Raw genomic sequence first — 57,671 nt, 5'->3', positions numbered from 1 at the left:
ACTTCCAGCACGTAAGGTACACCCTGATACAAAATCATGTCGACTCTTGCATAGACCTTGCACTGCAGCAGCCGGTAGCTGGCAAGCGCCGCTTCACGTACTCGCTGCTGGATAGCTGGAGGTAGCTGGATCACCTTCTCCTCAGCGCCGCCGGGCTCATATTTCGCTTTGTAGTCGAACCACTCCGAATGCGCGGAGCGAATGCCGATAATCGGTAATACCTCGCCGTCCACAATCGAGCAGGTAAGCTCCGTTCCTTTAATATAGGGCTCAATCAAGATCGCCTGATCGAAACTGCAAGCTTTCTGAACAGCCGGCAGCAATTCCTTCTCCTTATGCACAAGTTGGATACCGATGCTGGATCCCCCCATATTCGGCTTCACAATAACCGGGTAACCCAGCCGCTTCACCGCCTGCGTTTCATAATCGTCCATCCCCTGCCAGCAAAGGCCTTCAGGCGTATGCACGCCTACAGTCTTCAGCAGCCTTTTGGATAGCTGCTTATTCATGCATAGGCTGCTTGCCAGGACACCGCTGCCTGTATATGGAATGCCCAGTGTCTCCAGCACTCCCTGCACCGTGCCGTCCTCGCCATACTGGCCGTGAAGCGCCAATAGCGCGAGATCTATGCCTGTCTGTTGAGCCTGTGCGATTAAATCCGCTCGCTGATCGATCACAATTGGAACCACCTCATAGCGGCTGCGATCCAAATGCCGGATCATCTCTTGACCTGTCTGCAGAGAAACCTCTCGTTCAGAGGAAATACCACCCATAATAACGCCGATCTTCATGATGACCCCTCATTCTCTTAAAAATCGTTATGCCTGAAGAAAGCTGCGCGCCTCTTGGCCGATTATCTGAATACCACGCTCGATATTTTCATCCGTCACTCGTGAAAAACCAAGCCGCAATGTATTCGTCCCTTCGCCTTCTTGAATAAAAAACTTGTCTCCCGGCGTAAAAATAACACCCTGTTCTGTGCAAGCTTCTAGCAGTTGGCGTGTATCTACGCTTGACGGGAAGGTAAGAAACAAATGCAAACCCCCGTCGCCAGACAGCTGCGCCTCAGGGAGATGTGCTTCACAGCACGCCTTCGTCAGCTCATATTTGCGCTTATATTCCATTCGCGCTTTTTTTAAATATTTATCGAAATTTCCGTTGAGCAAGTATTGATATAAAATCGATTGATCGATTGTTGATGTATGAATGGTGCGTGCACGCTTAATGCTTTCCAGATTGTTGATCAGCGCGCGGTCTCCAAGCACCCAACCCACTCGCAAGCCAGGGAACAGTACCTTGGAGAGGCTGCCGATATAGATGACTCCGTTCCCTTGCCCTGCTGTCGCTATTAACGGGGCAACATGCGCTCCCGAGTAGCGCAGCTCCTCATTGAATCCATCCTCGATCACCGGAATCTGATAGCGGGTCATTAATTTGATAACGGCGCTGCGCTTCGCCGGCGACATGACGATGCCAGTAGGATTGTGATAGGAAGGAGTCAAATAGGCCAGATCAAAGCTGTTTGTCTGGTTCTGCAATACCTTCTCAAGCTGTTTCACATCAATACCGTCACGCTCCATCGGAATGCCGGTAATTTCAAATCCTTGCAGTTTTAAATTTTTGATCGCTGTATGATGGGTCGGATTTTCACAAATGGCCGCTCCGCGGCGCGCCGAAGGGCGCAGTGCCGACAACACAATGTCGAAGCCTTCTGTAAACCCGCTTGTAATCAACATATCCTTGCCGCTTATATCGATGCCCTTATTCTCCATATAACGTATCAGGTAATCGATCAGCGGCTTATAACCCTTGGCATAGCCGTAGTTGAGCAGCACCTGCCCTTCGATTGCCATCCGATCCATAAAGGCTCGCCTTACATCCCCCAGATCAAACAGCTGCTCATCCGGAGCGATGCTTGTGAAAGAGATGACTCCTTTTTTGGCGCGAATGCCCTGCTTCATCCTATCCAGCTCCACAGCCGATACAGCATACTCGTTCATTCTTGCCTTCCAGTCGATCTGCCAGGCGGCAGAGCCGTCAGCTCCTCCGGTGTCTGCAGTCAAATGCCCTCCCGTAGCGGCCACATAGCTGCCTTTGCCGGGAATCGCATACCTAAATCCGTCATCCTCGAGACCCTCATAGGCTGCAATGACTGTATTGCGGCTCACCTTCAGCAGACCGCTCATTTCTCGTGTGGAGGGCAGCTTCTGATCCGCCTGGAGCGCCCCTTTTATAATTAACCGTTTGATGTATTCTTTCACTTGCAGCGCGACCGGACGGTCACCGACGAGCTTAAAATCCTGGAACATCGTTCATCGCCCCCGTCTATAATGATGGCATAGGAGACGGGAGAAAAAAAGAACCACCGCACTGGATTTTTAATCCTTCGGTGGTTCCTCCGCATTTTATCCCCTATCGTTTGCAAAAGAAACTATGGTTATGATAATGTATCAGTCAATGGAATGTGAATAATTATTCACACTTAATCTTTTAGAGCAATCCATAATCCCGGAGAAACACTAGAGGTGAATGAATGCTAAAAGTAAACCGAGATGACGAACGTCCCATCTGGCAGCAGCTTCTGGACCAAGCGATTCATAATATCACAACCGGAAAATGGCCGCCGGGCGAATTGCTGCTCCCATCCCGCGAACTCGCTCCATTGATTGGCGTTTCCCGTTCAACCATACAGATTGTTTACGAGGAGTTATTCAGCCGCGGGTACACCGTAACCTCTCGTCGCGGCGGGACAAGAGTCAGCGAATGGACATATGCGACTCGTCCTTCAGAGGATGCTGCGACACAAGGACCCGTCCCCCCCGAATTGCCTATATTAAATTCTGCAATCGGTCATTTGCACAGCTGGTTCGGAGACAAAGAAAATCGAAAAGTAGAGATCGATTTCAGTCCCCATGAGCCTTACCTAGATGAACATTTTCAAAAGAAATGGAGGCAATCATTTTTACATGCCTCCACTGAAACAGACCTGGACAGTTGGGCTTACGGCGACTCCTACGGATACCTGCCGCTGCGAGAACAGATTCAACGTTATTTGTCACTTGAACGGGGCGTTCATGTGAATATCGATCAAATCATCTTAACCTCAGGCGCACAACATAGCATCGATTTGATCGCACAAGCCCTTTTACATGAAGGAGATACGGTTTCGGTTGAAGATCCCGGCTTCCCTGCTGCCTGGATGGCGATGAAGTATCGGCGTATGCAAGTTGTACCCGTTCCTGTCGACGAGTACGGGCTGTGCGTTAACCGCATTCACCCTCAATCCAAACTTGTCTTTGTTACGCCATCGCACCAGTGTGCGGTTGGAGTTATTATGTCGGAGCCTCGCAGGCAACAATTGTTACACAGGGCTGCCGGGCAGCGGTTTTGGATTGTTGAGGATGATTACGACAGCGAATTTCGATATCGCGGCGACCCGCTTCCAACCTTGTTCAGCCAGCGACCTCAGAACACGTTGTATATGATGAGTTTTTCCAAAATGGTTGCGCCCGGTATTCGGATCTCGGCCATCATTGGTCCCAAAGAGGCCATTCGTCAGCTTGCCCGGGTCCATGAATTAACCTATCGTCATCTTCCGATTATGGAGCAATTAACGCTTACTCATTTTATCGAACACGGTCATTTCATGCGTCATATGAGACGAGTTCGAAACATATATCGGCGCAGGCACGAAGCCATGACGAAGGCCATCATCACGGCAGGTCTGAGTGAACACTTTACACTAAGTGGCGTAGAAACGGGATTGCATATGCTTCTTGAAGCTAATAAATCATTTGACGAAGAAGCCGTGACGAACTTGGCACTCGAAAAAGGAATCCGTGTTTATCCGCTTAGCACGTATTGTTTGGAAAGCGATCGTAAAGGATGGGTACTTGGTTTCGCTAAAGTAGATGAAGCGGCCATTGAAGAAGGAATTTCTCGTCTGGCGGAAATGCTTGTATCATACAAGCATCCCCGACCCTAATCGTCCCGGTATGCGTTTTCGTTCCAGTAATAGCCATCCGGCAAGTAACGTTGGCCAAATACGCTTGTCCCTAAGCGGATAATAGTAGCTCCTTCTTCTATGGCCACCCGGAAATCACTAGACATGCCCATCGAGAGGATATCCATTTCTACACGCGGAATCTTTTTCTCCTTAATTTGTGACTGAATAAATTTTAATAATCGGAAGCAGTGCCGGGTCTCGTCGTTTGCAGCATTCAGTTTTCCAATCGTCATTAAGCCTTTCACGTTTAACGTGTCGAACTGTGACAATTGCTCCACCAACTCCAGTGCCTCTTCAGGACGAGCACCAAATTTACTTTCTTCGTAGGACGTGTTGATTTGCACAAGAATATCCATCGTCTTGTTCTCTTTGACGAGCTGATTGTGCAGGGCCTGCCCCAATTTCAAACGGTCCACAGAATGAATGAACGTAACATATTTGACAACATCCTTCACTTTATTCGTTTGCAGATGTCCGATAAAATGCCATTCCACTTGATTATATTGCTGCATAAGCGGAAATTTGTCCCGAAGTTCTTGCGCTTTGTTTTCCCCAAAAAGAGCTTCACCCGCTTGTAGGGCCATTTGCAATTTATTAAGCGGTACGGTTTTGGTTGCCAACAACAATTTCACGTCCTCTAACTTGCGCCCCGAGGCTTGGCAAGCCAATTCCATCTGCTGCCTCACGATTTTGAGATTCTCTTCAACCAGATGGCCCATTTCTCTTCCCCTCTTTCCGCCCACGTTTGCGAATGATCACATTTTTAAATTCGATGATTTTGTAGAGACTCTACAGGTACTTGTGCATAAATAAAAACATCTCACACGGTTTTTCCAGGTTTGAACATTTTTTCTTCTTCTACTGCATTTTCTTTCGCGGTGATACGGTATGGGTCAATTCTGTACACCTGAACAGGACCGCCAAATACCGCTGACCGGTATTTATCTATGTGCTGCCGAGGTAACGGCCGATTATAGTAACCAGGCACATACTTATGCATCATTTCTTGCAGCATGTGTGTCGCTTCATCCAGATCGACGATAGGCTGTGCCCTGCCAAAAATCATTACACTCATATATGCAGTGTCCGTTTTGGCCGGCACCGGATCAGTAATAGTTCCATATTCTTCACAAACCGTAAAACAAACCTCCGGATTAGCACCCATCACCTGATTTCTTCTCCCGCCGGTGGCTCCGTGAAAATAAAGCTTCCCATTTGTCCAAACGAAATTGAGCGGAACGACATACGGCAGATGACCATCGACCATACCAAGCTGTCCGATACGAGCTTGCTGCAGAAATGTATCAATCTTTCTCTTGTCCAACACTTCTCTGATCTTGTAACGTACTCCATCCATTGTTATCACTCCTATTGTTTTGCAGTATTGTGAAGTAAGTTTATCAGCCATTGGAATGGATATAAATGTCCATAAATATAGAATTATTGCAATCCATAATTAGCGCAATGCTCTCCTCAAGTTGACGAACAATGTCTAATGAAGAAGAACGTGGGAAGTATACTTCATCTTCTCATATGACGGAAACAAAAAAATACCCATCCGTCATGGATGAGTATTTTGAGGAGGTGCACGTGGACCTCGGAATCAGTAAGTCCGCGAACCTTGTCATATGTACTGATCGGTCTTACGCAACTCCGACGGTTACTTCATATGGGACGGGCTTGTTTTCCGGATGTGAAAAAGGATATCAAATTGTTCCAGCAAAGACGCGTCGAAGTATACCGGCGCGTTCGGGATGAGTTGTCCCCCTAGGCTCAGCAGAGGTCGCTTCTCACCAACCCATTGCTTGGCCGGTCCTTCAAGACGGCGGGCATCTAGCAGAAACATTTCCGGAGAAACTTTTCCAAGCATATAATTGGAGCTGTTCACATCCTGGGGAATTTTTTCCGTTCCGAGCTTCCCGGTTCCGTCAGGTCTGTATTCGCTGTATAGGGTGAAATCGCCCTCCGAAGTGGTGCTTCCCATGACGATATACTGGTCGCCAAGACGCTTTTTTAAAAAATTACCGGAACCGTCCGGATATAATTGTTTGTCGATAATTCCTTTGGCTACGTGGATGTTGTGGCCCCATACCATCGTTTTCCCATCTAACGCCACCCCGGCCCATACCGCATGGTCGGCCAGATATTGCTCGTGCAGCTTAATCATGCTTGGGTAATCTTCAGGAATCAACATGGTCGTGAAATTCCGTATAGCCATCGCTGTTCCTTTCACCCAGATAAGCTCGGTTGCATCTGCCTCTTTGTCTGCCTGTTTGGTCTTCTCTTCGAGCAATCGGACGACTTTCTCCGCGTTAACCTTAAACCGCTCTCTTACCTCGGGAGACAGCTTCATATAATCCTGCAAGCTTCCGGTTGATAACCGAAGCTCTTTGTAGCTAAGCTCCACTTCAGCCAGCATATCGGGATAATGCTTCTTAACATAATCTGTCACTTGTCGATAGACGCCTTGATCCAGCGATTTTAAATCAAGTCCGATAAATTGAATTTTCCTCTTGTTCGAAGGATCGGCATTATACTCTTTCATCCACTCTAACATGGCTACAATTTCATCCGTCGGATACAACAGATTCAAAAATTCTCTTGGATTCCCTTTTCCCGTTTGGATATATTCATTCAGCTTTAAACCGCTCCCCCAATCTTCTTCCATCCCAAAATTCGTAAAACCCAGCTCGGTGACCAAATACTTCACAAGCCGAAACTTCATCGTAAATATTTCGGAGCTTCCGTGAGTACTCTCTCCCAATCCGACATAACGGGCATCTCCGATCATGTTCTTCAGCGGCTGCAAATCATCGAATGGCTGCATCGGGTCAATCGTCTTCAAAGGCTTCGCCTGCGATTTAATGGATGAGATCATATCGTTTTGGACAGGCTCAGTGGATTGGGTAACTACTACCGTTTTAGTCTCCCCTTCTTTTGCGCATCCTCCAACCAGCAGAGCGGCACTGACCACCGTTACCATTCCGCCGTACATCATTTTCTTTTTCATCGTCTCCACCTCATTCAATTAGTTAAGCAAGATAATCCGCAAGTTAATACAATGCGTCAATCGCTTTGATCCGATTCTCACTCATGTACTATCATTTTTCCTAGTGACGAACCGTCATAAAACGGTTTGACAAAACATCACGTTGAGAGAAATGACTTTCTATCACTAGCGATAATGACAATCCCCCGGTGATAATGAGCTCATCAAAACGTACCTAATGATTACGGAAAAGGATGTGAGCTTGATGGAAAATCAGTCAATATTCTGTTAACTCTTTAGCTGAAAAGTAAGCTAATGAATGAAGAACAAACTAATGAATGAGGAAGGAAAGGGTTACTATGATATCTAATGCGGCAACGCTCTCTACCAAGGAACAAGTTCATCGTGCCAGAAAAGGTCTTCTACTCTTTTTAGGCATCCTGCTCGTTTTTTCTATTATCATGAATATAGTCGTAATCTTGACGAAGAGCATCCCGCTCATCATCGTGTACATGTTTACGCCCGCGCTCTCTTCCATTCTAGCCCGAATTCTCTTGCGGGAAGGGTTTAAAGACGTATCGTTCAATCTCGGCAGCGCGAGAATATGGAGAGGCATCGGGTTGGCCGTACTGATACCTATGATCATCTGTTTCATTACCTACTCCATCGCCTGGTTCAGCGGACTGGCAATATTTCAACTTCCTGTGGACGGTACGTTAGAACCGATCTTCCATATTCTCGGACTGCAGCATCTGCCAACCCCGCTGAATTTCATTCTGATGGTCGTCGTGACCGGAATTCTGGGAAGCTTGATCAACCTGATCCCGGTTATGGGGGAAGAAGTCGGCTGGAGGGGGTACATGCTGACAAGGTTGGTCGATGCCAAAGTTCAGCGTCCCATCCTCGTCAGCGGTTTGATCTGGGCAACCTGGCATGTTCCAATCGTGGTAGCCGGTTTATATGTAGCAGGGCCGTCCGTTATTCTCACTGTAGCCGGCCTCTACTTATGTATCGTTCCATTCGGCTATATTATCGCCTATTTGCGGCTTGCCACAGGCAGCGTCTGGCCTGCGGTTATCATCCATTCCGCGTGGAATGCCGTTGTTCAAGGACCATTCGCGCGTGCAACTGCCGGAAATCACACTGAAATTTGGGTCGGAGAAACCGGTATAATCACTGCTCTTATTATCATTATTGCCGCGATCCTTGTATCCCGAAGACAAAGCATTAAGTTAGCCGGAAAGTTTGCTGATTAATTGCTGACAAAAAACAGCCTTCGCCCGGCCGTACACCGAATGAAGGCTGTGGACCTAAACTTAAGGAAATCAAATAACATAAAGGGTTCCACATATTATGCAAGACTAATATGTGGAACCCTTTATGTTTAACTATCGTATCCCGGATCGGATCCCTCGATAGTAGCAGCGTGTTACCATGTATTCATTGATCTTGACTACACGGCGCTGATCCAGCTCCTGGATTTCTTTAACGGATCGACACAAATTTCAAAATAGGTGGACTCCGCCTCTATCTGAAATTGTCTACATACTCATGCAGAAAGGCGTCTAGCGTGCGTGGCTCTCTGCCGAGCAAGCGCTTCACAGTGTCATTTGGACTTTCTTGCACCACCGTAGACATGGTTTGAATTTCCACAACGTGGTTCGCGAGCCAAGGAGGCATATGCCCGTTCTCCATAAGATTGCGGAATAGTACTTGGGGTTCCATGTCGATGTAGCTTATCGGCCGATTAAGCAGGGCGGATAGTTGACTCGCGATCTGGGGATAACTGAAAATCTCCGAACCGGTAAGCGTATGTATTTGGCCGGATACCTCGCGGTTGGTCAGAACTTCTGCGGCAACATCTGCGATATCGCGACAGTCAATGAAATTACACGCTGAATCGCCCATGGAGCCGAAGAAAACATTTTGGGTTGTGATCGTTGGCGCAAGGCGCACTAAGTTTTGCATGAATGCATAAGGGCGCAACACGGTGTGGGTGAGACCCGATTCCTTCAGCGTTTTCTCGATTTCTTGATGCCAGCCCGCCACTGCCACTGGAGAACTCTGCTCAAAGGCAGGGCTGGATATTTTTACGATGTGTTCGATTCCAGATTCGGCGGCAATCTGAATGATTGAAGTTTCCAATTCGATTTGTCTTGGACTGTTGGCCATGGCAAGGAAGAGCTGGCTAGCACCTGTAAACGCGCGGCGCAGCGATTCGGGGTCGGAAGCATCCGCCGATGCGATCTCGATAGTCGATCGGCCTTTTTCTCCGATCTGATCACGCAACTTCTCTGGCTCTCTGCTCAGCGCCCTGACGGGTACGCCAAGATCAACCAAACGTTCCAAAAGCGCACTGCCTATCGTACCTGTCGCTCCCATAATAACTATCATTTTTTTCTTCTCCTTTTGGATGAAAAATTAGTTGTGACCGCAAGACGCCACCGCCATGTCACTATCGTGCTTGCTATGAATCCAGACAACGGGAAATCGATCCAGACACGATCGACCCAGGCCAAGTGATTGCTCGGAATCATAATTTCTAGTAAACCAGATGTCATCCATGCGGCGTATAGGCCAAACGTGGACCCGGCCAATGCGAACACCCCTACCACAACCAAGTGAGGTGCACCGATGACCCATCGTATATGGCTCACTCGGCTGCGCAACAATAGGCCAATCATCAAGGCCATCAAGGCCGATGCACCGCCGATTGTGGTCAATGCCCCTATTTGAAGATTCCTATCGGCAGTAACCAATCCCCCGATACCTGCCATGATGGCAGGAGCAGCATAGGCCATTACAACTTCACGCCATAGTACAATAGTCTTTTTCTTGGAACCAGCAGCCTTGATGCCGTGAACATCATCTGTCGGATTCGGGTATTTCATCTGGTACATTTAGTTGCTCCCTTCTTCTTTGAAATCATTCAACGATTGCTTTCAGCGAGATATAATTAGTTTCCTAACTATATGAGAATAAAAATAGGCTAGCTTCACTAGCCTATTCTACTCGTTACTGATAGTTCCCTTTGGTTTCGAGCCTAGTTCGCCCGTAAGTGCTGAGATGCCTTGTGTAACACGGCCTAGCAAGTCGAGAAATACGCTGCGCTCATCGATATTGAGTAAGCCCACCATTGCTTCCAGCCGAGCGAAATGCTCAGGAGCCATTTCACGGAGCTTCTTCGCCCCTTCTTCCGTCAAAATGACCGATCTCTGACGGCCATCGTCTGAGCTTGATCGCCGAGATACTAGGCCATCTCGTTCAAGCGTGTCGATAAGACCAGTCACTGTAGCACGTGTAACGCCTAGATGCTCCGCTAATTGTGAAGGCAACTCTTCTCCTTCGTTATCTTCAAGATCTGCCAATAAACGATATCGCCCTGTTGATAAACCGAATCTAGAGAAATGAATCTCCGAGGCATGTCCAAGCTTGGCTCCCGCCGCCATTAGCCTGGACGCGACGAGTATAGCCTGTGCGTCTATGTCTAGGTTATAGCGATCAATCTGACGCTTGGATTGTGCAAGCGAGGGAATAGCTTCAATGTCATTTATTACTTTATTCTTGTTGTTCATATATGTAGTATGGCGCCTAATTACTTTTGTGTCAACACATTTTTATAACCCATCAACACCCCGCCTTTCTTCATATCTGGAACTGAATTCCTCCTCGGTCACTAAGGCTCGATCTCTCTTTTATTACGCTAATGAAATTAATGTTCTTGTTGGCTCGTAAGAGGCGATGAATCAATATCGTGCACATCCGTACATCCCAAAGAGCAGCTGCCGCAGCAAACTGCTCTTTGTTTTCTTAAAACTTTAGTTTCCCGTTAACGTAATGATTGAATCTGTTTCTTGATGATTACATCAAGTATCTTCCCGTGATCGACTGCTCCGCATGGATGATCTGCGGAGGTGTGCCCTCGAACACCACCTGCCCGCCCTTGCTGCCTCCGTCCGGTCCCATATCGATAATCCAATCCGCTTGGCTGATCACATCGAGGTTATGCTCGATGACGATCACCGTATTGCCGGCATCCACGAGGCGGTTCATAATCTCCAGAAGGTGGCCGATATCTGACATATGCAGCCCGGTCGTCGGCTCGTCCATCACGTAGATGCTGCCTTTCTTATGCAGCTCGCTTGCCAGCTTGATTCGCTGGCATTCCCCGCCCGAGAGCGTGCTGAGCGGTTGGCCGAGTGTAATATAGTTCAGCCCCACATCGCTCATCGCCTGGAGCTTGCGCACAACCTCTTTTAGCTGGAAAAAATCCAATGCCTGCTCCACCGTCATCTCCAGCACTTCCGCAATTGACTTTCCGTTCAGCTTGTACGCGAGTACCTCTTCCTTGAACCGTCTCCCCCCGCATACTTCGCATGGCAGCTTCACGCTGTCGAGGAATGCAAGGTCGGTATATACAACACCCAGCCCTTGGCAGTTCTCGCAAGCCCCCTTGGAGTTGAAGCTGAACAAGCCTTGATTGACTTTGTTCGCGGCAGCAAACGCCTTGCGTACATCGTCCATAATGCCCGTGTAGGTCGCGGGATTCGAACGTGTCGACACGCCTACCGCCGACTGGTCGATGACGATCGCATCCGGATGCTGGCCGAGGAATACTTCGTTAATCAGCGTGCTCTTGCCCGAGCCGGCCACCCCCGTAACTACTGTCAGCACTCCGGTTGGGATGTCTGCACTCACATTCCGCAGGTTGTGAAGTGTGGCATCCTTGATGGACAACCTGCCGGATGGCTGCCTGCAATCCTGCTTTATCTGGAGCTGCCGCTTCATATGGGTGCCGGTCAATGTCTCTGCCTCCAGCAGGCCTTGGAAGCTTCCTTCATAGACGATGGTACCGCCGCGGCTGCCGGCATATGGACCGACATCGACGATATGATCCGCCACCTTGATCACATCGGGATCATGCTCGACGACGATCACGGTATTGCCCTTGTCGCGCAGCTTCTGAAGCAACTCATTTAACCGGTGTACGTCACGGGGATGCAGGCCAATGCTGGGCTCATCAAAGATGTACGTGACATCCGCCAGACTGCCGCTTAGGTGTTTCACCATTTTGACCCGCTGCGACTCGCCGCCGGACAATGTATCCGTCTCGCGGTCCAGCGTCAAATAGTCAAGCCCGATGTCCACCAGATGCTGCAGCCGCTCTGTCAGCGACTTAACGATCGGCGCGGCGACAGAATCGTCAATCTCCCGAATGACGCGAATGAGCTGGCCGACCTCCATGGAAGACATCTCCGCGATGTTGAGTCCATTGACTTTGCAGCTGAGCGCGGCCTGACTGAGTCTCGCGCCGTGGCAGCTGGAACAGGGACCCTCGGAGATGTACGGCGCAACTGTTTTTTGTGTGCGCTCGGACTTCGTCTTCACATCCTGTTTGATGTATTTGTTGGTGAACTTCTCAATGACGCCTTCCACCGTAATGTTAATTGTCTTCCCTCCGAAGAGCGTCGCCACTTTCCTCGCCTTACCGTACAGCAGTTGTTCCAGCTCCTCCTCCGAATAATCGCTCAGCTTCTTGTCGGGATCGAAGGGCCCCGACTGTACGATTATCGTCCAATCCATGCTGTCCACCGAATAGCCCGGCAGCAGAACTGCCCCTTCATGGAGCGATTTTGACATGTCCAGCGCCTTGCTCATGTTGATGCACAGGCTGCGACCGATCCCGTTACATTCGGGACACATGCCTTGCGGATCGTTAAAAGAGAACATGTTGGCTTGTCCGACATAGGGCTGACCCGCTCGTGAGAATAGAAGACGGAGAATGGGAGAGATATCCGTAATCGTGCCCATCGTGGAATGGGAGCCGCCGCCCAACCGCTTCTGATCGACGATAACAGCCATACTCAGGTTTTCGATCGCGTCCGCATCCGGCTGCGGATAGCGGGGCAGGAAAGTACGCACGAACATGCTGAAGTTCTCATTCAGCAAGCGCGTGGATTCTGCGGCAATCGTATCGAAGACGATCGATGACTTGCCGGATCCGGATACCCCGGTGAATATCGTGATCTTCCGCTTGGGAATACGTAAGGATACGTTCTTTAGATTGTTTTCCCTGGCAGCCGAGATGACGATATATTCCTGATTAGATTCGCTCATGATTGACATCCTTCCGATAGTTAATTTCCACTTGAATTCACATTGTACCATCCGCCGTACATAGAAAATATCAACCTGAGAGGTGATGCGAAAGCTCTTCTCGGTTTGAGGTCTAGAGATAGCTGCTCCTCATGCTTCTGATGAGTACTGGAATCCGGACTATGTAAAGTATCCTTTTTGCGTTATCCACTTCCTCCCATAAGAACGGGGCTTAGCAAATGGGTCGATCACATACTAGCTTTATCCATACGCACTTAGTGTAAACATATCACGAAACGACAAGAACTTGGCAGATTGTCCGGAAAAGATAGTAAACCGGCTGCAAACGATATGCAGCCGGTTTAGGTTGATTCGGGTCAAGCATGGTTCAACTATCGTCCCCATTAGTCTTAGCCTACAGGAAAGAGATAGTTAGCACCGAATGTGGTTATTGTTCCAACAACTTTTCAAGATTGCCGCACCATTTGGTCCAGCCATACTTGGCTCCATTAAGCGCTTGATCATTTGAAATGCCGGTTTGTTCAAGGTGAAGGTTAACCTTCCCGTCTCCTAAATCCTGCAGCGTCCAGGTGACCGTGTGTTTCTCCCCGCTGGCCCAAGTATAAGACAACCGGTTGGGTACGTCCACGACAAGCACTTCGCCTTCAATAATTCCGTTCCACCATTCGGTCGGCTGCGCGCGAAACTGAAAACGGTGTCCTACGACGGGCTTAAAATCATTCTCCATCGCTTGGCCCGTGTGGATGTCGGCCACCCATTTGGCAAGCTTGCTCGAATCGGTTAAGGCGGCCCAAAGCTTCTCAATCGATGTCTTGTACTGAAAATCCAGGGACAAGGTTAAACTCATTCTTCTTCCTCCTCTAATAGTCGGTTCAAGCGCAATAAATTCGTACTCCAGAACTTGCTGTAGAAAGCCACCCAATCTTGAATTTCTCTGAGTGGAGAGGCGTTTAGCCTAAATCGCGTTTCTCTGCCGACTTTACGGTCAAGTACCAGTCCGGCTTCTTTAAGGATGGTCAAATGTTTGGATACCGCTGTACGGCCCATTTGAAACTGTGCCGTTAATTCATGAAGAGGTATCTCCTCTGCTTCTGCTAACAGATGAATTAGCCGGCGCCTAGTTGGATCTGCAATCGCGTCAAACACATCCCGCAACTGATGGTCCTCGCTCACAACACCCTCTCCTAGTTGTTCATCGATTCTCTTATTGGCCACCATTTGGTGACACTTTTATTATACGACACCATTTGGTGTCTCGTCAAGCGGAGTAGCGGTCGATCACACTTTTAAAGTTTGTATGAACTTGCATGCATAAAGAGGTCGAACATCGCCGAGATGGAGGTCTTTCTGACAAACCCGCAAGAACATTTCGAACCGTTCATCGTTTTGTATAAGGAGTATGTGGGCCACCATCGGCCGGCCGCAACCCTCGTCGGCGTATCAGGTCTGGCATTCCCTCACCAACTGATTGAAATCCGCGCCGTCGCACACACCGGCTAACCTAGCCATATGAGACCTTGAGAGTCCTATCGGCGATTAGCCAAACACCTCTATACCGATAGCAGTGAGATACTGCAACTGGCATAGAGGTGTTTTTTTAGCTTACTGAAAAAAATCAGTTGCCGCAGCTAACTGCCGCCCTTGTTTGTTGAACTGTAGCTTTCCGTTAACGTAGTCCCCATTCTCCCACTTGGATACAAGACCTTTGTAATCAACGCTTTTTAGATAATCTCGTACATCACCTCTGCACCACCTGAACCTTCTCTGGCTTTCGTCTCTCTTCATAAGACCGTCCGTTACATGAATCGTATTGCCATCGTAATCAGGACAGACCGAACTCCTTGGCAATATCCATCGTCAGTTTGGCGAGCACCCTTTTATCGGCATCCTCGGCTTTCGTGTAGTTAGCCGCCAACATGCGAAGCACATCTTCACGGCTGCGAAACAGCTGCGGAAAGTCTGCCAGCAGCGAACGGATATGCGCGTCGTCGTAGATCTGAGCTTTCACTACCAGTTCAGCGGCGTAGTCTTTGTGGTATTGGTACAATTCTTTTATCTTAAACGTGCGTGTAGTTCGTATCGCCCTCTTCAGAAACGTGAACGGCGCCTTTGTGCCCGTATCGGCCTTCAGCACAATGTCGAATACATCGCTGTTCCCCACCCAGAGCTTCATATAATCGGGGGAGGTTCCTTTAAAACGGACCGAAAATCGAACATGCTCTCCGGTTCCCTCCAGATAAGGATGCAGGTGTGTCCGGATTGATAATGTTTCGCTCCCCTTCAGGCTGCTGTTACAAACCGAACAGCACGGAACAAGATTATACATGGAGATCGCCAAATAAAGATGCGTCGCTTTATCCAGAAAATGATCAAAATGGGGCCGGACTCGCCCATTGTCGGAATTGTAGGTATGCGTATATTGCCGGTTACAGTACACGCATACTTGAACGCCAAGGAGCTTTGCGAGCCGGTATGCGCCCCATTGGGACGGATCGTAACGTTTTGAGAACGCCTCATAATTGAACAGCTTCTGAACTTTTTCGGGAAAAGATACCGAGTTCTTTTTTTTAGATTTTTTCGGTTGTCTTATTTGCGCGACGACAGCCGGATATTGCCCTTCGATTTCCTCTGAAAATCGTTCCAGATCCTGCGGCGATCCGATCAATATCGTTCTAAGCTTGGTCCGGACATGCCGGAGAAAAGCTCGCTGCTCTCGGGACAACCGGTCTGCCAAATACGTATCGATCTTCTTCTCGATCCTGGTTTCGTAATAGGCCAAATGCTCCGCAGCAATATCATGCAGATTAACCCTCCGGTCTTGATTAATTTGAATCATTGCGACGCACCGCGCAGTTCGTCAATTTGCCGCTGCAGATCGCTGATTTGGTCCTCGATGTTCAAAAAATGAACAGCGATTCTGTCGTTCAGCATAGAAATAAGTTTGGCTTTGATAACCGGTTCCCCGATCAAATGGATCGTTTTCTCAATGCGCTCCTTATTCGCCTTAATTTCCGATGTCTTGCCGTGCACCAGCAGATCTATAACCTCGTTAATTTTGCTCTTGGCGAACTCACCGATCAACCCGTTTTCCATAAAAAAAGAGTGGGCCAGCAGCGTATGAATGTTCGAAGCAAACGTTTGTTTATGATCGTCCAGCCCGTCCACTACTTGACTAAGTACGCCCGATTTTCGCAAAAAAATAATATTCGATGCCGGCAAATCGGAAACGATAAACGGCGAGTTCGAGGTTATCATGATCTGTACGCTGCGGCGCCGTTCCTCGGACCGAAATAATGCGGCGAAAAATTTCAATAGATGCAGAAGCAGCGACTTTTGCCACTCGGGGTGGAAATATAATTCGCCTTCGTCAATCATGATCAAAATATGGTCATGTTTAATTACGTCATGCTTCATTAACGTTTTAAACCGGGCGTACATGCTTAGCAGCGCTTGTTCGCCGGAACTTAAATCTCGCCAGTCATAGACGGCATATTCGTGGGTAGCCAAGGAACGGGCATACAAACTAAAGAAAGACTCGAAGGTGTCCGATTCACTGACAGGCAAGCGCAGGCCTTGATTTTCAAGAGTAAACTTGCCTTCCCGGGTTTCCAGAGCCAAATAACGGTACAGCGCCACGGTTCCGCCAATGATCCGTTTTACAGCGTTCATGCCTTTGCCTCTTTCCAATTTTAGCCTTACGGTTTCCAGCCAGTAGATCACACGATCGCTCCAAGTCTTTCCGTGAGCAATGTTATAAATTTTAATATGTTTCGCTACATGATGATCAGAGTCCATATTGCAAATTTCAACGAAAATATGATTGACAAGCGTTAACAGCAGCCGTTCTTGAAGCGTACCGGCTGACACTTCATGCTCCATCCGTTCAAAGAGTTTAGACAGCTCTGGGGACGAATTGGGCAGCTCATCCAAATCCTCGTAAGTAAAATTAATACTAAGCATCTCCGGCTCCGCGAATGGCAGGTTGACGTCTAGATGATAACGCATATTGAGCAGATGAAGCTGCCGTTCGATCTCACGGCACCGGTATACAGCGACTTCATGGGTTTGTAAATATTGCGAGTCTTCCTTTACGGCGGACAACAGATGGTTGGTGGAAAGATTCACTACGTCCTTCGGTGTCTGTTCACCGCGCAGATCGAAGATGTTTGAGAAATAAACGGACGTCATTGCCTGCAAATCGGGTATTAAACCAATCCTTGTACGCGAACCGTTCCCGATTTCTGCCGGGATTTTAGGAGATTGACTGATGTAGGGCCGCCGTTTGAACTCGGGTACTTGGCCTGAGCGGCTGACGGTAAGCTCCATCCCGAACGGAAAATAAACGGCATAATTTCCTTCCGTATCCTTAACAGCTACGATTGTGTCCTGTAACACGCGGCCTGTGCTGATCTGCCGTTTGATCAAATCCAGCAAGGAGGATTTGCCGGCTCCGTTTTGTCCGACAATAGCGGTTACGTTGCCTATATATGCAAGATCTTCGTCATCTGATTCCGGGCTAAAAAAGCCTGGAATGTAGTGATTATTCGGCTTAACCGTCAGCACCGACGTATCAGTGTTATATTGAAATCTAAAAGCTCCTCCGAAATTAAATCCCTGACGTTCAAACAGTCCGTTGTAATGATCCACCCACAAGTAAAGTAGTTCCATAAACCCATTCCCTTCGGCGCGAAAATACCCAGAATATAGTACTTATCGCCTATACCTTAATACCTCCGTTCTCTACATGTCAAGCATAGTGAGCCGTGATTTCCCAACGAGCGGGCCTTATGATTTTGTCTTCTTTCGTCTCCCATAAACGACGGAAACAAATATTTTTTGAACAGAAGAGGTATGATTAGGTATTCAAAAAGAGAGACGGGGAAATTTCCCAGCCATTCTTGGGTACTATATAGATAGAAATCCCCCTGAATAAATAGTTTGGCCGCTGGAAAATGGCTACGATGATAACAGTGACGCGGCCCAGCTTAATCATACAGATAAAAGTCTGCCAAAAGCCGTCGTTAATCAGCTTCCGGCAGACTTTTGTTTTACTTCACTAATTCGATTTCGATTGACTTGCCGTCGACTGCATCGAATTCAACTGTGGTTGTCGCGGCGCCGGTGCTGAGGATGCGCGCTTCGCTGTTTGCCTTTTTCAAATGCCATAGGCCGTTCAATGTCACCGTGACCTTCTTCAAGATGCTCTGTTTTAGCACGTCGGCATTCGGTATCGACTGGTTCGGATATTTAGGCAAACGCAGATCGGGATCGGCGACGCTCAGTAAGACTTCATTCGCGTCCACCTGCTGGACGATCGCCGTAATCGGATCACTGCTGCTGTACAGCAAACCCTTGTTAATCGGCGTGCTGCTGTTAAAGATCGCGTATCCCGTCAACAGCTTGCCCGGCTCGGTATTTTGAACGATATGCGCGCTGCTGTCCTTCTGCAGAACGGTATATTGGGTATTGTTCGCGAAATCGGCTGTCCCCTGAGCGCCCGCTCCGACTTTAATCGCGTACTCATAGCCGGAAGACGCCGGAGCCGTGCCATGATTAATATATGCAGTCGTATAATTGCCGGACGTATCCGCGGTTCCCGAGCTGTTCTTGGAATGTTGTACTCCCCGTTCGATAACCGTGCCTGCCGGATTCGGCAGCACGTACCCGTTGCCGTATGGATCTACGATCCATGCTTTGCTTGTTCCGGTAACGGTATTCGTATAAGTCGGGCTCACGATAGGAGTAGTGGAATTATACCAGAAAGGCGTCGAACTGCTTGGCATATACGACTGAAACAGCACGGTTTCCGTCGGATGTGCATCATTCGTATTAACGATATCCGAGCCTAGGCTTACCAATTTATCTCCGAAGAAAAAGACGGATTTGTTCGCTTTAAAGCTCGTATCATAAACGGTATCGTGAAGCTTCATGGCGAAAAGACCATACTGGTTTTTAAGCGACGCGCCACCCGCAAACGTGCTGTCTGTAAAAGACCGCGTCGGCCCGCCCTCGGGAAGCGCAAGTTCGTTCAGGGACAAATGCTTCACGGTCGTCCCCGGCCAGCGGCTGAAGTCCCAACCCGCGCCTACGTTAATCCCGCTTTCTATAATACCGGAAGTCGGACCGTTATTGATAATCTGCAAATTGCCGTAACTCTGATACCGGCCATATATATTTTCCGAAAGATTCTCCGTCGTTTGCGGGTCGAATTTATTGGACGCTTCGAAATCCCAGGCGTATTGGCTCCAGCCTTTGAGTCCGACCAAGCGGTCGTTGATTCGGTTAACGGCAAGCGCACCGTACGGCTTTACCCAGAAACCTTGCGGATTTGCTTTCGGGCTGAACCCTGCTTTCGAGAGCGAATCCGCCAGCTGCAAGCCGCCAAGTGTATCCAAATAAGAAACGCCATATGTATCTGCCGAAGGGAACAGTTCATTTTGCAGCAAAATCGACTGCGGGTCCCACAATCTCATGAAGGTGGCGGCTAATTCACTATCGGTCGGCGTCTTCGCAAGCGCCAAATAAGCGTATGCCGGCAAAATGCCTGTGAGCGGCCTTGTTTGACCGGGGAAACGACCCGTCGCACCGATCGGCATATCGTATTTATTGGAAAACTGCTCAATGGTGAGCAGGCCTTTTTTGATGTTGCCGAACGCGGCATCGGACAGCGCAAATGGCGTGCCATTCAGGAAATAAGCGATCAAAGACGCGGCATGAAGAGCGTCTGGCCCGTAAGCGTTCAGGTACACGCCTCTGTGATGGAATAGCGAGCCGTCAGGCTTGATCGTTCCCGCAAAGCCGGGAGCGGTTTGCAGAGCTTGCTCATACATGCCGATCAGACCTTTCATGTACTGGACTTTTTTTGGCGTATGATCCATACCCAGCACATAGAGCAGATCGTACAGAAATTTCGTCCGGAATTCGTCCGGCGTCGTTTCTACATAAACGGAATTATCGAATGTTTTGCCAAAATTGGAATACCAGAAGCTCGTTCTGGACTCGCGTTCAAATATTCCTGCTTCCTTCAGTTCGTTGCGCATTAAGTAAACCGCGTGGAAATATCCGTTGTTTTTATTCATTTCATGATCCTGCGTACCGAGCGCGCTGCCTTCCGCCCAGCCTTGATCGTTCATATAATCGAGCACGTCGATTACTTTCTGCTTGCTGGCCGCATTTCCATTTATCTTGTAGTCAAAGACGAGTGGAAGGAGCACTCTTTTGCTTATATCCTCACCGAATTTGCGTAAATGCGGGTCGCGGCTTGCATACAGAGCGTCGCCGGTTATCGAACCGTCCGGATGTCTTGCGATATGCAGCGTATTGTATGCCGCAAGCCCTGCCGTAATAAAAGCCTGAAGCGAGTCGTATCTCGTTTTGAGCGGGCCCGTCAAGTTTGCATATTGGAGCGCATCGCCATAAATCCACTTTTCATATTTGTCGGCAATCGCGTCAAACGCTTGGATTTGCTGCTGGGTGATCGTCGGTTCCACCGGAATCGTAGGCTGCTGCTGACTGTACAGATAGACATTATCCCAAGTACTGGCGCCTACATCGATACCGGGTTTAGGCATCTGGTAATCCGCGGACCGCGCTTTAATCATGGATGAAGAAAACTCCAGATTGTCGAAATAAAGACTGCCCGACGGAACTGAAGCGGGAGGAACAATCTGCATCAATTCGAGCGCATTGCTTTGACTTTTCGTGTAGGCAGGGTTATTCCCCTCCTCCCTAAACTTAACCCAGACGGCCCGCCACCCCTTGAAGTTCAGATTCACGCCGAAAGAGTAATGGTAAATGCCGCTGTTGATTTCGGTGATCTTGCCAAAATTAAACGTAACTTTGTCATTTACCGGCGATTCGTTGTAAATCCACACCTTCATGCCGCCGTTCTTGACGTTGGCAGCAGCCAGATTAGCCGGCTGGGTATCGCGAAGCTTAGACCCGTTCGACCAGGTCCATCGCAGACTGCTTTGCCCATGCTTGTAATGCTTGCCGGAAACCGCTGCGGAACCGCCGTTCTCCACGGTCCATGTTGAGGGAACGGCCGCCGCTTCAAAGGATTCGGTCTGGGAATAATCGTCTGCGGCTAATGTCTTATCGGGAAAAGAAAACCAGGCGCTCGCCGATATCGCTATTGCCGTCAGGAAACTGATCCCTTTTTTCCATACACGTGCCCATCTTTGATTCATCATTTTTCCTCCCTTGGATATGTTCCTGGCACAGGAACGAATAAATATGAAAGAAGCACGCTTTGCCTAAGGACAGGGTTCCTATGTCCTTTCAGAAAACGAGCCTCCAGTCATCCAGTCGGCATTTGTTTCAGTTGCGGTGAAGCTATTTTAATTGCTTATAATCCTCTTCGGTAAAGTCTTTATCCGGATTCCAGTTCGGGAACGTAAAGTCGTTTCGGCTGACGTTGACACCGCCGGATTTTATCTTGCTGATCGCATCGTCCAAGCCTTTATCGGCTTTGTCGTTATACGCCTTGAGCGCCCCGGCCCAATCCTTCTGGGCACCCGTCAGACCCGCCTGCAAAATCTCTCCGAAAGCCGGCTTGATCTTCGGCTGCGATAAAGCGCCCAACTCGACGATCACTTTAGCCGTTTGCGGGTTTCTGACCGCATAGTTCGGACGCTCGTGCAGCAAATCTTTGTGAAGCCGGACAAACTGCTCAAATTCAGGATACGGATACAACTTTTTGTCGTTATTGATGCTTTCGATCGGGGTTAAAGCAACACCCTTGTTCAAATAGTTCTCGTAAAACAACGGCGATGCGAACCCGTTCTCGATAAACTCGCCGGCTTCCTTCGGATGCTTCGTATTGGCGGAAATCAAGTACCCGGTTCCGGTAGCCCGGTTATAATAGTATCCCGGGCTGCTGCCGTCTTGCGTAGGCACTGCGGCCAGCCCGAAATTCGCGTCCGGCGTGTCGCGTTTGATGATCCACATCCGCGCGCGGCCTTCTACAAAAAACGCGGCCTTCGCCTGCCCGAACAGGACAGTGGCCTCTGCCAGCTTCATTGTATAGGACGATGGCAGGATACTGCCGTCGTTCTTCAATTCGTTCAGGAAGTTGAAGGAATCAATCGTCGCTTTGGAATCGAACGCATAAGTTCCTTTTTTATAGTTAAAACGATAGGAGCCGTCACCCACCTCTTCCTTGTTCAGACCGGCCGCCAGCCCGTCGACAATTTTGGCGATCCCCGAAGCCGTGGCGCTTTCGCCTCCACTGAAGACGAGGCCGTAAACGTCGCCTTTGCCTTTTTCCGTGACGGTTTTGGCCATGCTGCGCAGCTCGTCCCACGTCTTCGGCGGCTTTTCGGGATCAAGGCCCGCGTTTTTAAGCACATCCTTGTTGTAGTAGAGAATGGAAGTCAGGACAGGGCCGGTGATCGGCCAGGAATAGGTTTTGCCGTCGATAAGATTGACGCCTTCCTGGAAAGAGCCTTCGGCGAACTGCTTCTTCCAGTTGTCCGAAACAATTCCGTCAAACGGCAGCGCCCACCCGTTCGCGACGACCGTCCGGACATCCGTGTTTTGCGGCGTAACGAAAACATCCGGCAGCTCATTCGAGGTTGCGGCGGCTTGGATTGCCGTATGATATTCGGCCCAGGGCATATATTTGGCCTCGACACGCACTTTGCCTTTATGCTTTTCGTTGTAGGCTTTGACCATACGCTGCCCGGGGCTGTCGTCGCCTTTCAGAAAATCGTCGCCCCCCCATAAGGTCAAAACAACCTCTTTGCCATCTTCCGGCGTCGTTTTGGTGTTCGCTTCTGTCGCTTTGTCGGAAATGCCCGAGCATCCGCCCAGAAGCAATGCGGCGCATAACGCAAGCGCCCCTCCCGCTTTCCATTGTTTGTTCGACATTGGTTCTCCATCCTTAGTCCGATCGGACATTATTTTTTTAAGATACATGCTATCCTTTTACGGCTCCGGCAACTCCTTCGATAAAATAACGCTGGAGCGCTATAAACACGGCAAGAATGGGTACCAGCGCGATGCTCGCCGCTGCCGCCATCCCCGTCCAGTCCATCGTCTGTTCGCCGACAAACTGATACATTCCCACGCCGAGCGTGCGAAGCTCGGGTTTGGACAAGGTGAACACAAGCGGCATCAAAAACGCGTTCCAGGTCCACATGAACTGCATAATGGCGGAAGTCGCGATAATCGGTTTGGCCAGCGGCAGCATAATTTGCGCGAAAGTGCGGAAAAATCCGCTGCCGTCCATTTCGGCCGATTCTTCCAGCTCCTTCGGCAGGCCTCTGAAGTAGGCGACGAAAAGCAGAATAAACAGCACGTGCCCCCCTCCGACTTCCGCCAGAATGACACCCCAGATTGAGTTGTTCAGCCCTATTTCGTTGACTAACATGTAGGTCGGGATGATCGTATAGCCTTTGGGCATGAACATCGTGGCTGTGATCGCCGAGATGAACAGCAGCCTTCCGCGAAAACGGTAGCGGCCGATCGCATAGCCTGTGAGCGAGCAAACGGCAATGACAATGAGCACGACAGAGACGGTAACCACAACCGTATTCCAGAAATAGACCGAGAAATGAGCCGTCTCCCAGGCCCGCTGGTAATTAGCGAATTGGAACTTCTCAGGCAACAGCGAGATGCCCGATGTGATGTATTCCGTGTTCGTTTTGAATGAGGACATCAGCATCCAGACGAACGGATAGATCCAAACGATCCCGACGCCGATGAGCCCCAGATGGGCTGCCACAAGCAACGGTGAACGGCCGCCCCGTTTTCTTTTCATGATGACCCTTCCCCTTTCTATCATCTACCCGCCTGCGGATTTTCGCCCGCCGCTCAGCCTGACAAACAGTCCCAGAAGCAGCGAGATAAACATCACGGCTATGCCGTATACAACACCTGCGGCAGAAGCGAAGCCGATCCTCGCCTCTCCTTTTCCGGCGAACGCATACCGGTAGATATAGACATCCACCATATCCGTCTTAAAAGCGGGACCTCCTTCGGTCATCGATTTCACCAGATCGAAAACATGCAGCGCATTGACTGCCGACACCAGCAAAATCACGCTTCCTACCGGAATAAGGAGAGGCATCGTGATATAGCGAAACAATTGCAAGTGAGAAGCCCCGTCGATGCGGGCCGCCTCAAACAGCTCTTTCGGCAGGGATTGGATGCCGGCGAGCCAATAGATCAGCTTCATGCCGAAGCTTTTCCATATGCCCACAAGAATGACAATGAGCAAAGCGGTATCTGCGGAGCCGAGCCAATCGATCGGCTTAAGAATGATTCCAATCCGGAGCAGCATTTCATTGACCAAACCTTTGTAGGCTCCAAAAATGAAGCGCATCACAAGTCCGACCACTGCGGTCGTCGTCACCACCGGCAAAAAATAAATCGTCCGGTATATGACCTTGCCGCGCATCCAATCCGCATTCAGCAGCAGGGCCGTCAACAGCGCGAGAGGCACCTGAATGCCGACAAGGCAAACCATGAAAACCAGGCTGTTGCGAAACGCGTTCCAGAACAGCGGATCGGTCAGTGTTTCCCGGAAGTTGTCCCACCCGATAAACGCATGCAGCGGTCCGTAACCCGACCAGTCGAAAAAAGCATACACATAGCTCATCGCAATGGGATACACCGTGAAAAATAAAAACAGAGTCAGCTGCGGCGCAATAAACAGCCAACACCACAACGCTTTCCGGTTGCGGTAATGAAGCCTGGAACGCTTGTATTCAGCGCTTCCGCGGGAATGGTTTTGCACAGCAGTTTCCATCATGTGCCCCTTTCTTTTAAAACCCGGCGCGGAACTCCTGATTGCATAACAAAAAGACCTCTCCCATGAATGTGTTCAATGGTAGACGTCTCCGGTCGTCCGGTATTCGTCATGCGAATCGTCACGCAAAGTTATCTCGGCTGCTTCCCTCAGGCAAGCGCATAGATCGGGGATAACCACGCGCACTGGCCGTTAATCTGTCGGATTTCGACGTGATACACGTCGCACTCGGACTCAACGACATCGTCGCCCCAGGTTTCTCGCAGCGTATACAATCGTTCTTCTACAGCACGGTGAATCATGAAGGCTTCCGAATTATACGCCCTTAGATGGGTAGTACGGTTACCTTCAAGCAGTTCTCCAATTGTAGCCTTGATGAGGCCGCCATTTAGTTCCACGTTCACAACCGTGTCGCGGTCGCCCTCCACTTCGAGAATGAGTCCTGCCGTATGAGGATGAAGCGTGGTCGGATTGCGGAATGTCGTACATGTCCATTCGACCAACGTATCGTTTTTCCGAGTGATTTCGTTACCAAGCTCGTTCATGGCAGGGTCGTCCTTCAATTCCGGCGTCGGGGCCAGTATGCTTCGACCGCGGAAGCACGTCTCCACCGACAGAAGTTTCCCTGCATGAATCTCTGCCTTCCCCTGCCAGGCATATCCGTTCTTTGAATTGCCCCAGCCGCATTCAACTTTCACTTTATATTTGAAGCTTCCGGCGTCAGAGATCGGCTGCGGTGCGGTCAAATCTTCGCCGTTGAATACTTTGAACGGCTTCACGTTTTTGAAAACGACGACTTTGTCGATTTGATCGCTTGCCGTTACCTCCAACGCGAAATTCCGCTTGGCGCCCTGCACTTCGCTGCCTATCGGTGCTCCGTTCAGCGTAAAGCTGCAGCGAATTTTATCGCCCGTCACGGCATAGGTGCGGCGCGCCAGGATCGCGTCCCAGATCGCTTCGCGCGTCTTCGACTCGGCCAGAACGGCCAAACGGCCGTCGCCGTATGAGCCCGGATACCCGGCATGATGATCCGTCGAGCCGACGAAACCGAAACGAAGCTTACGCTTCAGCGCCGCATACACGCTCGATCTTGAATCCCTGGGACCCATATCATGGTAATATGGGTAGGGACTGTGATCCGATAAGCCGCTGCCGTGCTTGGAGTACACTTCCACAATCGGGCTGACTTTCGGATCAAAGCTGTCCCAATTGCCGCCGCGATAACCGGGCGTGTAACCGACATGATGCGGCACGGCGATGACCCTGTACTCGCTTAACTGCTCCAGGATCGCTGCCGTCGAGCTTCCCCCGACTAACGGAAGATCGTCATCCGGCGATACAAAGTGGTGGTCGCCGTAGCGGCTCGAATGCGCTTCGTAGCCTTGAAACGTAACAAACTCGTGCGGGACATGGAACGATTTAACCGTTTCGCGCACTTGTTCCCAGTTGCCGCGCAGTTTGGCGAATCCCTCCGTATGGAAATCCACGAGATATTCAAGTCCCTGCGTGCGGTCCGGCATATCGTGCCAAGAACCATGCCCGATAATGGCGCAAAAATCCAACTGGCTCTTGGCGGCTTTCAGCGCGTTTTCCAATCCGCCAAAGCCGTAACTGATCCCGCAGTGGTTATGTAAATCTCCCCAATATAAATTCATTCTCTACTCCTCTCCTGTCTTTCCGCCAAGATTGATGACCGGTACCGGCATCGTTCACCAGAACGTTTCTTTCTGCCCGCGCAGTTTCGCCAGCGCTTCAACGAAAAAATAGTCGCCGTAGATCAACCCGGCGTCGATATTTTTGTTCGCAGGGAAGTTGCCGGTCCCATGCAGTAAGATCGCTTCGTCTTTGTCCCCCCAGACAGCGTAATGCTCGCACAAAGACTTCAGAATCCGCCTCGCATTGACTCCATAGCGTTTGCCGGCCGCCTCCTCTTTCTCCAGCTCGGACAAAAGCAGAAGTCCGCTCGCCGCAATCGCCGCTGCCGACGAATCCTTATGAGCCCGCTCTTTGTCAGGGAGGTTGAAATCCCAAGGCGCCACATTATCCTCAGGCAGATGAGCCAGAAAAAAATCGGCGATCCGCCTGCTTCCCTGCAAATAGGCTTCGTCTCGCGTATAGCGGTAGAGGAGCGCCAGTCCATACAGCGCCCACGCCGACCCTCTCGACCATGCCGAATCCGGGGCGTACCCTTGACCGCCCAGTGCTTCGATCCGTTCACCCGTTTCCGGGTTGAACGCAACGATATGACAGCATGAGCCGTCCTCGCGCACAAAATGCCGAAGCACCGTATTCGCATGCTCTACCGCGATATGCCGGTACCTTGGATCGCCGGTTACAACAGACGCCCAAAGCAGCAGGCTCAGGTTCATCGTGCAGTCGATAATCGCCCAACCGGCGTTACTCGGCGGGCCGATGCCGGATCCTTCATTCCAGGCGCGGATGAATTTCCCTTTCACATTGAATCTTCCCGCCAGCCAAGATGCTACTTTCAGCGCTCGGATTTTCGAAAGCGGATTACCCGTCAGTTTGTAATTCGCGACTGAAGACGGCATCCAAATAAAACCGACATCATGATGCAGGTTGACGAAGTCATCTATACCCGCATCCAGCTTTTGCTCGCATCGTTCCGCCGTGACCCGCAGCGTCTCATTGAGCGTATCCCGGTAAACCAACCACAGCAGTCCCGGCCAAAATCCCGCCGTCCACGCATGGGGTCGGGTACGGTCATATGAGCCTTCATGAGATACATGAACGAAGTTGTCGCCAATAGAAGCATTCAGTCGGATGACTTTGGCAGCCGCAAACTGCCATGCTTCCTCCACCCAATTCATTTCTGCATCTGTCAAAGGCATTTCATCCCACCTCTTTATCATTTTCAGTGCTTTTGAAAAGGTCCGTAATGGGACAAAAACCGTTCATAAGCATCCTCCGGCACTGTCAGCATATCTGCCGTATCCCCCATATGGGCTCTAAGCGCGCTCAGCATCGAATCGATTCGGCTGTGTTGTTCCGGAAGAAACGCAAGATTGCGCATCTCAAGCGGGTCGGATTGCTGGTCGTAAAGTTCGATAAACAGTTCGTCTTTAAACATGTCGACAATCAATTTGTAAACCCCCTCCAGGACACACCGCTGAAAATTACCCCGAGCGCCGTTGCCGTCAAACTGGATAAATATCCGCTCTCGGTCGAGCCGTTCATCTTTTCCGTCAATCAGCGGCATTAACGAAATGCCGGATACGTTTTCCGGGGCTGCGATTTGAAGATAATCGCATAGCGTCGGCAGGACATCGACACCGCTGACGAGCGCGTTGCTGCTGCGGATCGCCGGAGAAAAGCCGCGCGGAAATTTGAGGAAAAGAGGGGTGCGGACCGCCTCTTCATACATGCACATCTTCTGCCAAAGCCTATGGGAGCCGAGCATCTCGCCATGATCGCTGGCAAAAACGATCAGCGTCTCGTCGTAGATCCCCTCCTGCTTCAACTGTCCGATTACCTCACCGACACAATGATCCAGCAGCGCCGTCAGACCCAAATAGACGTTCCAAATACGTTTCCATTCCCGGCGAGAATACGTGCTACCGAGCAGACCCGGCAAATTGTACAGCTGCAGAGGAGATTGATTATCGCCCCACTCACCGACATTGTCCGGCAGTTCCGCATCTTGAATCATGGAATACCACGGTTCGGGGATGTGAAAAGGCGGGTGCGGCGCGACAAACATCGCCGTAAGCGCGAACGGCTTGTTCCGGTCGCGGCTCTGAATCGCGTGAAGACAATCTTTCAGAATAAAGCCGTCATAAAAATAGTCCAAACCCTCCTCGTAGCGTCCGATTGCCGGTATCGAATAATTCCGCATGCGTGTGACGGCGCCATAAACTTGCTCGGGGACAGGACCTTGATAAGCTTTGCCGCCGGGCTTCGGCTTCTCCCGCTCTTTCAAGAACGCTTCGTACCGCTCTTCCAGCGGAAGCCAGTGCGTCTTACTGTCATGAACATGCTCCGGCTTCACCTCGGCAAATAAATGCTGTTTACCGGTATGCCAGCTGTCCCACTCGCTTTCCAGCAAATCATACCAGTGCGTATGATCTGCACGAACGTTGCCGTGCCGCCTCTCTTGTTCCGTCCAAGCATTAATGAGCGAACCGGTCACGTTCGGATATTTCCCCGTTAAGAATGAGCCTCTGGCGGGAACGCATAACGGGGAGGCGCAGTAGGCTCTCGTGAAATCTACGCTTTCTGCACGGAGCCGGTTCAGATTGGGCGTGTGGCCGCCAAAGGCATCCCATCTCAATTGATCGGCCAAAATGAGCACGACGTGAGGCTTATCCGGTTTACCGCTCAATCTTCGACACCTCTCTTCAACAATCACAACACTCTAAAATACTTAAATTCACATTGAATTACTATGATATAGCGAATTAGACTCATCATAAGGCCTCGCCCATTCTTTTGTCAACATTTAAACTATCTTTGAAATCTGTTAGTATGTAAGTAAACTTATTTACTTGCATGTTCGAAGATGAAAGGAATGGCTTATGGAAACTATTCGCAAAGTTGTGGATCAAAAAGGCAGCAAATCGGCGATTATTCAAACCCTTCGCCTCTATGGTTCGATGTCCCGGATCGAATTGGCGCAGCGGACGGAGTTAAGCCGGGCCACGATCTCGATGTCGATCCAGGAACTTATCGAGCTGGGCATTGCCCACGAAACCGAAATCCGGCAATCGACAGGGGGCAGACGTCCGACCGATGTAGAGCTGATGCCGCATACGCATCTGGTGCTGGGCGCTGACCTGAATCAGCATGGCTGGATGCTGGGCGCTTTCGATCTGCTGGGCAACACGGTGGACAGCAGGCCCATCACTTTCAGCCGGCTGACATCGGAAACTGCTTTTCGCGCCTTGGTTGATGAATTACCCGCCTTTATTTCAAATCTTGACAAAAGACCGATGCCCCTCCTCGGCATTTCCTTGCCCGGCATCGTTGATTCCAATCAGGGCGTTCTGCGAAGCTCGGCCGTGCTCGGATGGCAGCAGGTCGAATGGGGCCCCCTTTTCGAACGGGAGCTCGGATGGCCGACAACGCTCATTAACCGCAGCAGAGCGCGAGGATTATCGGAGTGCCGCTACGGCTCGGGGAAAGAGCACCGGCATATGATCTACATCGGGATCGACGCCGGAATCGGCGCGGGCATCTATGTCGACCGCGAATTGATTCACGGCGCCATTGGCGGAGCCGGTGAGATCGGCCATACGACCGTGACCGACAACGGGCCCCTCTGCCCTTGCGGCAACACCGGCTGCTTGCAAACCTTGTCGGCTGCACAGGCAATCGAATTGGAAGCGCGCAGGCTGCTTCGTTCGGGCGCCGCTTCTTCCCTGCAGCCGCAAACCGACTCGGACCTGCAGCTGCTGCGGGCCGAACATGTTTGCGCCGCCGCTGAGCACGGCGATGAGCTGGCAGCGCAAATCATCGAGAAAGCCGGGTCTTATTTGGGTACGGCTATGGCCAATCTGGTTAATCTGCTTAACCCCGAAGCCATCATCCTGGGCGGTCCCATCCCTAAAGACAGCACTTTGTACGTGAAAACGGCGGAGAAGGTCATGCGACAGCGGGCAATGAGCACGCTCTCATGGGATACCGAAGTGAAAGTCGGACAGTTCAAGGAGATCGGCGGTGCGCTGGGCGCGGCAAACTTTATGCTGGATAAACATTTGTCGTTCTCTTATCTGGCGCCTTAAAACAAAAAAACAGGAAGACGCCTAAAGGCTGCGTCTCTCCTGTTTTCCGGTTAGCGACCGGCGTATAATCGTTCCAAGGCATCGGCCGACTTGTGATCGCCATGTCCACGCAAAGCGCTTATCCATCCATCCAATGTGACGTATTTCCAAGGTCCGGATTCAATCACTTTTTGCAGCGGATCGTCGAAATACCCGTGCTTGCTTACCTGCCGATGCTTCCACTCTTCGAGCCGGCGGTCCATTTCTTGAACAATTTCGGGGTATTGCCCGGCTACATTGTTCGTTTGATGGGGGTCATTTTCCATATTGTACAGGCTGACCGGTTCGAAGGTATACAATCCTGAATGGTAGGTTCGGATAAAATACCAAATCGGGTCGCGGACAGCCCGTTGGCACGTATAGAGGGCATGGTCCATGATCAGGTAATCGCGCCCCTGCCAAGGTTCATCCCGCAGCACCCGTAAAAATGATTCCCCGTCCCAACCGGAAGGAACCGTAAGTCCCGTCAATTCTGTCAACGTCGCAATGACGTCAACATTGTAAATAAAGCCGTCCACGACCGTTCCTGGCTTGGTGATGCCGGGCACTTTCATAATCAAGGGAAGATGGTGCACGGATTCCGTCGCACTGGCATGCTCGGCATAAATGCCGTGCTCGCCCATCGACTCTCCGTGATCGGCGCTAATGATAAAACAAACATCATCTTCAATACCCAATTCCCGCAGCGTTTCAACAATCTCTCCCACATGATGATCCATGTAGCTGATGCCGCCGTCATAACCGTTCAGCAAGTGGACGAAGTCTCCCCTATTCGCAATCTTCTCTGGCATTGTGTCGGGAAACGAAGCGTCCGTATGCAAGTAAACGGCAGAATGAGGGAACCTGTCTGCTTGATGCTCGGCGATCCGCTCCTCCGACGGGAACGCTTTTGCCGTGCTTTCATCCCACTGAGCGGCATATGACTCGGGATACGTGTACAGCGTATGCGGGTCCCAGTATTGTACATGAAGAAAGTAGTTCTCTTCCTTCCCATGGCGCTTCAACCAAGGAATGACCGCCGCATTAACTTCGTCGGCATCTTCATTGCCTTCCTTCAGCGTATGGGTATGTACTTCATTCCAGCCTGCAAAGTACCACCAGGCATGATGGCGGTCCCCGAACGAGGAGAAGGTAACGGTTTTATAGCCGGCCTCCCGCAGTCTGCGAGTAAAAAAGGCATACGGCTCGCTGTGATTCTCACCTTCCGGGTAGTAAAAATCATATCCGGGCCCCCAATGTGTGAGCGCTCCATGATTGATACCGAAGCGCCCGCTTATAAAACTTGCCCTCGACGGCACGCAAGGGGACGATGCGCAGTAGCAATGATTGAACCGCGCTCCTTGTGCGGCTATCGCATCTATGTTCGGCGTCGTCTTGCGATTGTAACCGTAACATCCCATATGATCGGGCCGAAGCGAATCAATGTCCAGATAAATAATACGCACAGCTTCACCTCAAGTCATTAAAGTTTATTATTTCGATGGGAAAACAAGGATTTAAGTTATTGTCAATCATATAGCAAAAACAATTCTATTACAATATTTTGATTTAATAGAAAGGGCTAGGTTAGATTCACTTATTAAACTTGCCTCATTGGGATATCAAAAATATAGACCAGTAGTTAAAGAGGAAACCACTCCTGATCATGGAGCGGTTTCTTTGCGGTTTCTTTCATGTAACTTCTCTACAATGAGAAAATTTTCATCTCTCATCTATTATTTCCTAAGCATCATTGCGTAACAACTTCTTTTGATTTCCATTTACAAAATTGTCGAAGGAGCACAAGGTCCCCAAGTATTTGAACCGCAGAAATATCGAGAATGGGCTGAATTTGATATTGGCATTTTTATCAAAAAATACGGTATCCCTTTCCCTCTATGCAATCTGCGTAATAACAAGGTGTGCGGAAACTGGCCTTGTTCCTCCAGCTAGTGGAGTGATTGTGAGTGCCGCGGCATTGCCGGCAGGATTTCGAACTGTGATTACTGAATTAATGACCGTCGTTTGCACAAGAGCTACTCCTACTATTTGAGAAGTACCTGTTGCACGCCCGACCACCGTATAAGCCAGATCAGCGCCATTGAGTGTCAAAATGAGTTGACCCGGTTCGTTTACACCTACCTGAAACAAAACCTGATAAGTGCCGATATTAGCCAAGTTAAATGAGCTCGCATTTACACGGGTAATTTCAGTCCCGCTGACTGGACCGTCTTGCGGAAAACTTACATCCGTGTTGGGAGCAACAGTTGCTGCATTATCAGGAGGCATCAAGGCAAAAAAATCTGCAAAGCCTATTATTCCACTTGCCGGCCCTGCGGGTCCCGCTGGACCCGTCGCTCCTGTTGGTCCTGTCGGTCCTGCTGATCCTGCTGGTCCTGCCGGTCCTGCCGGTCCTGCCGGTCCTGCTGGTCCTGCCAGGCCAGCTGCGCCAATTGCTCCAGCAATTCCTGCAAGTCCCTGAGGGCCAATTGCTCCTACAAGTCCTTGTGGGCCTATTGCGCCAATTGCTCCTGCAAGTCCCGCAAGTCCCTGGGGTCCAAGTGCTCCTGCAAGTCCTTGAGGACCTAATGCGCCAATTGCTCCTACAAGTCCTGCAAGTCCTTGAGGGCCTAATGCTCCTGCAAGTCCTTGAGGGCCTAGTGTTCCAATCGCTCCTACAAGTCCTGCAAGTCCCTGGGGTCCAAGTGCTCCTGCAACTCCTTGGGGTCCGGCTTGTGCAATTGCTCCCGCGAGTCCTTGAAGTAATTGCTGTCCTGTAAGTCGTCGATTTTTAATAATCACTTTAGTCCGAGGACACTTGACTCGCACAATTTTTTTAATAATTCGAATATGACATTTCTTTCTTTTTCTTTTCGGAGGACAAACAATTATGGTTTTCTTCTTGCATCGCTTTTTTCTATCAAGACAACTCAACAACGACACCTCCCTATAAAGATGGTACAGTGTACGTAAGTCGTTTGTTTTAGTCATGGACTAATAGCTTGCTATTGGCTAGACTAAAAACTATCTTTAGAATATTGGGTTTATGGTAGGGTAGTGTTAGACCATAAATTCCTACACTCTTTCAGTTGTGATTACCTAATTTAAAATCAAGACAACTCATCCTACACGCCCAAATCACATTTGGGTCTTTTTTTGCACTTCAATTCCCAACATCCGGTAAGTGCTGAAGACAAGCAAGGATCTTACCTCTCGCACGCTAGAAGTTATGTTAAACGTCACAGCGAATGCGGCCGATTTTAACACACCTTGGGGATCGGTAATGAATACATGTTATTTTCTGGAGTATGGGATAACATCTGCTCTTGGCTGCATCAGCTCTTACAGGGAGGCCTTTAATCCACCACCACAATTCTTCCGGTGATCACACCGTTTTCGTCCTTGTGAAATAACAGCGCCTTGTAGCTGCTGCCATCCCCACTGATGGTGAAATTATCCGAATATCCGATTTGCCCTTCCTTGAAGTATTCTTTGGGAGACGTTGCTACACTCCAATCGTCATGCGTATACTTCATATTTCCCGAATTATCGTAGGTCACTTTTTTTATGGATTCGGAGATAATCCCATCGATCGTCTGACCGTCACGTATTTTGGCCCTTAAAACTTTCATCCTGGTTACCCCTTCTTCTTCCTCTGCACCGTTATCCGGCGAAGACGATGGCTTCCTTAGCTCTTTCAAATAAGCTTCTGCCTTGGCATGATCCGCTTTTGCAACGTCGAGAGGGAGATTGAACAGCGCCGTGGCGCCGGAATAGTCCTCCCTGGGTTGAATTTCCCCCGTCTTTTCATCATACGCAAACGCCTCTTTGCTAAAAAAAGCCGTGCCGCTGCTGACTGCCAAATACACCCCTCTGTCTGCAAACATTTCCACTTGGCTGCATTCAATGAGTCTGTACATGACGCCATCTATAACGTCCTCACTGTATGCGCCATTCATCGTGACGATATTAACTTCCCATGGCTTCTGGCCTTTTATCAACGGCGAAATGAAGAACGGATCCTTAGCATATTCAGGATCATCGGTATTCCGCATCGGCTTGCCATCCTGTCTGGTTATAGATATAACCGCATAGGTCCTTTCAGGATAAATGTTCTCGGATGAATGTTTAAATTCACTAAGACCTGCTCCCGAAACAAGACCATGCAGCGTAAAAAGGTAATCTCCGGAAGCTATTGACTGATTGGTCTGAATAGCACTTTTGCTTTCAAACGCATGAGCTAAGGGCTGATTGCTCAAATGCTCGGCGACCTGCTTGGCGCTGTATAGTCGAGTCGCCGCATAAGCTGAAACAGACAGTACTAGTATCAATACAGCAGCTAATAGTCCTGCGGATAATCTTTTCCTATGCCTATGCTTCATCTGACTACGCTCCTTTAATTGATGGATTATGCTCTCATTCAACTTTTCTTCGGGCTCTGCTGCGGAAGCCAAAGATTGTCTGAGCAATCGCTCCCAATCCGCATCCTTCATGGGGAATCAACCTCCAATACTTTTCTCATTGTTTTGCGCGCGTTATGCAGCCTGCTCTTCACTGTTCCCGTCGGAATTCTCAGCGCCGAAGCAATCTCCTCTACCGTCATATCCGCCGTATAATACATATAAAGGGGAAGCTTCAGCTTATCGTCCAGCCGGTGAGCAGCGTCCTGAATCATGGTGCGAAGCTCCAGCGACAGCACTTCGTCTTCCGGCGTTGCTTCGCTTGAAAGCGATCCGGGCTTGTTCGCCGTTTCTTCGTCAAGTTCAGCTATGGGTGCGATTCTTTGTCTCCAAGCAAACTTGCGACGATGATTTTTGTGCAGCCGAATTGCAATCGATAGGAGAAAAGCTTTAGGATTGTGGGACGCGTCTATCTTGAGTCGCAGCTCCACGGCCTTAAGAAATGTTTCCTGATACAGATCGTCCGTATCGTCTTTATTCCCCGTCAGCTTGTAGCAAAAACCATAAATGGACTTGCCATGCAGATTCACAAGCTCGATCAACTCATCAATGTCCAAGTAACTTCTCCTTTCTGAATGGCCATTCACCTATATATTGTCACAACCGAGGAAATGGTTCATCTTCGTATGCATCCATTAACAAGTTGTCACCAGTCCGTTCAATAAAGCATAAGCAATTTAAAAAAAATCCTCCACACCCTTTATGGGGTACGGAGGATTTTTTGTAAGATGTTAATTATAGCCCTTTATACCCGTTTATTTATAGCTACCGGAAGGCCACTCGCCGCCGAGTCATTGGCTGCAAGTGTAACCTCCAGGGTTTTTATGGCTTCGTCATAAGGAGCCAGAATTAGTTCTGCATTTCCGGTTTTCACCGCATCAATAAAAGCATGATCCTGCTGCCGGTAGAAATCGCCTTTGCCAAGGTAAGTCGTTGTCTTCCCTTCTTCTGCAATAGTAAGAGACGCTCCCTCCAAAGTGAGTCTAAACCCTCTGCCCATAATCTCAAGGGAGGAACGGTCATCCGGCTGCGGAATAAACCCCGTGTCGATATGGCCTACGGCTCCCGATTCAAACACCATGTTAACCGAAGTCACATCGGGAATCTCAATCCCCGATGAATCTTTGAAGAGCAGCCTGGCTGAATCGGCGCTTATTTTGCGCACGCCACCTGCCAGATAGATCATCAAATCGACATTATGCGTCGTCTGTTCCACTAGCTGGCCCCCTGATTTCGCCGGATCTCCCCACCAGGGCATAGGCGGGACTCCTCCGAAGCGATAAGCGCGTACCATTGCAATGTCTTTACCCGTCAAATATGTTTTTGCCTGCCGGACGGATTCCAGGTAACGGAGGCAGTATCCGGATCCGGCGAGTATGCCTGCTTCCCGGATGACCTCCGCTTTGCGCCGGACTTCGTCCAGATTAAGTCCCAGCGGTTTTTCCACTAGTAGATGAATCCCTCTTCCCGCAGCTTCCTCTTCCATGCTTCCATGCGCAAAGGGCGGAACACAGATAAACAGCGCATCCAAGTTCTCGTTCTCTAACATCAAACGGTAATCCGTATAGGCAGCAGCCCCATACGTCTTCGCGGCCTGCTCGGCGTTCTTCGCCGCAATATCGCAAATGGCGACAAGCTCTGCCTCTTGGTGGTCATGTATATGCTTAAAATGCTCGGATGCGATAATGCCGGCCCCAACGACTCCTACTCGTACCATGTTCATTCCTCCTCTGATTTAATGCGGCTTGCTGCCGATAATCACATCGATATGACGGGCAGTGTCATAAATAAGCTGGTCCGGAAACTGGGAATAAGCATCCAGCTCTGCTGTCAGGCTGTCATCGAAACCGGTCTCTTCCAGCGCCGCACGTACTGCTGTCCAGTTGACATCTCCAGACAGCAGCGGGACGAAGCCCTGATAATTGCCCACACCCGTTTTGAAGTCTTTGACATGGACTTTCTTAATCCGGGAACCGAGCGTCTTGATCCACTGCTCCGGTAAGCCGAACGCGAGAGTATTTCCCACATCAAAGTATGCACAGACGAACGGACTTGCAAATTCATCTATATACCGGACCATCTCAAGCGGGCTCCACAAGAATTTGTTCCAGACATTTTCCACGGCCAAATGTACCCCCGTGTCTTCCGCTTCTTTTACAAGAGGAGCTAATTCGGCCCGGGAGCGCTGCCATACTTCCTCATAAGACGCATCAGGGCAAACCCGGCCAGGCACGATAAGAATCGTGTCCACGCCAAGCTCGGCAGCGAGATGAATTTGCTTGGAGATGGAGTGCACTCCCTTGGCCCGTATGAGCGGATCCGGAGAACTGAGCGGAAATTTGCCAAGCATCTCGGTAGACAACGAGGATATACTGAGCCCGTAAGATCGGACCAGCTCTCCCGTTTTCCTGGCTTCGGCCGGCGTTGTGTCCATCGTGAGTCCCACTCCCCCGGCCGCATATAAATTAAGTTCAACGGTATGAAAACCCGCCTCAGCGCTTACCTTCAGCACTTTTTCGAGAGGCGTTCCCGGCGGGAAACACCACTGATTAATTCCTTTCTTCATACGACACCTCCTGTACATGTATTTTGCATCGGACGCCGTGTTGCAGGAACGGAGCCGGCGCCCCGTCCCCTCTGTTCCCTTACTTCAGACTTGCCGACCATTTCTCCGCACGGGCCTGAAGATCATTCAAGAATGTCTGGACATCCGGTGCGCTGCCGGAGGCTGCTTTGGATATATACCCGTTCACAGCCGGAACGATGTCGCTCATAAAGAACGGGTTCGCTTCATCCATCAGCTCCGAGTGGCCTACCTCGGCAATTTTCAAAGCTGTTTTAACGAACTTGTCGTTAGCGTCAACGAAATCGGCGTCTTTGAGTGTCGGGGTGTAGGCATAATTTTTATACAGGTACTTTTGCGTTTCGTAACCGGATAAGAACTTAAGCACTTCCCAGGAAGCTTTCACGTCCTTTGCGTCTTTTGCCATGACGAACGGGTCGACAGCTACCCAGCCTTCGCCCTTGGGCCCCAGATTCATAACGGGCTCAAAACGGTCGAGCAGAGCCTGATCTTTTTTGGAACGGAATTCGCTCATGGTCGATCCGCCTGTTCCATCGAGGTGAATGGCAATATTATTTTTGGCCAGGCCGAAGTTCTCCGCTCCCTGCGCATTGACGAAACCGGCCGGCGGCAGTTTGGCAGCTTCTTTCAACCATTCCATTACCTTGGCCATTTCCGGTGTGTTAAGTTTCCATTTCACCTGCTTAATGTCCTTCAAATTCCCCTCGGCTCCCGGTGCCCCGAAAGCATGAGTCAGTGCTACGAACGTGGAACCGTTCAGCGTATTTCCGCTCCAGTAAAGGCCGTAGTTCTGCTCGCCTGTTTTGGGATTATTCCCTTGCATCTTCTTGGCCTTCTCCAATACTTCCTGTGGAGTCGGTTTCTCGGAAAGCGGCTGTACTCCCCACTCTTCGAACATCTTTTTGTCATACACCGTCAAGCGCCTTCCGAGTACGGACGGTATTCCGAACTGTTTGCTGCCGTCAGGCGATTTGGTACTGTAAGAATTGTTCCATATTCCCTGCAGATACATATCCGGTTTAAAGACCGGATCCGACTTAATCAGATCATCCAAATCACGAAGCAAGCCTTCCTGGTACCATTGGGATGCAAACGCTCCTCCGGTGTACAGGATATCGACATCTTTGGAAAGGAGCATGGCCGACTGCTTCGCTTTTACGTTTTCCCAAGGAATTTGGTACACTTCCAGTTTGAGATTGGGGTACATTTTGTTAAACGTCTGCTCCAGATACTGGTTCAGTCCGATTGTCTCATTGCCGGTCAGCGGATCGATTCCGTTCTCCAGCTTCCATCCGGCCAAGGCTACCCGCACGGTTCCCGACAGATCCGAAACCTTCTTGATCTCAGCCCCATCGGTCACATCGGCGCTTCCACTGTCCGAGCAGCCGGCCAGGGTGCAGGCAAGCATACCGGACAAGACAGTTAACATCACTTTCTTCATAGATTCATCCTCCGATCAGGTGGGTGGGAATAACGAAACGGACGAAAAGGACTACGCGTTAAGGCGGCACGAACGGCTTTATTGTTTGATGCCGGACAAGGCGATGCTTTCAATGATGTAGCGCTGAAGAAACAGATAAACAACAATGACCGGCAGCAGGCTCACAGTTGTAGCTGCCATTATGATGGAAGGCTGCTGGTTGATTCCGTTATTGTACGTAAACATCGCGAGTCCGATCTGGATCGTGTATTTCGATGCGGTTTTTAAAGCCAGCAAGGGCCACAACATTTCGTTCCAAACGCCCAGAAAAAGCAGAATGACCATGGTCGCAATAATCGGCGTACACAAAGGCAGGTATACACGGCTGAATACGGTGAATTCTTTGGCACCGTCCAGCACGGCTGCCTCCCTCAAGGCTGACGGCAGCTGGTCGAAGAAGGCTTTGGCGAGAAAAGTCCCGAACGCGTAGTTAAGGGCGGGCAGATAAAACGCCCAGTACGTATCGATCAGCCCCATTTTGCTGAACAGTAAATATTGGGGGATCATCGTCATTTCAAAAGGAATCATCATCGTACTGAGTGCAAGCAGCAAAACGATGCCCGCCCCTTTGAACCTGATTTTGGAGAGCGCATAGCCGGACATTAAGGCGGATAGAGCGCTTACGATAATAACGCCTCCGCTGACGACTGCGGAGTTTCCGATATAGCGCATCATCTTGATATTCGTAAAGGCAGCCTTGTAGGTTTTAATCGTGGGTTCCTCCGGCCACAGTTTCGGCGGAAACGTAATGTTGAGACGCGCTCCCCAATCAAAACTCGTAACGAGCATCCAGAGGAACGGCACAATCATAATGAAGGATCCGAGAAACAAAATCAGCAAAAGTATCCATTGGTTGAACGGAACTTTTTTCCGTAAAAGCGGTGCCCGTGGATAAGCTGCAGGCGGCATCGTATCTCTCCTCCTTTTGCAGTGGCGATCTGCCCGGTTTGTTGGTCCGGGGGGAACTGGTCCTGCACTTCCCTTAGTCCATGCTGTCTTTTCGCCGGTTAACCATCATAAGTACAGTCGTTAGCAGCAGGATGATTACGAATAACAGGTAAGACGCTGCCGTAGCAAGGCCCATTTGAGCTGCCAGAAAAGCGTTCCGGTATATATAAAGAACGACTGTCATAAGACTGCCTCCGGGATTCCCGGCGGTCCCTCCAAGCAGCCATACATCGGTAAACCTCTTCATCCCCCCGATGGTTCCCATAATGAGCATAAAGCCAAAAATCGGACGCAGGTACGGGATAGTAATGTACAACCACTTGCTGTATGCGCTTGCCCCGTCGACTTCCGCTGCCTCATACAAATCCCTGGGCACACTTTGCAGCCCTGCCAGAAAAATAATCGTATTGTAGCCGAGCGCGCCCCATAGGCTCATCAGTACGATACTGAAACGTGAAACGGCCGGATTCGTGAACCAGCCAACAGGATCTAGCCCGATCCAGCCCAGAACAAAATTCAAGAGCCCTTCTTTCGACGGAAAAAAAAGAAAGGAAAACAAGAGGCTTGTCGCAACCGCAGAAACAACGTTGGGCAGAAAATAAACGGCTTTGAAGAAGTTTTTGCCGAACGTCCATCTCAGATTGTTGATCAGACTTGCCAGAATGAAAGAAAGCCCGATTCCAAGCAAGACCGACAAAATGCCCATGAGGAAGGTGTTTTCAAGGGCCTGCCAGAAAATCGGATCCTGAAGGACATACGTATAATTGCTCCAGCCTACCCAGTTACCGGACAAAGTAAGACCCGTAGTTTGCTGAAAGCTCATATACAAAGCCGCAAACATCGGATAGATCGCGAAAACAAGCACACCTAGGATGAGTGGCGCACTAAACAAGTACCCCATCCAGTCGTTTCGGGTGAATCTTTTCCTGTTGATTTGCTTGGAGTTCCGAGTTAATTGTGTATACGCTTTCAAAGTTGATTTCGATGGCAATGTTTCCTCCTCCTCTCTAAGTAAATAATCCCGACAGCTTGCCCATTTTTTAACGAAATGAGCCCTCTTCTTTTCTAGCCATCTTCACGCCTGATTAAGGATAAGCCCCTCCTTTATATTCGTTAATTTTTCAGAAAATTTCGTTTTCATTTCCGTACATCTTATTAGGTGGCGGAAATGAATATGAGCATTTTCTTTTTGGTATTATTTGAAAGAATAATCCTCCAATTCCTATCCGAGAGAAGCGATTTGCCTTGTTCCTTAGTATGTTCCTTCGTTGCGTCGTGAAGAATTAAGAGGATATATCTTGGCCTATAAACAGAAAAGGAGCCCTTCCTTATAGCAGGAAAGCTCCGAAAAAGTATTGGCTCACTTTTCTTTTTAATGCCCATACAGGGAATGAGATAATGTTCTTGTCACCCGACATGGAACGACTCTGCAGCTGCTCATCCTTTTTCCCGCTCCACTCACAATTTTACTCCGTACATATTTCAGGATTGTGGCGAAGATCTTACCCTTCCCCATATAGGGTTAAATCTGCTGCTCTTTTTAACTTTTCATCCTCATTTTTTTGACCGCGTTTTCGGCAGCCTCCATAATCACTTCTCCCAAAGTAGGATGGGGGTGAATCGTCATAGCCAAGTCCTCCACGGTTGCCCCCATTTCGATAGCAAGCGCAAGTTCCGATACGAGTGTCGATGCCTCCACTCCAACGATTTGTGCGCCCTTCACGATTCCGGAGGCCGGGTCCGCGACGATCTTGACAAATCCTTCGGGTTCCCTCAATGCCAATGCTCTTCCGTTAATCCCGAAAGAAGCTTTGCCGATCACAACCGGGATGGCGTTTGCCTTTGCTTCCGTTTCGCTTAAGCCGACGCTGGACAACTCCGGATCCGAAAAGACGACGAGCGGCATGGCTTTATAGTCAACCTCGGACGTAAGGCCTGCAATGGCTTCTGCCGCCACCTTGGCTTCATAGGACGCCTTGTGAGCGAGGGCCGGACCGGCCGTAATATCGCCAATTGCAAAAATATGGGGGATAGCCGTTCTGCACTGTTCGTCCGTCGCGATCAATCCCCTGTTCGTCACCGGCAGACCTATGCGTTCCAGTCCCAACTTGCCGTCCGTATTCGGTTTTCTGCCGATAGTGACTAACACATAGTCCGCTGTAACATGATGCTGCTCCTGATTTTTTGAATAATGCAGTGTAATTGAATCCGCATTCTGTACGACGTGCTCAGCTATCGCCCCGGTAATCATGTTAATACCATCGGCTTTCAACCGCCGGATAACCGGGACCACAAGGTCCGCCTCGAATCCGGGCAGCACTTGTTCTCCTCCCTCCAGAATCGTTACCTTTGTTCCAAATTTGGCATACATCTGCCCCAGTTCGACACCGATATATCCACCGCCTATAACGACCAGGCTGGCCGGAACCTCAGGGAGCGACAGAGCTTCTGTCGAAGACAAAACACGTCCTCCAACCGGGAATGCTTGCAGCTCAATCGGACGCGATCCTGTTGCCAGTATGGCGTACTTAAAAGAAACGGTTTGCTCCTGTCCGGATTGTTCGATAACAGCAGTATGTTCATCGACCAATCTAGCCTCTCCTTCCAGAATGCTCACACCTGCAGTATTTAATAAATAACGGACTCCGCCTGCCTGCTTAGTCACAATCCCTTGCTTGAAATCCTGAGCATTCTTAAATAACGCAGCCGCATCTGCCTGATTGAACGATCGAAGCAAATCATAGCGATGCGATTCCGCAATTAATGCTTTGGATGGAATGCAACCCACGTTCGTGCAGACTCCGCCAAGCTGGCCGCGTTCGACAATCGCCGTCTTCATACCAAGCTGTGAAGACCGCAGCGCCGCCACATAACCTCCCGGACCTGATCCAATAACCAACGTTTCTACGGATTCAAGCTTACTCATATCCCGATACCTCCAAGTTGAAGCCCTTTTATATGATGATGATCATAATATATTATAATCATCATATTTTGAAGCCGTCAACAGCCGTGCTTAGTCTTTCTTGAACTGGCAGTTACGGGGGTCCCCCTAAATTGACAGGTTTTATTATGACGCTTATAATATTTTGAAAGCAGAATGATGAAACAGCGGGGTGATTACAATGCCGTATCCCAAAGGCCATAAGACAAAAGTGCGGAATAAGATCGTAGAAAGTGCTGCCCAAGCTTTTCGCACCAAGGGGATTCATGACGTAAGCGTTCCGTTCATTATGAAGGGGGCCGGATTGACTCATGGAGGATTTTATGCACACTTTGACAACAAAGAACAACTGGTTGCCGAAGCCTGTCGGTATGCCATCACCGATACCATCGCGCTTTTGCAGAAAGCCGCCGATCAGGAAAAGCAGACCCCAAAAATCAATACGGTCATTGATTATTATTTAAGTACGTATCACCGCGACAAAACGGAGATGGGCTGCATTATTCCTGCCCTTTCTGCCGAAATCTCCCGTTCTTCAGAAGACGTCCGGGAAATATTCACCCATGAAGTGGAGCGGATGATTGCTTTTATCTCCAATCTCGCCGAAATTGACGCGTCCAAAGGCAGCGCACTGTTCAGTACCATGGTGGGCTCTCTTGTTCTTGCACGGACTGTGAATGACCCTGAACTGAGCGGCAGCCTTCTCTCGGCGGGCAAGCAGTCTGCCAAAGAACTGGTTAAGACCTTCCATACTTGATAGGATCCGTGATCACGGCTGGATTCGTCTAACAGTCGGTGAAGAGCCGAAATATGTTTTGAAACGGGAAGCCTAACCTATAGAGACAGCCCCCTAGTTAGCGAAGCCGCTTCCTACTGCTGTCTCTTGTCTCCATTCGATAAATAATCTCCAAACAGCTCCGTTATGATCTCTTCGTTCGGCTTTAACGAACCTCGCCATCCTGCCCAAGGCATCTCCATGTCCGAGCGTCCTTTCGTATTATTCAATCGATCCTCACAGGCAGCGATATCTCCAAAATCGGTCCAAGTATACGGGGTCAATGTTAAAAACGGATTCGGAATTACACCTACAATGGCCAGGGTATCAATGCGCTTTCCGAATAGATGGAAACCGACCGCTCGCGGTCATAGTCGTAATTGTCGGAACGATACAGCTTTTTGAGTATACGCATGATTTGTGGAGTCATACAATCCAATCCTTTCATAGTTTTTTCTTTTAGAGAGTATTCAGTTTCCACTCCAATTGCTCGTTTCAGTTACAATAGCACGGGCCGGTATTTTTTCCAAGATGAAAAGCCCGCAAGCTAAATGCAGGCTCTTACATTTGGGGAAGGACAAGTTAAGTCTCCGGCAAATCCTTATGCGATAGAATCGCTCGCTTTTTCCCGCTTGATCCGCTCCAGCAAATCGTGCAGCTCGTCCTCCTCGCACCAGAAAAGCGGCTCCATCACATGCCGGATCCTGGTGCTTCTGACTAAGTCGAATTGAAGAAACGCAGGCGCAGTTTGAGTGTGCTCGTGAGCAGCTTCCTTTTTTGCGGACTGACCTGTCTTATTCGGGGCCGACAGAGCCGTTTCCGGTGCACATGTTCCTGCTGACAAAAGAAGAATGACTTCCCTGGATATTCTGGTTAGTTCTTTCAGCAGCTTGGCCCGCACCTCGGGATGAAGCAATCGGATCATATCCGTCACGATACAAAGCTCAAACGTGTTTGCCGGCAGGAAAGTGCGCAAGCCCAGCGAGTATTCGGTTACCCGGGAAGGAAACTCTGCGCGGAAAAGTTCAAGCGTAGGCCGGTTATGCACATAGATATGCGAGACATCCAGGTGTCTCACCAGTTCAGGATCATCGGCGCCGATCAGCAGCGTATGGGACGATAAAGCTGTGCAGGCAGAGACCTTATCAAGCTCTTCGGCTGAATAGGCCGCAAGATTGGGGAGCTGCAGCGTATTCATTTTTTCAATGAATGCGCCGTAGAAATGCCCCTGATACTCGGGAAACAGCTCCGTTTCGAGTTCCTTGAACTTGGTGTGCATCTGTATGCGGTTCTGGTAGTCCGAAAAAGCCTGCCGGTCGCCGGAAGAAGTGGTCTCGTGCGGATAGTGAATCGCGTATGCTTGGCGGTCCGAGCGAAAATTCACTCCTTTCCGGTATAGACGATAAGCGAAATCAATATCCTCCACCCCCCAGCCCTTGAAGGATTCATCGAATCCTCCTATGTCGAGTGCCGCTCGGGCCGGCACGGTAATCGCTCCGGAATACCCCAATTCCCACGGAAGCGCAAGCTGCTGAATGTCGTCCCGCATGTACAGGAAGAACGGCTCTCTGCGGTCTTGCCAGGCGGGAAGCTTGTTGAGCTTTACAGCGATTTCTCCAATATTGTCCGGCGTGATCCCCTCCACTACAGAAGTGTCCGTTACAGCAGGGTCCAGATCAATCCCGTACATACAGTGAAGGGTAACGGCTGCGGGCGATTTCTCGTAAAGCGTTAAGATCCGGCTCACGAAATTTTGGGGCACCAGCATCCCCGCATCCAGAAAACAAACATATTCTCCGGCAGCTTCCCGGAGTCCCGTGTTTCTGGCGCAGGACCGTCCGGAATATTCATCGCGGGGCCGGTACATATACCGGAGCTTAGGTAAAACAGAACGAATCTGCTCGATATAGAAAGATGTACCGTCACTGGAGCCGTCATCTACGACGATCAGCTCCGCTTGTTCCGATTGAAACCATTCCGCGTCCTGCAGGGCCAAGTACTGCAATCCCTTATGCAGGAGAGGACCGCAGTTGTATGCCGGTATTACGATCGAGAGTTTCAACCTCTTCCCGCCTCCTAACGCCAATCGTTGTTCAGTGTCCGGTTGAATATAAACGCGCATATCAAGACGCCGCCGACAGCCAGCAGCGCAATCAGCCCCATCGGCACAAACAGCTCAGTTACTCCCGAGCCCGTCATCCATACCTGTCGTACGACCTGGACGTACCATTCCATGGGATTAACCGCAGCGATGAACTGAATCCATTTCGGCAGAAGCCGGATCGGCATCATAGCGCTCGACAGCATAATTAACGGCAGTAGAGTCAAATTGAGCACCGTGACGAAAGAAACCGTCTTGCGGGTAAGGAGCGCCAGAATGTACGAGAACGAAGAAATTGCGACCGAAATCAGATAACCGAACAGGATAATCGCAAGAACGGATACGGTTGTCAAATTTCCGCTTGCGCCGATCAGAACGGAGATCAGCACAATCACAAGCGCCTGAACGACGCTCATTGCGGCCGAGTATGACAAATTCCCCAGGATAACAGCCGAACGGCTGGACGGGGTTGAAATGATTTTTTCGATGACGCCGGACTGGATATCTTCAAGCAGGGCCATGCCGGACCATCCCGACGCATACAAGGTTGTCATGACGACTACGCCCGGCGCAAAAAACAGCAAATAGTCGGCTCCGCTCTGCCCGAAGTCCGGGATGCTTGAAATCGGCGCCAGAATTTGCCCGAACAGCAGCAGCCAGATCAGTGGAGTGGACAAATTAAACAAGATATACAGCGGTTTTTTGACCGCATAAATATAATTGCGGTAAAACATGGAGCTGAAGTCATACCAGAACTGCTGCATTTTTATCATCAGCCAAGCTCCTTTTCGTATACTGAATCATGACATCGTCCAGGGTCGGCTGCGATATGCGTACGGAAGTCACGTGTAAACTTCTAGATGCGAACCAGTCAATCAACTGGCTGATATGCTTATGAGCATAATCGACCCAGAGACGAAGCTCCTCCCCGTTCTGACCGACGGAGATTTGCTGCAAGCTCATAAGCGGGAGCGCCTCTTGGATTTGCCGCTGCAGCAGCGATTCGTCGACCGCGGATATCGAAGATGAGAACGACAGGAAGATTTGGTCCCCTCCGACTTGGTCTTTGAGAACCTGCGGCTCGCCAATGCAGACACTATGACCGGAATCCATAATCATGATGCGGTCGCACAGCTTATCCGCTTCTTCCAGATAGTGCGTCGTGATGAATACGGTCGTTCCCCGGTCATGAAGAACCTTAAGCGCCTCCCACAACTGCTGCCGGTGCTCCAGATCAAGCCCGACTGTCGGCTCGTCGAGGAACAGGATCTTGGGACGATGCAGCAGAGCCGAAGCGATGAACAGCCTGCGTTTCATGCCCCCCGAATAGGTGTAGAGCAGACGGTCCTTGACCGCCAGCAAATCCACCGTCTCTAGCGCATCCGAGATGGCGCGTTCCATCCCGGACGAACTTATGTGATAAAGCTTGCCGACCCATCTCAGGTTTTCATACGCGGTTAAGCTTTCATCCAGCCCGCCCTGTTGAGAAACATAGCCGATCCTGCTCCTGATTTCGTGCGGCTGCTTTGCAATGGATTCACCGAACATCCGGATCACCCCGTCCGTGGGCCGGATTAAGGTGGTGAGCATTTTGAACGTCGTGCTCTTCCCCGCACCGTTAGGACCAAGCAGTCCAAAAACTTCGCCTTCGTTAACATCGAATGTAACATCGTTTACCGCTCTGACGTTTCCCTTGTCATATACCTTGGTCACATGCTCAACTTCTATGATGGACATCGTTATCTCCCCCGCTTTTGCCTAAATTGCTCTGCGGCGATGCAACTGCAAGTCGATCCGGCAGCCTTTTCAGCAAGCGTTCTTCATCACGAATCAACTCTTCAAACTGTGGATAGAGACGCTCGTACTCCCCGGCGCTGTTTCTGAGAATGGCGAGAGCTACAAGGTGATTAAATCTCGTCCACTTATTTGCGAGTGCTTCGATTTCCTTGTCGGCATCTATACCCATTCCACGCAGGAAACCCGACAAATCCTGACGGCTTCTGAGAAGAATACGATGAAAGGCATGGATTTCGTTAACTTGCATTCTTATTTGCTCGGGAGGAATATGCTCACGCATCACTTTTAAGGAATCGGTATAAATGCGGCCTTCGTGCAAGTTAAACTCCAAGGGATAATTTTGCACGGCAGACCGGTACAGCTCCAATTCATCCAAGAGGTCCATAGCGTTCTGGATGCTTTGTGTATCCTCGCATTCCCAGTACATGTAAGGCGTAAATTTCCCCGCTTGCCGGTAATTAAAAGCCGTATCCAGCATGAATTCAAGCTGTTCCGCTGAAACCATTGCATACTCGTTATTGTAAGGACTATAGACGCGGCAATCGCCCTTCTCCGTAAATTCCGTAAGCAGCAGATAGTTCCAGGAATCGCTGTCATAGGTTGTCGTCTCGAAAGGAGCGTGCTTGAGGTTGTGTGCGGCCGCAATAAATCCATGCTTCCCTGTATAATCCCTAGCGTAATTCACGGCCTGCTTGACATCCCGAAATTCGGGAACGACTGTGTGGATCACCGGGAATTCTTGCTGAAATCGTTCAATCAGGTCTCCGGGGTGAGGCCCCGAAAGCTTGGAATATCCGTGAACCACACAGTGAATAACCTGGAAATAATCCGGTCGGAGCAGCCATTTCTCCAGCGGAAACCGAAGCCCGTGCCGGATCGTCAGCTCGTTGTAAAAACAGCCCAACAGACAGTTATAGGCGGGTTGAAGCGTCAAGACGTCACACCGCCTCTGCTAGCTGATTCGAGAAGCCGCACAAGCCTCGGCGTTTTCTCCAGGGCGGTCAATTGATTCTGAATCCGCAAGGAAATTTCCGTACTCTTCCCCGCCAATCCTTCATGCAGCAGGGACTCGAAGCGTTTGCGCCCGAGATCATCCTCTCCGCATACGATTCCGAGACCGGCGCGCTCCATACAGAAGGCGTTGAAATTGCGTTCGTAAGTATCGGGAAAAAGCAGCCCCGGAACATGATGCCTCATCGCCGATACCATCATGGAATTGGAACCGGGCGTAATGCAGAGGCTCGAATGCGCCATGACGGTTTCGGACGGTACGAAAGGCTCGAAGCGAATCCGCTCCTCCCGGGACTTCAGAGGATGGTCCAGGAAAGCGGAATTGTACTTGCCGATGGCGAATACGGCTCGCACCGGATTCTTCTCAAATACGTCGTACATCATTTCGAACGTGCTGCGGGAATTGATACCGAAAGGGAGCGACGAGAGGTAAACAAATACGAGCGGCTCCTTGCAGGTTTGCTCCCATTGTTTAAACCAGCCCGGTTCCTCTTTGAATGCGTCCGGAACCAGCTGTCCGACAAATTCGGCTTCCGGCTCATACCGGAGCAGCTCGGGCTCCAGTTCTTTGCAGCTGGGCACAAGCAGCAGCTGACAGTGATCGAATAACGTACGGCAGACATGCTCCACGGGCGGCATGCCGTATTTATGGAGCACGCGGTTCCAGATATTGCGGACTCTTCTGAGAATGAGCTTGCGCCCGGGATGAAGATCTTCCAGTTCAATGTTGTGGGCCGGATGAAGGGGCCAATTGACGATTGAAGCGAGCCGGACGCCTTCGGTATGAGCCGAGATGGCGATCGTGAACTGCATATCGGCAAAAACCAGATCCGCCTGAAAGTCTCGGATCGTCGCCCTTTCCCGCTCAATCGTGTCGATCAGGTGAAAGTCATCCGCATGACCGGAGACGAAAATTAAATCTTCATAGGTGTGATAACCGAAGAACGGGAGCTTGTTCTCAATGTAGGCGGGCTTGGGCACAGACTCGTAGAAGCGGACCCCGCTCGGAAACAAATGACGAAAGGATGCCGGAGCCAGCACAGCAACCTCGTGTCCCGCCGCCGTTAACTGCTCGGCCGCCGCCATGCTTCTCACGGCGTGTCCGTAAGTTTCCGCCCAGTTGCTCGTTACCAGGAGCACCTTCATTTTCCCTCGGCCCCCTTCAAGAAAACGATCATTTCAGCAACTTTCGCAACCGTTTCCCCATTGACGGAAGCCTGGGCGTTTCCTTTTACAAACGGACCTTTATGACTCATGACCTCATAGAAAAGATCGAGTCTGTCGCCGGGCCCTACAGGCTTATTGAATTTGATTTCTTTCATGGAGGCGATCATTCCGACCGAAGGCGCTTGGTCGGGCTTGTGAATGGCAAATGCGCCAAGCTGCCCCATCGCTTCTGCAATCAGGACGCCGGGCATGATCGGTTCATCCGGGAAATGGCCCTGGAAAAACCATTCGTTGATCGATACATTTTTGTACCCTCTCGCCCATACCCCGGGCTCCACTTCCGTTACTCTGTCAATCAGCAGAAACGGATAACGATGCGGCAGTACGGATGTAACCGGAATTTCCATCGGACGACCTCCTGACTGGCGGTTGGATAAATAGCTGCTGCGACGTAAAATAAGGAAGAAAGCCGGAGATTTTTTCGGCATTCATGGCTGTCCGGCCCCCAGTTTATCCAGGACAAGCCGATGAATCTTACGGATCGTACTGAAGTGCTCTAAATCGAGTGTCCGGTAATCAATGCTGATCCGGTACCGGCGTTCCAACTGTTCGATGAGCCAAATCAGCGAGAAGGAATCAAGCTGCAACGGCATATCCGATTCCACTTGTTCGTCCAGGGTTTGAAAAAGACCCGATTCTATGACAATTGACTTGATGTCAGCGATGTGTACCATGAGAAAGCTCCTTTAACAATTCTCCTCGCAGCAATTTGCCGGCAGCCGATAAGGGAAGCTGTTCGATTACATGCAGCTTTTTGGGGATTTTATAATCCGAAAGAACGTTCCGAAGCCAATGCGAGATGTCGTCAAGCGGCTCGGTCGCCGTCGGCTCATCCCACACGATGAAGGCTTCGATGACGCGTTCGAGAACCGGATGCTCGTAGTGCACGGCTGCGGCCTCTCGGATCAACGGATGTTCTCTCAGAGCCGCTTCGATTTCCTGGAGCGTGACTTTAAGTCCTCCGATACTGATCTGATCGTTGCTGCGGCCGGTCACCGTAAGAAAGCCGTGCTCATCGATGTGAACCAGATCCTGCGTATATAAAATTCCGCTGGTCCCGTCTCCATCGGGATCGGGTATCCAATTGTCCTGCTTCCCTGTATAAGGGCTTTTATCCAGACGGATCGCCAATTGAGGCTGCTCCTCGCTCCATTCGTAGCGGATATGCCGCGAGATTTTACCGAGTGAAGGCGGATGGCTGTCCGTAAAGTCAACCGAAATATAGCCGATTTCGCTCATTCCGTACTGCTGTCCGATCGGCAGGCCGATACGTTCACGATATCTGCCGGCCAAATCCGCCGGGAGCGGCCCTCCGGAAGAGATCAGATACAGGGGCTTACCGCTCCGGACGTGACCTGATTGACAGACAAACTCCTCCATACGGGCTTCCATCAGCTTGTAATGGAAAGCCACACCGTACACATGCGATGCTTCGTAGCGTTCGATGGACGAAACGATTTCCTCTCCGTTGATGAAGTCGGGGAATGCGACGGTTCCTCCTTGCAGCAGCGTATGAATGGCAGCCGACATCAGACCCAGCGCGTGACTTAACGGAACCAGACACAACACCAGGCTGTTTTCACCGGGGCTTCCCTCTTCGCGGGCATAGCCGTCCCATTCATCAAGCAACGACTGATAGGTGCGTGTAATTGACTTCGGTGTTCCCGTCGAACCTGAACTGAACAAAGTAAGCGCTTCCCAACGGTTCAAAAGGAGTTGCTCCTCGCCCGTATTTTTGCTGTCGTATGCGACGCGATTACTATCTTCCCCGTCTCCCGCTGACAGGAAGAAGGGAGCTTCCGCTTGAAAGAACGAAACGACCGGCTTGGGATTCCGGGACTCGGCACTTATGGTCAGATCCGGTGAAAAGAGACGAAGACGAGCCTGCTTTTCGTCTTCTTTCATCCGCTGATCCAGCAGAAGAATGTGGTTGCGCTGCTGCCAGTTCGCCGCTGTCCATTCGAGCAGCGTATACGAATCCGGCAGGTCAATGGCAACCCGGCAGTTCTTCCAGCCCCGGTCGTCCAGCCATTTCTTTTTGTCCCCGATTCTGCGGTTTAGCTCGGCGTAGGACAAGCTCAGCTCTGACGACAGGAGGGCTGTTTTAGGAAGAGGCTTGAAAGAGATCATAATCGCTCCACCCCTTCGGAAGGAACATAAAGACCGTAACCCCGGGCTGCATTCCGCTCATACTTTTCGAGCCACGGCTCCAGAGCGAGGACGGGTTTCAGGCCCCGGTTCTTTGCCTGTTCCGCCGATTCGACGGCAAGCGAAATGACGCCCCCTAATGCGTTGGAGTCTCCTCCCTCTCCCGCGTGATCCGAAATCCAGTGTGAAGACCGGATGGACCGGGTATCGCACAGGACGAGCAGCACGAGATCCGCTTCGCCGTCCTCGATATAGTCCTTCGCCTGCCGGATCAGTGCACGCACACCTGCAGCCGTAACGCTGATACAGCTTAGCGGGCCGTGCACAGCGAGTTCTTTGGCGATGTATCCCATGACAGAACTCGGCACAGAGGGAGGGAACATGATCGGGCTGACTTTCCTGCCCTGCAGCAAATCCTTGCTCGTCTCCTGGAGCGTCATCATGTCGGTGAACAAGCTTCCGAGCAGGATCGCCTTGCGTGCCGGCTGGATATCCCGGGATCTCGCTTGTTCTGCCGCTTTCATCGCCGCATGGTAAATCAGCGGATTATACGAGGAGCGGACAAATCCCCGCAGAGGCGGGATGGGATCGTTTTCGCTCTGTTCGTGAAAACCGGTGACCACCACCTGCATCTTCCGTGTATCCAGTCTGCGCGACTGCTCTGAGATTTCCTTCATCATGATTCCCCTCCATTCCATCTGCGGAAAAGAAGTGTGCAGTTATTCCCGCCGAATGCTCTTGAGTTGGACATCACCACGTCCAGACTCTTCTGCCGGGAGCCCTCCGTCACATAGTCTAAATCCAGCCCTTCATCGGTTTCAACAAAATTCGCGGTTGGAGGAATCCTCCCATGAGTCAAGGCAAGAACAGAGATAATCGCTTCGACGGCACCGGTAGCTTCCAGCATATGACCCGTTGTCGATTTCGTGGAACTGACGGGAATTTTGCGGGCGTACTCTCCGAAAACTTGCTTGAGCGCATTCGTCTCACTGCTGTCATTCAGCGGCGTCCCGGTTCCGTGCGCATTGATATAATCCACTTCTTCCGGTCTGCAGTTCGCTTGGCGCAGGGCAATCTTCATCGATCTCGCCAGTCCGTCTCCTTCAGGATCGGGCTGCGTGATATGGAAACCGTCCGAGCTTAGGCCCCAGCCGATCATTTCTGCCAAAGGCTCGGCTCCTCTTGAAAGGGCATGCTCAAGTTCCTCCAAAACGAGAATAGCCGCGCCGTCGCCTATGAGAAGACCGCTGCGATGCTTGCTGAACGGACGTACGACTTCTTCCGCCATAGCCCGGCTCGAATCGAAATTATAAAAAACGATCGGGTAGAGAACGTTGATCCCGCCTGCTACTGAGACCGGAGTTCTCCCTTTGCGAACCTGATCGAAGCCGTATCCGATCGCATTGGCTGAGGCCACGCACGCATTAGTAAACGCAAGGCGTTCGCCGGTGGAACCGATTATGCCGGCAACCGCCGCCGCCTGCTCGTAGGGATTGGAATCATGAATGGATACCGGCCGATCGCCTTCCGATCGCATAAATTCGGATTTTCTGTCTGCGAATTCCTCTGCCTCCCAGTCAGGCGAGAACTGCTCGTAATAGTTCAGAAGATGAGTGCCGTCTCCCAAATTTCCGACAGCCACTGCGGCTTTCTCCAGACTGCTCCGGTGATTCTCCGGGTTGAGCCCGGCCATTACTAAAGCCCGCTCCGTGCAGTACTCTGTAAAAAACTTGTAGGAGCGTTCTTCGACAGGCGCCTCACCGCCTACTTTCGTATAGCTTCTGGAAGTATCGATACTCTGCAAAGGCCGGAAACAATGCTCGCCCTCAAATACTTTGTCGAGAATGGGAGCCTCCCCTAACCCGAAAGGGGTCACAACCCCGTATCCGGTTATAACGACACGTTTATCCATGAATCAGCTGCTGCCTTTGGATAAATTCATGAAGTTCCGCGATGTTCATCTTTCCGACTTTGTCGATATCGTCATCGGCCACTTTGAACTGAAATTCTTCTTCCAGGTTTACGATCAGTTCGAATAAAGAAATGGAATCCAGGCTGAATTCCTGGGCAATCGGTTCTTCCGGATCTACATCCGGCTTGACCTCCATGTTCATTTTCTCCTCACAAATGCGGGTAATGAGAGCTTTCATTTCGGTAATCGCTTCCATAAATTTTCCTCCTTAATCGGTTGTAATCGGATGACCGGATGCGCACAGCGGCTCCAGAACAATTTTCCTATCGCCTCTATTCAGCAGCGTGATCAGCTCACTCCTGGCACTCACCTGGATGCGCTCCATCATTAACTTACGCGGGCTCAAGGCAAGCTCCGTTCGGAAGCGCGGGGTAAGATGCGGTGAAACGACCGGCATGCTTATCGACATAGGGCCGGCCGGTTGGACGGGATATTCGTTCTCGAAATCAGAATCATACACATACACGATTTTACGGGCGGTTCTTAGAAGTTCCGTTATAATTTGTTGCATCATATAAGTCGGAAACAAAAGAATAAAATCGGTTATTAACACTACGTCGAAAAAACTGTTTTCATAAGGGGTATCACAGCCGAGCCGGCAATGGATTTCTTGTGAGAGAGAAGATTGGAACATACCCTCCAATCGGTGATTCCAAAGGTAGATATGAGTGGGGTTCAACTGCCTGGCCAAGTTCTGTTCGCTTACTCCAAGCAATAAGGAAGCGGATGCGCCTCGAATGTGCTCGTTATACAGGTGTTGAATAAAGGGGGCCGTAAATTTTTTCATTAACAGGGATAAATCGATGTACAGCAGCTTCTCAAGAAAAGCGGAGTAAAACATCCCTTGATAGTGCGGGTAAGCCTCCGTTTCCAGCTGCCACAGTTTGCGGTGAATACAGCGTTTGTTGCGAAAATCGTTTTCCATTCGGTCTTCGGATCTGACGATGGGATGCGGCAGATGCAGCACAAAGGCGTGCCTCTCCGAACGGAAAGAACATCCCGTTCTGTAAAGCCGGTAAGCGAAATCAATATCCTCCGAGCCCCAGCCTCTAAAATTCTCGTCATACCCTCCCGCCTCACGAACACGCGAAGCAGACACGCTCATGGCGCCCCCCAGTCCCATCTCCCAAGGCGCGGCAAGCAGATCCAGATTGTCCCGGAGCATCCTGAGCGCCTGATACCGGCTGTCCTGCCATACCGGCGACACGGACAGTTTCGAAGCCTCCTCCCGCAGATTGAGCGGGGACAGCTTATGGACAACGGTTGTATCGTCACGCTCAGGGTCCGCATTAAGCCCGAGTACCATGTGCAAAAGCACCTGATCCGGCCGCTCCCGGAACCGGTCGATAACCGTGTCCAGATAGTCAGGCGGTACGATTATTCCGGCATCCAGAAAACATAAGAGATCACCGGTCGCCGCACAAATCCCTCGATTGCGGGCACGGGATCGGCTGGAATTTTCATCGCGGGGGATATACAGATAAGTCAGACGATCCAGACTTTCCCGCGCCGCTTCAACTAGTTCCGCCGTATCGTCCGTAGATCCGTCGTCTACGACGATGACTTCGAACTCTGTCCGGCTCTCATTACGCTGGGCCGCGAGATACCGCAATCCCTCGGCCATAAAGCTACCCGAGTTGTACGTCGGAATAACAAATGAAACCTTATATGTCATTTTCATCTCCTATCGCAGCAATAAATGAAAACCTTGAATTTTATTCAGCCCCACGAATGCCTGATCCTTTATCCCTCCTCCTCCCTTATTACCTACAAGTATAGAGAAAAAAATGTTATTTTCAAGCAAATATGATATTTTTTAAGTATATAATTCGACTTTTATAACCATACAGGGGTCAATAAATTTGTAGAGAAAATGAATCTTGTTTTCGGAATTATTTCCAATCATTCTATTTTACTGCTAATTAATTGAATAATTAACCATTTTATATATAATAAAGAGTAAGAAACAAAGATTAAAGGAGGCATGATGACAATTTACGCGGACAACGAACAGGATCAGCTCCTCATATCCGATCTTCTGCTGCAAACGGACGGATCGACAACACGAACGATCGAGATTATCGTCCGTAATCAAGTGAACATTCATGTGTATGAACATGAACGGACAGTTTCGGCATCTGTTCCTGAAGACGTCCGGCAAGCTTTTCCGGCCAACGGACAGTTCATCAGACGCCTATCGAGCCTAACATTGCCCGGCCGTGTGTTGTCTTACAATATCGTGTATGCGAACCTGCTGACACTCCCGGCAGATTTGGCCAGGCAGCTTGATAACCGGCAGTTTCCGCTCGGCAAACTGCTGGCTGAATATCCGACACGAAGGGAAATAACGGAGACAGGAATCGAACACAGAAGCGGCATGGAAGCATTCGCACCCTATTCCCTGACCGCTTCCGCTTACCTTATGAAAAAATATAAAATCATGGGGGGAGATTCGTGCTGGTTCTACCTGATCGAATATTTTGACCTGGACGCCATTGTCCGTTCCACTTCCCGCATTGCCTCCAGCAAACCATAATTCCAAACTCACGCAAATCGCTTTTGGAGGTCTTATAGGCAGAACATTTTCACTTGAATTTTAGGGCCATCAAAAAAGCAATAAACAGAATACAACAGCCCGCTATGAAGGGAGCGAACATATTCATTTCAAATAAGAATCCGGCTTGAATGGGCCCTATGATACTGCCCAAACTCATATAGGCATTATTCATACCGGCCACATATCCTTGTTCGTTCCCTGCCATCTTCGATAATCTTGTATTGAGAGCTGGACGGAGCATGGCGTTTGCAAAGAAAATACCGGAAGTTATACTGTTAAAACCTACTTTCGTCAGCTCATTGTTCCACACAGCTGCTCTCCGGTTGTACCCGGCTCCGATCATGGGGTAGCAAATCAGAGCTGCAGTACGGTGATGGGCTCGTTTTCACAAATTTCACCGTTGTCACGGAAACCGAAGCTTTCATAGAGCTTTTTGGCAGCGAAGTTATCAGTTCCATAAGGAATCCAGCAGTAACGTGCTGGCCCGGCCGGAAAGGTTCGGATATATTCCAAGATTTTGGTCATGGCTTCTCGGCCGTAGCCCCGGTTCTGATTGTGCTTGTCAATCATTAGTCGTAAGATACAATAGCTGTCATCTGCAATTGACGGGAGCTCGTATCCGGTGATTCCATAAGTCAGCATAACAAAACCGACAGGCTGCTCATCTTCATAAATAGCAAACGGAAATGGATGTCCCCCATTGGTTGCAAGGACATAACAAGAAGCCATGCTTGACAGATTGGACGCTACGAAGCGGCGTTGTTCTTCTGAAACTTCCAAGTTAAATATGGCACGTCGGTTTTCCAATGTGATTTTTCTGAGAGTAATCATATAGAGTTTCTCCCTTCATTACTTGGGTTGTTCATCTAAATAGGTTTATTCTCGTTTGGCTGGTCTTAAAGTCGTTTAATCATATGAATATCGTCCGGCTCTTTTTCAAATAGCTCCTCATCGACTTCCGACGTAATGGCCGAGCCGCAGCTTGTGTAAAAATTTACAGCGGATTCTGTTTCTGTAGAGGAGATGTATAAGTACTTCGCGCCT

At 50.1% G+C, this 57,671-nt stretch carries 49 protein-coding genes and 2 pseudogenes (2 of these 51 running past the window's edge); 6 read left to right on the top strand and 45 right to left on the bottom strand.

Translation table 11 applies throughout. The features are described from left to right. Together ABH899_RS17545 and ABH899_RS17540 are read right to left on the bottom strand one after the other, a co-directional pair. Positions 1 to 791, bottom strand: partial view of a D-alanine--D-alanine ligase gene (locus ABH899_RS17545; RefSeq protein ID WP_369998746.1) — the 5' portion only. The gene continues 148 nt to the left of window position 1, outside the view; 791 of the gene's 939 nt are visible here — the first part of the coding sequence; its start codon is at positions 789 to 791; its stop codon lies off the left edge, out of view. A 27-nt stretch (positions 792 to 818) separates the two neighbouring features. Continuing rightward, positions 819 to 2,309 (bottom strand): aminotransferase-like domain-containing protein, encoded by a 1,491-nt coding sequence (locus ABH899_RS17540; protein ID WP_369998743.1) that lies wholly within the window; start codon positions 2,307 to 2,309, stop codon positions 819 to 821. A gap of 224 nt (positions 2,310 to 2,533) precedes the next feature. Between ABH899_RS17540 and pdxR the strand changes: the two genes are divergently transcribed. Next, positions 2,534 to 3,985 carry a MocR-like pyridoxine biosynthesis transcription factor PdxR gene (gene pdxR, locus ABH899_RS17535; RefSeq protein WP_369998740.1) on the top strand — a complete coding sequence of 484 codons (1,452 nt, stop codon included), beginning with the start codon at positions 2,534 to 2,536 and terminating at the stop codon, positions 3,983 to 3,985. On the opposite strand, the gene ABH899_RS17530 is transcribed toward pdxR, so the two are convergent. The 3 genes from ABH899_RS17530 to ABH899_RS17520 form a co-directional block, all read right to left on the bottom strand. Further along, positions 3,982 to 4,725 carry a YggS family pyridoxal phosphate-dependent enzyme gene (locus tag ABH899_RS17530; protein ID WP_369998738.1) on the bottom strand — a complete coding sequence of 248 codons (744 nt, stop codon included), beginning with the start codon at positions 4,723 to 4,725 and terminating at the stop codon, positions 3,982 to 3,984. The two genes, pdxR and ABH899_RS17530, sit on opposite strands and share 4 nt — an antisense overlap. Before the next feature lie 101 nt (positions 4,726 to 4,826). Continuing rightward, positions 4,827 to 5,363, bottom strand: coding sequence for a pyridoxamine 5'-phosphate oxidase family protein (locus ABH899_RS17525; RefSeq protein WP_369998735.1), 537 nt, complete (start codon positions 5,361 to 5,363; stop codon positions 4,827 to 4,829). A 303-nt stretch (positions 5,364 to 5,666) separates the two neighbouring features. Beyond that, a complete protein-coding gene (locus ABH899_RS17520) occupies positions 5,667 to 6,989 on the bottom strand; it encodes an erythromycin esterase family protein (protein WP_369999051.1) in 1,323 nt (440 codons plus the stop codon). Positions 6,990 to 7,354: 365 nt separating this feature from the next. On the opposite strand from ABH899_RS17520, the gene ABH899_RS17515 reads away from it, so the two are divergent. After that, positions 7,355 to 8,251: a CPBP family glutamic-type intramembrane protease gene (locus ABH899_RS17515; RefSeq protein WP_369998732.1), complete on the top strand. Its 897-nt coding sequence runs from the start codon at positions 7,355 to 7,357 to the stop codon at positions 8,249 to 8,251. Between the two features lie 271 nt (positions 8,252 to 8,522). Here the strand turns inward: ABH899_RS17515 and ABH899_RS17510 are convergent, their stop codons facing one another. The 6 genes from ABH899_RS17510 to ABH899_RS17485 all read right to left on the bottom strand — a co-directional run bounded on the left by ABH899_RS17510 (position 8,523) and on the right by ABH899_RS17485 (position 14,330). Beyond that, positions 8,523 to 9,389, bottom strand: a complete 867-nt coding sequence (locus ABH899_RS17510; protein ID WP_369998729.1) for an SDR family oxidoreductase — start codon at positions 9,387 to 9,389, stop codon at positions 8,523 to 8,525. Continuing rightward, positions 9,386 to 9,895: a hypothetical protein gene (locus ABH899_RS17505; RefSeq protein ID WP_369998726.1), complete on the bottom strand. Its 510-nt coding sequence runs from the start codon at positions 9,893 to 9,895 to the stop codon at positions 9,386 to 9,388. The genes ABH899_RS17510 and ABH899_RS17505 overlap by 4 nt, the downstream gene beginning before the upstream one ends. A 108-nt stretch (positions 9,896 to 10,003) precedes the next feature. After that, entirely contained in the window at positions 10,004 to 10,570 is a 567-nt protein-coding gene (locus ABH899_RS17500) for a MarR family winged helix-turn-helix transcriptional regulator (RefSeq protein WP_369998723.1), read from the bottom strand. Positions 10,571 to 10,856: 286 nt separating this feature from the next. Next, a complete protein-coding gene (locus ABH899_RS17495; RefSeq protein WP_369998720.1) occupies positions 10,857 to 13,112 on the bottom strand; it encodes an ATP-binding cassette domain-containing protein in 2,256 nt (751 codons plus the stop codon). 427 nt (positions 13,113 to 13,539) lie between these two features. Continuing rightward, positions 13,540 to 13,959, bottom strand: coding sequence for an SRPBCC family protein (locus tag ABH899_RS17490; protein ID WP_369998717.1), 420 nt, complete (start codon positions 13,957 to 13,959; stop codon positions 13,540 to 13,542). After that, positions 13,956 to 14,330 (bottom strand): ArsR/SmtB family transcription factor, encoded by a 375-nt coding sequence (locus ABH899_RS17485; RefSeq protein ID WP_369998715.1) that lies wholly within the window; start codon positions 14,328 to 14,330, stop codon positions 13,956 to 13,958. The genes ABH899_RS17490 and ABH899_RS17485 overlap by 4 nt, the downstream gene beginning before the upstream one ends. A gap of 99 nt (positions 14,331 to 14,429) precedes the next feature. Between ABH899_RS17485 and ABH899_RS17480 the strand changes: the two are divergent. Continuing rightward, positions 14,430 to 14,612 (top strand): annotated as a pseudogene (locus tag ABH899_RS17480) (Rid family hydrolase); the annotation flags it as partial. Between the two features lie 322 nt (positions 14,613 to 14,934). On the opposite strand, the gene ABH899_RS17475 reads toward ABH899_RS17480, so the two are convergent. From ABH899_RS17475 to ABH899_RS17435, 9 genes are all read right to left on the bottom strand, one after another. Further along, positions 14,935 to 15,948, bottom strand: a complete 1,014-nt coding sequence (locus ABH899_RS17475) for a hypothetical protein (RefSeq protein ID WP_369998712.1) — start codon at positions 15,946 to 15,948, stop codon at positions 14,935 to 14,937. Next, a complete protein-coding gene (locus ABH899_RS17470) occupies positions 15,945 to 17,780 on the bottom strand; it encodes a hypothetical protein (RefSeq protein ID WP_369998709.1) in 1,836 nt (611 codons plus the stop codon). The genes ABH899_RS17475 and ABH899_RS17470 overlap by 4 nt, the downstream gene beginning before the upstream one ends. 380 nt (positions 17,781 to 18,160) lie before the next feature. After that, positions 18,161 to 21,301 (bottom strand): chondroitinase family polysaccharide lyase, encoded by a 3,141-nt coding sequence (locus tag ABH899_RS17465; protein WP_369998706.1) that lies wholly within the window; start codon positions 21,299 to 21,301, stop codon positions 18,161 to 18,163. Positions 21,302 to 21,446: 145 nt separating this feature from the next. Further along, positions 21,447 to 22,982, bottom strand: a complete 1,536-nt coding sequence (locus tag ABH899_RS17460; RefSeq protein ID WP_369998703.1) for an ABC transporter substrate-binding protein — start codon at positions 22,980 to 22,982, stop codon at positions 21,447 to 21,449. 49 nt (positions 22,983 to 23,031) lie between these two features. Beyond that, positions 23,032 to 23,874: a carbohydrate ABC transporter permease gene (locus ABH899_RS17455; RefSeq protein WP_369998700.1), complete on the bottom strand. Its 843-nt coding sequence runs from the start codon at positions 23,872 to 23,874 to the stop codon at positions 23,032 to 23,034. A 24-nt stretch (positions 23,875 to 23,898) separates the two neighbouring features. Next, positions 23,899 to 24,867: a carbohydrate ABC transporter permease gene (locus ABH899_RS17450; protein WP_369998697.1), complete on the bottom strand. Its 969-nt coding sequence runs from the start codon at positions 24,865 to 24,867 to the stop codon at positions 23,899 to 23,901. 146 nt (positions 24,868 to 25,013) lie between these two features. After that, positions 25,014 to 26,519: a DUF3604 domain-containing protein gene (locus tag ABH899_RS17445; RefSeq protein ID WP_369998694.1), complete on the bottom strand. Its 1,506-nt coding sequence runs from the start codon at positions 26,517 to 26,519 to the stop codon at positions 25,014 to 25,016. Positions 26,520 to 26,573: 54 nt separating this feature from the next. Continuing rightward, positions 26,574 to 27,716 carry a glycoside hydrolase family 88 protein gene (locus ABH899_RS17440; protein ID WP_369998691.1) on the bottom strand — a complete coding sequence of 381 codons (1,143 nt, stop codon included), beginning with the start codon at positions 27,714 to 27,716 and terminating at the stop codon, positions 26,574 to 26,576. Between the two features lie 23 nt (positions 27,717 to 27,739). Then, positions 27,740 to 29,206 carry a sulfatase family protein gene (locus ABH899_RS17435; RefSeq protein ID WP_369998688.1) on the bottom strand — a complete coding sequence of 489 codons (1,467 nt, stop codon included), beginning with the start codon at positions 29,204 to 29,206 and terminating at the stop codon, positions 27,740 to 27,742. Positions 29,207 to 29,399: 193 nt separating this feature from the next. On the opposite strand from ABH899_RS17435, the gene ABH899_RS17430 reads away from it, so the two are divergent. Next, positions 29,400 to 30,605 carry an ROK family transcriptional regulator gene (locus ABH899_RS17430; protein WP_369998685.1) on the top strand — a complete coding sequence of 402 codons (1,206 nt, stop codon included), beginning with the start codon at positions 29,400 to 29,402 and terminating at the stop codon, positions 30,603 to 30,605. Positions 30,606 to 30,655: 50 nt separating this feature from the next. Here ABH899_RS17430 and ABH899_RS17425 read toward each other — a convergent pair whose 3' ends face one another. From ABH899_RS17425 to lpdA, 10 genes are all read right to left on the bottom strand, one after another. Next, complete coding sequence (locus ABH899_RS17425; RefSeq protein WP_369998683.1) at positions 30,656 to 32,089, bottom strand: sulfatase family protein; 1,434 nt, start codon at positions 32,087 to 32,089, stop codon at positions 30,656 to 30,658. Between the two features lie 430 nt (positions 32,090 to 32,519). Continuing rightward, positions 32,520 to 33,614: a collagen-like domain-containing protein gene (locus tag ABH899_RS17420; RefSeq protein ID WP_369998680.1), complete on the bottom strand. Its 1,095-nt coding sequence runs from the start codon at positions 33,612 to 33,614 to the stop codon at positions 32,520 to 32,522. Positions 33,615 to 33,979: 365 nt separating this feature from the next. Continuing rightward, positions 33,980 to 35,116, bottom strand: coding sequence for a hypothetical protein (locus tag ABH899_RS17415; RefSeq protein ID WP_369998677.1), 1,137 nt, complete (start codon positions 35,114 to 35,116; stop codon positions 33,980 to 33,982). Next, positions 35,113 to 35,640 (bottom strand): RNA polymerase sigma factor, encoded by a 528-nt coding sequence (locus ABH899_RS17410; protein WP_369998674.1) that lies wholly within the window; start codon positions 35,638 to 35,640, stop codon positions 35,113 to 35,115. The genes ABH899_RS17415 and ABH899_RS17410 overlap by 4 nt, the downstream gene beginning before the upstream one ends. Before the next feature lie 188 nt (positions 35,641 to 35,828). Continuing rightward, complete coding sequence (locus tag ABH899_RS17405; RefSeq protein WP_369998671.1) at positions 35,829 to 36,800, bottom strand: Gfo/Idh/MocA family protein; 972 nt, start codon at positions 36,798 to 36,800, stop codon at positions 35,829 to 35,831. An 18-nt stretch (positions 36,801 to 36,818) separates the two neighbouring features. Beyond that, positions 36,819 to 37,649, bottom strand: coding sequence for a sugar phosphate isomerase/epimerase family protein (locus ABH899_RS17400; protein WP_369998668.1), 831 nt, complete (start codon positions 37,647 to 37,649; stop codon positions 36,819 to 36,821). Positions 37,650 to 37,728: 79 nt separating this feature from the next. Next, positions 37,729 to 39,108, bottom strand: coding sequence for an ABC transporter substrate-binding protein (locus ABH899_RS17395; RefSeq protein WP_369998665.1), 1,380 nt, complete (start codon positions 39,106 to 39,108; stop codon positions 37,729 to 37,731). Between the two features lie 78 nt (positions 39,109 to 39,186). Then, complete coding sequence (locus ABH899_RS17390; RefSeq protein ID WP_218231003.1) at positions 39,187 to 40,056, bottom strand: carbohydrate ABC transporter permease; 870 nt, start codon at positions 40,054 to 40,056, stop codon at positions 39,187 to 39,189. A gap of 73 nt (positions 40,057 to 40,129) precedes the next feature. Continuing rightward, positions 40,130 to 41,086, bottom strand: a complete 957-nt coding sequence (locus tag ABH899_RS17385; RefSeq protein WP_369998661.1) for a carbohydrate ABC transporter permease — start codon at positions 41,084 to 41,086, stop codon at positions 40,130 to 40,132. Between the two features lie 549 nt (positions 41,087 to 41,635). Beyond that, on the bottom strand, positions 41,636 to 43,021 hold the full coding sequence (gene lpdA / locus ABH899_RS17380) for a dihydrolipoyl dehydrogenase (RefSeq protein ID WP_369998659.1): 1,386 nt from the start codon (positions 43,019 to 43,021) through the stop codon (positions 41,636 to 41,638). A gap of 199 nt (positions 43,022 to 43,220) precedes the next feature. On the opposite strand from lpdA, the gene ABH899_RS17375 reads away from it, so the two are divergent. Beyond that, positions 43,221 to 43,796: a TetR/AcrR family transcriptional regulator gene (locus ABH899_RS17375; RefSeq protein WP_369998656.1), complete on the top strand. Its 576-nt coding sequence runs from the start codon at positions 43,221 to 43,223 to the stop codon at positions 43,794 to 43,796. 619 nt (positions 43,797 to 44,415) lie between these two features. Here the strand turns inward: ABH899_RS17375 and ABH899_RS17370 are convergent. The 12 genes from ABH899_RS17370 to ABH899_RS17315 all read right to left on the bottom strand — a co-directional run bounded on the left by ABH899_RS17370 (position 44,416) and on the right by ABH899_RS17315 (position 55,745). Beyond that, positions 44,416 to 45,876: a glycosyltransferase family 2 protein gene (locus ABH899_RS17370; protein WP_369998653.1), complete on the bottom strand. Its 1,461-nt coding sequence runs from the start codon at positions 45,874 to 45,876 to the stop codon at positions 44,416 to 44,418. Positions 45,877 to 45,890: 14 nt separating this feature from the next. Continuing rightward, complete coding sequence (locus ABH899_RS17365; RefSeq protein ID WP_369998650.1) at positions 45,891 to 46,688, bottom strand: ABC transporter permease; 798 nt, start codon at positions 46,686 to 46,688, stop codon at positions 45,891 to 45,893. Beyond that, on the bottom strand, positions 46,660 to 47,652 hold the full coding sequence (locus ABH899_RS17360; protein ID WP_369998647.1) for an ABC transporter ATP-binding protein: 993 nt from the start codon (positions 47,650 to 47,652) through the stop codon (positions 46,660 to 46,662). Before ABH899_RS17360 ends, ABH899_RS17365 begins: the two co-directional genes overlap by 29 nt. After that, positions 47,633 to 48,646: a hypothetical protein gene (locus tag ABH899_RS17355; protein WP_369998644.1), complete on the bottom strand. Its 1,014-nt coding sequence runs from the start codon at positions 48,644 to 48,646 to the stop codon at positions 47,633 to 47,635. Before ABH899_RS17355 ends, ABH899_RS17360 begins: the two co-directional genes overlap by 20 nt. After that, positions 48,643 to 49,869 carry a glycosyltransferase gene (locus ABH899_RS17350; RefSeq protein ID WP_369998641.1) on the bottom strand — a complete coding sequence of 409 codons (1,227 nt, stop codon included), beginning with the start codon at positions 49,867 to 49,869 and terminating at the stop codon, positions 48,643 to 48,645. Before ABH899_RS17350 ends, ABH899_RS17355 begins: the two co-directional genes overlap by 4 nt. Beyond that, positions 49,866 to 50,297, bottom strand: a complete 432-nt coding sequence (gene fabZ, locus ABH899_RS17345) for a 3-hydroxyacyl-ACP dehydratase FabZ (RefSeq protein WP_218231012.1) — start codon at positions 50,295 to 50,297, stop codon at positions 49,866 to 49,868. The genes ABH899_RS17350 and fabZ overlap by 4 nt, the downstream gene beginning before the upstream one ends. 81 nt (positions 50,298 to 50,378) lie before the next feature. Next, the gene (locus ABH899_RS17340; RefSeq protein WP_369998638.1) at positions 50,379 to 50,624 is read right to left on the bottom strand and encodes a hypothetical protein; all 246 of its coding nucleotides are present in this window, start codon (positions 50,622 to 50,624) and stop codon (positions 50,379 to 50,381) included. After that, on the bottom strand, positions 50,608 to 52,080 hold the full coding sequence (locus tag ABH899_RS17335) for a class I adenylate-forming enzyme family protein (protein ID WP_369998635.1): 1,473 nt from the start codon (positions 52,078 to 52,080) through the stop codon (positions 50,608 to 50,610). Before ABH899_RS17335 ends, ABH899_RS17340 begins: the two co-directional genes overlap by 17 nt. Further along, the gene (locus ABH899_RS17330) at positions 52,077 to 52,778 is read right to left on the bottom strand and encodes a beta-ketoacyl-[acyl-carrier-protein] synthase family protein (RefSeq protein ID WP_369998632.1); all 702 of its coding nucleotides are present in this window, start codon (positions 52,776 to 52,778) and stop codon (positions 52,077 to 52,079) included. The genes ABH899_RS17335 and ABH899_RS17330 overlap by 4 nt, the downstream gene beginning before the upstream one ends. Further along, positions 52,775 to 54,010 (bottom strand): beta-ketoacyl-[acyl-carrier-protein] synthase family protein, encoded by a 1,236-nt coding sequence (locus tag ABH899_RS17325; protein WP_369998630.1) that lies wholly within the window; start codon positions 54,008 to 54,010, stop codon positions 52,775 to 52,777. Before ABH899_RS17325 ends, ABH899_RS17330 begins: the two co-directional genes overlap by 4 nt. Further along, positions 54,003 to 54,266, bottom strand: a complete 264-nt coding sequence (locus tag ABH899_RS17320) for an acyl carrier protein (protein ID WP_369998627.1) — start codon at positions 54,264 to 54,266, stop codon at positions 54,003 to 54,005. Before ABH899_RS17320 ends, ABH899_RS17325 begins: the two co-directional genes overlap by 8 nt. A gap of 12 nt (positions 54,267 to 54,278) precedes the next feature. Next, positions 54,279 to 55,745, bottom strand: a complete 1,467-nt coding sequence (locus tag ABH899_RS17315; protein WP_369998624.1) for a glycosyltransferase family 2 protein — start codon at positions 55,743 to 55,745, stop codon at positions 54,279 to 54,281. 309 nt (positions 55,746 to 56,054) lie between these two features. On the opposite strand from ABH899_RS17315, the gene ABH899_RS17310 reads away from it, so the two are divergent. After that, positions 56,055 to 56,606 carry a chorismate pyruvate-lyase family protein gene (locus ABH899_RS17310; RefSeq protein WP_369998621.1) on the top strand — a complete coding sequence of 184 codons (552 nt, stop codon included), beginning with the start codon at positions 56,055 to 56,057 and terminating at the stop codon, positions 56,604 to 56,606. 49 nt (positions 56,607 to 56,655) lie between these two features. Here the strand turns inward: ABH899_RS17310 and ABH899_RS17305 are convergent. The 3 genes and pseudogenes from ABH899_RS17305 to ABH899_RS17295 form a co-directional block, all read right to left on the bottom strand. Next, positions 56,656 to 56,898, bottom strand: a pseudogene (locus ABH899_RS17305) (MFS transporter); the annotation flags it as partial. An 83-nt stretch (positions 56,899 to 56,981) separates the two neighbouring features. Next, on the bottom strand, positions 56,982 to 57,458 hold the full coding sequence (locus tag ABH899_RS17300; RefSeq protein WP_009673218.1) for a GNAT family N-acetyltransferase: 477 nt from the start codon (positions 57,456 to 57,458) through the stop codon (positions 56,982 to 56,984). Between the two features lie 65 nt (positions 57,459 to 57,523). Beyond that, positions 57,524 to 57,671 carry the 3' portion of a GNAT family N-acetyltransferase gene (locus tag ABH899_RS17295; RefSeq protein WP_369998619.1) on the bottom strand. It continues 380 nt past the right edge of the window, so 148 of the gene's 528 nt are visible here — the last part of the coding sequence; its start codon lies off the right edge, out of view — the gene reads right to left on this strand; it ends in the stop codon at positions 57,524 to 57,526.

The sequence above is a fragment of the Paenibacillus sp. RC84 genome, assembly GCF_041260495.1.
Taxonomy (GTDB): Bacteria; Bacillota; Bacilli; order Paenibacillales; family NBRC-103111; genus Paenibacillus_F.
The sequence above is the reverse complement of the archived record's forward strand: the minus strand, read 5'-3'. Positions and strand labels throughout refer to the sequence as shown.

What these genes read in the sequence shown, in the direction of transcription:
- ABH899_RS17540 (WP_369998743.1), bottom strand. Translation starts at nt 2,309, where the DNA reads ATGTTCCAGGATTTTAAGCTCGTCGGTGACCGTCCGGTCGCGCTGCAA.
- pdxR (WP_369998740.1), top strand. Translation starts at nt 2,534, where the DNA reads ATGCTAAAAGTAAACCGAGATGACGAACGTCCCATCTGGCAGCAGCTT.
- ABH899_RS17530 (WP_369998738.1), bottom strand. Translation starts at nt 4,725, where the DNA reads ATGGGCCATCTGGTTGAAGAGAATCTCAAAATCGTGAGGCAGCAGATG.
- ABH899_RS17525 (WP_369998735.1), bottom strand. Translation starts at nt 5,363, where the DNA reads ATGGATGGAGTACGTTACAAGATCAGAGAAGTGTTGGACAAGAGAAAG.
- ABH899_RS17520 (WP_369999051.1), bottom strand. Translation starts at nt 6,989, where the DNA reads ATGGTAACGGTGGTCAGTGCCGCTCTGCTGGTTGGAGGATGCGCAAAA.
- ABH899_RS17515 (WP_369998732.1), top strand. Translation starts at nt 7,355, where the DNA reads ATGATATCTAATGCGGCAACGCTCTCTACCAAGGAACAAGTTCATCGT.
- ABH899_RS17510 (WP_369998729.1), bottom strand. Translation starts at nt 9,389, where the DNA reads ATGATAGTTATTATGGGAGCGACAGGTACGATAGGCAGTGCGCTTTTG.
- ABH899_RS17505 (WP_369998726.1), bottom strand. Translation starts at nt 9,895, where the DNA reads ATGTACCAGATGAAATACCCGAATCCGACAGATGATGTTCACGGCATC.
- ABH899_RS17500 (WP_369998723.1), bottom strand. Translation starts at nt 10,570, where the DNA reads ATGAACAACAAGAATAAAGTAATAAATGACATTGAAGCTATTCCCTCG.
- ABH899_RS17495 (WP_369998720.1), bottom strand. Translation starts at nt 13,112, where the DNA reads ATGAGCGAATCTAATCAGGAATATATCGTCATCTCGGCTGCCAGGGAA.
- ABH899_RS17490 (WP_369998717.1), bottom strand. Translation starts at nt 13,959, where the DNA reads ATGAGTTTAACCTTGTCCCTGGATTTTCAGTACAAGACATCGATTGAG.
- ABH899_RS17485 (WP_369998715.1), bottom strand. Translation starts at nt 14,330, where the DNA reads ATGGTGGCCAATAAGAGAATCGATGAACAACTAGGAGAGGGTGTTGTG.
- ABH899_RS17475 (WP_369998712.1), bottom strand. Translation starts at nt 15,948, where the DNA reads ATGATTCAAATTAATCAAGACCGGAGGGTTAATCTGCATGATATTGCT.
- ABH899_RS17470 (WP_369998709.1), bottom strand. Translation starts at nt 17,780, where the DNA reads ATGGAACTACTTTACTTGTGGGTGGATCATTACAACGGACTGTTTGAA.
- ABH899_RS17465 (WP_369998706.1), bottom strand. Translation starts at nt 21,301, where the DNA reads ATGAATCAAAGATGGGCACGTGTATGGAAAAAAGGGATCAGTTTCCTG.
- ABH899_RS17460 (WP_369998703.1), bottom strand. Translation starts at nt 22,982, where the DNA reads ATGTCGAACAAACAATGGAAAGCGGGAGGGGCGCTTGCGTTATGCGCC.
- ABH899_RS17455 (WP_369998700.1), bottom strand. Translation starts at nt 23,874, where the DNA reads ATGAAAAGAAAACGGGGCGGCCGTTCACCGTTGCTTGTGGCAGCCCAT.
- ABH899_RS17450 (WP_369998697.1), bottom strand. Translation starts at nt 24,867, where the DNA reads ATGATGGAAACTGCTGTGCAAAACCATTCCCGCGGAAGCGCTGAATAC.
- ABH899_RS17445 (WP_369998694.1), bottom strand. Translation starts at nt 26,519, where the DNA reads ATGAATTTATATTGGGGAGATTTACATAACCACTGCGGGATCAGTTAC.
- ABH899_RS17440 (WP_369998691.1), bottom strand. Translation starts at nt 27,716, where the DNA reads ATGCCTTTGACAGATGCAGAAATGAATTGGGTGGAGGAAGCATGGCAG.
- ABH899_RS17430 (WP_369998685.1), top strand. Translation starts at nt 29,400, where the DNA reads ATGGAAACTATTCGCAAAGTTGTGGATCAAAAAGGCAGCAAATCGGCG.
- ABH899_RS17420 (WP_369998680.1), bottom strand. Translation starts at nt 33,614, where the DNA reads ATGACTAAAACAAACGACTTACGTACACTGTACCATCTTTATAGGGAG.
- ABH899_RS17415 (WP_369998677.1), bottom strand. Translation starts at nt 35,116, where the DNA reads ATGAAGGATGCGGATTGGGAGCGATTGCTCAGACAATCTTTGGCTTCC.
- ABH899_RS17405 (WP_369998671.1), bottom strand. Translation starts at nt 36,800, where the DNA reads ATGGTACGAGTAGGAGTCGTTGGGGCCGGCATTATCGCATCCGAGCAT.
- ABH899_RS17400 (WP_369998668.1), bottom strand. Translation starts at nt 37,649, where the DNA reads ATGAAGAAAGGAATTAATCAGTGGTGTTTCCCGCCGGGAACGCCTCTC.
- ABH899_RS17395 (WP_369998665.1), bottom strand. Translation starts at nt 39,108, where the DNA reads ATGAAGAAAGTGATGTTAACTGTCTTGTCCGGTATGCTTGCCTGCACC.
- ABH899_RS17390 (WP_218231003.1), bottom strand. Translation starts at nt 40,056, where the DNA reads ATGCCGCCTGCAGCTTATCCACGGGCACCGCTTTTACGGAAAAAAGTT.
- lpdA (WP_369998659.1), bottom strand. Translation starts at nt 43,021, where the DNA reads ATGAGTAAGCTTGAATCCGTAGAAACGTTGGTTATTGGATCAGGTCCG.
- ABH899_RS17375 (WP_369998656.1), top strand. Translation starts at nt 43,221, where the DNA reads ATGCCGTATCCCAAAGGCCATAAGACAAAAGTGCGGAATAAGATCGTA.
- ABH899_RS17365 (WP_369998650.1), bottom strand. Translation starts at nt 46,688, where the DNA reads ATGATAAAAATGCAGCAGTTCTGGTATGACTTCAGCTCCATGTTTTAC.
- ABH899_RS17360 (WP_369998647.1), bottom strand. Translation starts at nt 47,652, where the DNA reads ATGTCCATCATAGAAGTTGAGCATGTGACCAAGGTATATGACAAGGGA.
- ABH899_RS17350 (WP_369998641.1), bottom strand. Translation starts at nt 49,869, where the DNA reads ATGAAGGTGCTCCTGGTAACGAGCAACTGGGCGGAAACTTACGGACAC.
- fabZ (WP_218231012.1), bottom strand. Translation starts at nt 50,297, where the DNA reads ATGGAAATTCCGGTTACATCCGTACTGCCGCATCGTTATCCGTTTCTG.
- ABH899_RS17340 (WP_369998638.1), bottom strand. Translation starts at nt 50,624, where the DNA reads ATGGTACACATCGCTGACATCAAGTCAATTGTCATAGAATCGGGTCTT.
- ABH899_RS17335 (WP_369998635.1), bottom strand. Translation starts at nt 52,080, where the DNA reads ATGATCTCTTTCAAGCCTCTTCCTAAAACAGCCCTCCTGTCGTCAGAG.
- ABH899_RS17330 (WP_369998632.1), bottom strand. Translation starts at nt 52,778, where the DNA reads ATGATGAAGGAAATCTCAGAGCAGTCGCGCAGACTGGATACACGGAAG.
- ABH899_RS17325 (WP_369998630.1), bottom strand. Translation starts at nt 54,010, where the DNA reads ATGGATAAACGTGTCGTTATAACCGGATACGGGGTTGTGACCCCTTTC.
- ABH899_RS17320 (WP_369998627.1), bottom strand. Translation starts at nt 54,266, where the DNA reads ATGGAAGCGATTACCGAAATGAAAGCTCTCATTACCCGCATTTGTGAG.
- ABH899_RS17315 (WP_369998624.1), bottom strand. Translation starts at nt 55,745, where the DNA reads ATGACATATAAGGTTTCATTTGTTATTCCGACGTACAACTCGGGTAGC.
- ABH899_RS17310 (WP_369998621.1), top strand. Translation starts at nt 56,055, where the DNA reads ATGATGACAATTTACGCGGACAACGAACAGGATCAGCTCCTCATATCC.
- ABH899_RS17300 (WP_009673218.1), bottom strand. Translation starts at nt 57,458, where the DNA reads ATGATTACTCTCAGAAAAATCACATTGGAAAACCGACGTGCCATATTT.